General features: G+C 73.1%; 54 protein-coding genes, 1 pseudogene and 1 riboswitch (1 of these 56 running past the window's edge). Of the genes and pseudogenes, 20 read left to right on the top strand and 35 right to left on the bottom strand.

Features of this window, described 5'->3' with window-relative positions:
* The 5 genes from EES43_RS28905 to ligD form a co-directional block, all read left to right on the top strand.
* Positions 1-515: the 3' portion of an MDR family NADP-dependent oxidoreductase gene (locus EES43_RS28905; protein ID WP_124271506.1), read on the top strand. 541 nt of this gene lie to the left of the window's left edge; the window shows 515 of its 1,056 coding nt (coding positions 542-1,056); its start codon lies beyond the left edge, outside the window; the stop codon is at positions 513-515.
* Between the two features lie 110 nt (positions 516-625).
* Positions 626-1,822 (top strand): cytochrome P450, encoded by a 1,197-nt coding sequence (locus EES43_RS28900; protein WP_124271505.1) that lies wholly within the window; start codon positions 626-628, stop codon positions 1,820-1,822.
* A gap of 175 nt (positions 1,823-1,997) precedes the next feature.
* Positions 1,998-2,423 carry an ATP-binding protein gene (locus EES43_RS28895; protein ID WP_124272199.1) on the top strand — a complete coding sequence of 142 codons (426 nt, stop codon included), beginning with the start codon at positions 1,998-2,000 and terminating at the stop codon, positions 2,421-2,423.
* Between the two features lie 218 nt (positions 2,424-2,641).
* Complete coding sequence (locus EES43_RS28890) at positions 2,642-3,622, top strand: non-homologous end joining protein Ku (RefSeq protein WP_124271504.1); 981 nt, start codon at positions 2,642-2,644, stop codon at positions 3,620-3,622.
* Positions 3,623-3,656: 34 nt separating this feature from the next.
* Positions 3,657-4,589 (top strand): non-homologous end-joining DNA ligase, encoded by a 933-nt coding sequence (gene ligD, locus EES43_RS28885; RefSeq protein WP_124272198.1) that lies wholly within the window; start codon positions 3,657-3,659, stop codon positions 4,587-4,589.
* Between the two features lie 62 nt (positions 4,590-4,651).
* Here ligD and EES43_RS28880 read toward each other — a convergent pair whose 3' ends face one another.
* Together EES43_RS28880 and EES43_RS28875 are read right to left on the bottom strand one after the other, a co-directional pair.
* Entirely contained in the window at positions 4,652-4,999 is a 348-nt protein-coding gene (locus tag EES43_RS28880; protein WP_124271503.1) for a DUF6233 domain-containing protein, read from the bottom strand.
* A gap of 2 nt (positions 5,000-5,001) precedes the next feature.
* The gene (locus EES43_RS28875) at positions 5,002-5,409 is read right to left on the bottom strand and encodes a hypothetical protein (protein ID WP_124271502.1); all 408 of its coding nucleotides are present in this window, start codon (positions 5,407-5,409) and stop codon (positions 5,002-5,004) included.
* A gap of 378 nt (positions 5,410-5,787) precedes the next feature.
* Between EES43_RS28875 and EES43_RS28870 the strand changes: the two genes are divergently transcribed.
* From EES43_RS28870 to EES43_RS28860, 3 genes are all read left to right on the top strand, one after another.
* Positions 5,788-7,857, top strand: a complete 2,070-nt coding sequence (locus EES43_RS28870) for a neutral/alkaline ceramidase (RefSeq protein WP_124271501.1) — start codon at positions 5,788-5,790, stop codon at positions 7,855-7,857.
* A gap of 518 nt (positions 7,858-8,375) precedes the next feature.
* Positions 8,376-10,241 carry an APC family permease gene (locus EES43_RS28865; RefSeq protein ID WP_241192737.1) on the top strand — a complete coding sequence of 622 codons (1,866 nt, stop codon included), beginning with the start codon at positions 8,376-8,378 and terminating at the stop codon, positions 10,239-10,241.
* A gap of 108 nt (positions 10,242-10,349) precedes the next feature.
* Positions 10,350-11,936, top strand: a complete 1,587-nt coding sequence (locus EES43_RS28860; protein ID WP_124271499.1) for a molybdopterin-dependent oxidoreductase — start codon at positions 10,350-10,352, stop codon at positions 11,934-11,936.
* An 84-nt stretch (positions 11,937-12,020) separates the two neighbouring features.
* Here EES43_RS28860 and EES43_RS30890 read toward each other — a convergent pair whose 3' ends face one another.
* Complete coding sequence (locus EES43_RS30890; RefSeq protein ID WP_164493303.1) at positions 12,021-12,176, bottom strand: DUF6131 family protein; 156 nt, start codon at positions 12,174-12,176, stop codon at positions 12,021-12,023.
* Between the two features lie 135 nt (positions 12,177-12,311).
* Between EES43_RS30890 and EES43_RS28855 the strand changes: the two genes are divergently transcribed.
* Positions 12,312-12,755 (top strand): SRPBCC family protein, encoded by a 444-nt coding sequence (locus tag EES43_RS28855; RefSeq protein ID WP_124271498.1) that lies wholly within the window; start codon positions 12,312-12,314, stop codon positions 12,753-12,755.
* 96 nt (positions 12,756-12,851) lie between these two features.
* Here EES43_RS28855 and EES43_RS28850 read toward each other — a convergent pair whose 3' ends face one another.
* Positions 12,852-13,055, bottom strand: a complete 204-nt coding sequence (locus EES43_RS28850; RefSeq protein WP_124271497.1) for a hypothetical protein — start codon at positions 13,053-13,055, stop codon at positions 12,852-12,854.
* A 379-nt stretch (positions 13,056-13,434) separates the two neighbouring features.
* On the opposite strand from EES43_RS28850, the gene EES43_RS28845 reads away from it, so the two are divergent.
* Positions 13,435-13,689: a DUF5133 domain-containing protein gene (locus EES43_RS28845; protein ID WP_124271496.1), complete on the top strand. Its 255-nt coding sequence runs from the start codon at positions 13,435-13,437 to the stop codon at positions 13,687-13,689.
* Between the two features lie 127 nt (positions 13,690-13,816).
* Here EES43_RS28845 and EES43_RS28840 read toward each other — a convergent pair whose 3' ends face one another.
* The 3 genes from EES43_RS28840 to EES43_RS28830 form a co-directional block, all read right to left on the bottom strand.
* On the bottom strand, positions 13,817-15,469 hold the full coding sequence (locus tag EES43_RS28840; RefSeq protein ID WP_124271495.1) for an FAD-dependent oxidoreductase: 1,653 nt from the start codon (positions 15,467-15,469) through the stop codon (positions 13,817-13,819).
* A gap of 127 nt (positions 15,470-15,596) precedes the next feature.
* Positions 15,597-16,517, bottom strand: a complete 921-nt coding sequence (locus tag EES43_RS28835) for an AurF N-oxygenase family protein (RefSeq protein ID WP_124271494.1) — start codon at positions 16,515-16,517, stop codon at positions 15,597-15,599.
* Between the two features lie 236 nt (positions 16,518-16,753).
* The gene (locus EES43_RS28830; protein ID WP_124271493.1) at positions 16,754-17,557 is read right to left on the bottom strand and encodes an SDR family NAD(P)-dependent oxidoreductase; all 804 of its coding nucleotides are present in this window, start codon (positions 17,555-17,557) and stop codon (positions 16,754-16,756) included.
* A gap of 151 nt (positions 17,558-17,708) precedes the next feature.
* Between EES43_RS28830 and EES43_RS28825 the strand changes: the two genes are divergently transcribed.
* The 3 genes from EES43_RS28825 to EES43_RS28820 all read left to right on the top strand — a co-directional run bounded on the left by EES43_RS28825 (position 17,709) and on the right by EES43_RS28820 (position 19,358).
* Entirely contained in the window at positions 17,709-18,329 is a 621-nt protein-coding gene (locus EES43_RS28825; protein WP_124271492.1) for a TetR/AcrR family transcriptional regulator, read from the top strand.
* 526 nt (positions 18,330-18,855) lie between these two features.
* Entirely contained in the window at positions 18,856-18,990 is a 135-nt protein-coding gene (locus tag EES43_RS31795) for a hypothetical protein (RefSeq protein WP_277426083.1), read from the top strand.
* Positions 18,991-19,130: 140 nt separating this feature from the next.
* Positions 19,131-19,358, top strand: a complete 228-nt coding sequence (locus tag EES43_RS28820; RefSeq protein ID WP_124271491.1) for a DUF6400 family protein — start codon at positions 19,131-19,133, stop codon at positions 19,356-19,358.
* Positions 19,359-19,382: 24 nt separating this feature from the next.
* On the opposite strand, the gene EES43_RS28815 is transcribed toward EES43_RS28820, so the two are convergent.
* From EES43_RS28815 to EES43_RS28775, 9 genes and pseudogenes are all read right to left on the bottom strand, one after another.
* On the bottom strand, positions 19,383-19,790 hold the full coding sequence (locus tag EES43_RS28815) for a DUF4190 domain-containing protein (protein WP_241192736.1): 408 nt from the start codon (positions 19,788-19,790) through the stop codon (positions 19,383-19,385).
* Between the two features lie 95 nt (positions 19,791-19,885).
* Positions 19,886-20,719, bottom strand: coding sequence for an alpha/beta fold hydrolase (locus tag EES43_RS28810; protein WP_124271489.1), 834 nt, complete (start codon positions 20,717-20,719; stop codon positions 19,886-19,888).
* A 118-nt stretch (positions 20,720-20,837) separates the two neighbouring features.
* Positions 20,838-21,730, bottom strand: a pseudogene (locus EES43_RS31890) (siderophore-interacting protein).
* Between the two features lie 456 nt (positions 21,731-22,186).
* Positions 22,187-23,176: a hydrogenase expression/formation protein HypE gene (gene hypE / locus EES43_RS28800; RefSeq protein WP_241192735.1), complete on the bottom strand. Its 990-nt coding sequence runs from the start codon at positions 23,174-23,176 to the stop codon at positions 22,187-22,189.
* 73 nt (positions 23,177-23,249) lie between these two features.
* On the bottom strand, positions 23,250-24,368 hold the full coding sequence (hypD, locus tag EES43_RS28795) for a hydrogenase formation protein HypD (RefSeq protein ID WP_124271488.1): 1,119 nt from the start codon (positions 24,366-24,368) through the stop codon (positions 23,250-23,252).
* A complete protein-coding gene (locus tag EES43_RS31610) occupies positions 24,365-24,778 on the bottom strand; it encodes a HypC/HybG/HupF family hydrogenase formation chaperone (RefSeq protein ID WP_241192565.1) in 414 nt (137 codons plus the stop codon). The genes hypD and EES43_RS31610 overlap by 4 nt, the downstream gene beginning before the upstream one ends.
* A 14-nt stretch (positions 24,779-24,792) precedes the next feature.
* Complete coding sequence (gene hypF, locus EES43_RS28785) at positions 24,793-27,192, bottom strand: carbamoyltransferase HypF (protein ID WP_124271487.1); 2,400 nt, start codon at positions 27,190-27,192, stop codon at positions 24,793-24,795.
* Positions 27,189-27,986: a hydrogenase nickel incorporation protein HypB gene (gene hypB, locus EES43_RS28780; protein WP_124271486.1), complete on the bottom strand. Its 798-nt coding sequence runs from the start codon at positions 27,984-27,986 to the stop codon at positions 27,189-27,191. The genes hypF and hypB overlap by 4 nt, the downstream gene beginning before the upstream one ends.
* Positions 27,970-28,392, bottom strand: coding sequence for a hydrogenase maturation nickel metallochaperone HypA/HybF (locus EES43_RS28775; RefSeq protein ID WP_124272196.1), 423 nt, complete (start codon positions 28,390-28,392; stop codon positions 27,970-27,972). Before EES43_RS28775 ends, hypB begins: the two co-directional genes overlap by 17 nt.
* A 77-nt stretch (positions 28,393-28,469) precedes the next feature.
* Between EES43_RS28775 and EES43_RS28770 the strand changes: the two genes are divergently transcribed.
* Positions 28,470-28,922: a helix-turn-helix transcriptional regulator gene (locus EES43_RS28770; protein WP_124271485.1), complete on the top strand. Its 453-nt coding sequence runs from the start codon at positions 28,470-28,472 to the stop codon at positions 28,920-28,922.
* Positions 28,923-29,023: 101 nt separating this feature from the next.
* On the opposite strand, the gene EES43_RS28765 is transcribed toward EES43_RS28770, so the two are convergent.
* The 7 genes from EES43_RS28765 to EES43_RS28735 all read right to left on the bottom strand — a co-directional run bounded on the left by EES43_RS28765 (position 29,024) and on the right by EES43_RS28735 (position 36,338).
* Positions 29,024-29,554, bottom strand: a complete 531-nt coding sequence (locus tag EES43_RS28765; protein WP_124271484.1) for a hydrogenase maturation protease — start codon at positions 29,552-29,554, stop codon at positions 29,024-29,026.
* Positions 29,551-31,038, bottom strand: a complete 1,488-nt coding sequence (locus tag EES43_RS28760) for a hypothetical protein (RefSeq protein WP_124271483.1) — start codon at positions 31,036-31,038, stop codon at positions 29,551-29,553. The genes EES43_RS28765 and EES43_RS28760 overlap by 4 nt, the downstream gene beginning before the upstream one ends.
* Before the next feature lies 1 nt (position 31,039).
* Complete coding sequence (locus tag EES43_RS28755; protein WP_124271482.1) at positions 31,040-31,699, bottom strand: DUF6084 family protein; 660 nt, start codon at positions 31,697-31,699, stop codon at positions 31,040-31,042.
* Positions 31,696-32,412 carry a DUF5947 family protein gene (locus EES43_RS28750; RefSeq protein WP_241192564.1) on the bottom strand — a complete coding sequence of 239 codons (717 nt, stop codon included), beginning with the start codon at positions 32,410-32,412 and terminating at the stop codon, positions 31,696-31,698. Before EES43_RS28750 ends, EES43_RS28755 begins: the two co-directional genes overlap by 4 nt.
* The gene (locus EES43_RS28745; protein ID WP_124271481.1) at positions 32,409-33,329 is read right to left on the bottom strand and encodes a NifU family protein; all 921 of its coding nucleotides are present in this window, start codon (positions 33,327-33,329) and stop codon (positions 32,409-32,411) included. Before EES43_RS28745 ends, EES43_RS28750 begins: the two co-directional genes overlap by 4 nt.
* Positions 33,330-33,393: 64 nt before the next feature.
* A complete protein-coding gene (locus EES43_RS28740; protein ID WP_124271480.1) occupies positions 33,394-35,181 on the bottom strand; it encodes a nickel-dependent hydrogenase large subunit in 1,788 nt (595 codons plus the stop codon).
* A 74-nt stretch (positions 35,182-35,255) separates the two neighbouring features.
* The gene (locus EES43_RS28735) at positions 35,256-36,338 is read right to left on the bottom strand and encodes an NADH-quinone oxidoreductase subunit B family protein (RefSeq protein WP_124271479.1); all 1,083 of its coding nucleotides are present in this window, start codon (positions 36,336-36,338) and stop codon (positions 35,256-35,258) included.
* A gap of 173 nt (positions 36,339-36,511) precedes the next feature.
* Between EES43_RS28735 and bla the strand changes: the two genes are divergently transcribed.
* On the top strand, positions 36,512-37,456 hold the full coding sequence (gene bla, locus EES43_RS28730) for a class A beta-lactamase (protein WP_124271478.1): 945 nt from the start codon (positions 36,512-36,514) through the stop codon (positions 37,454-37,456).
* A 65-nt stretch (positions 37,457-37,521) separates the two neighbouring features.
* Here the strand turns inward: bla and EES43_RS28725 are convergent, their stop codons facing one another.
* Together EES43_RS28725 and EES43_RS28720 are read right to left on the bottom strand one after the other, a co-directional pair.
* Positions 37,522-38,085 carry a type 1 glutamine amidotransferase domain-containing protein gene (locus EES43_RS28725; protein WP_124271477.1) on the bottom strand — a complete coding sequence of 188 codons (564 nt, stop codon included), beginning with the start codon at positions 38,083-38,085 and terminating at the stop codon, positions 37,522-37,524.
* A 98-nt stretch (positions 38,086-38,183) separates the two neighbouring features.
* Positions 38,184-38,411, bottom strand: a complete 228-nt coding sequence (locus EES43_RS28720) for a DUF5133 domain-containing protein (protein ID WP_124271476.1) — start codon at positions 38,409-38,411, stop codon at positions 38,184-38,186.
* 270 nt (positions 38,412-38,681) lie between these two features.
* On the opposite strand from EES43_RS28720, the gene EES43_RS28715 reads away from it, so the two are divergent.
* Positions 38,682-38,954 carry a hypothetical protein gene (locus EES43_RS28715; protein ID WP_124271475.1) on the top strand — a complete coding sequence of 91 codons (273 nt, stop codon included), beginning with the start codon at positions 38,682-38,684 and terminating at the stop codon, positions 38,952-38,954.
* A gap of 79 nt (positions 38,955-39,033) precedes the next feature.
* Here the strand turns inward: EES43_RS28715 and EES43_RS28710 are convergent, their stop codons facing one another.
* The 7 genes from EES43_RS28710 to EES43_RS28680 all read right to left on the bottom strand — a co-directional run bounded on the left by EES43_RS28710 (position 39,034) and on the right by EES43_RS28680 (position 44,960).
* Complete coding sequence (locus tag EES43_RS28710; protein ID WP_003964323.1) at positions 39,034-39,237, bottom strand: cold-shock protein; 204 nt, start codon at positions 39,235-39,237, stop codon at positions 39,034-39,036.
* A 200-nt stretch (positions 39,238-39,437) separates the two neighbouring features.
* Entirely contained in the window at positions 39,438-39,848 is a 411-nt protein-coding gene (locus tag EES43_RS28705) for a DoxX family protein (RefSeq protein WP_124271474.1), read from the bottom strand.
* Between the two features lie 51 nt (positions 39,849-39,899).
* Positions 39,900-40,298, bottom strand: coding sequence for a DUF6221 family protein (locus EES43_RS28700; RefSeq protein WP_124271473.1), 399 nt, complete (start codon positions 40,296-40,298; stop codon positions 39,900-39,902).
* Between the two features lie 142 nt (positions 40,299-40,440).
* Complete coding sequence (locus EES43_RS28695; RefSeq protein ID WP_124271472.1) at positions 40,441-42,120, bottom strand: MFS transporter; 1,680 nt, start codon at positions 42,118-42,120, stop codon at positions 40,441-40,443.
* Between the two features lie 126 nt (positions 42,121-42,246).
* Positions 42,247-43,260 (bottom strand): NAD(P)/FAD-dependent oxidoreductase, encoded by a 1,014-nt coding sequence (locus EES43_RS28690; protein ID WP_124271471.1) that lies wholly within the window; start codon positions 43,258-43,260, stop codon positions 42,247-42,249.
* Positions 43,257-43,784 (bottom strand): isoprenylcysteine carboxyl methyltransferase family protein, encoded by a 528-nt coding sequence (locus EES43_RS28685; RefSeq protein WP_124271470.1) that lies wholly within the window; start codon positions 43,782-43,784, stop codon positions 43,257-43,259. Before EES43_RS28685 ends, EES43_RS28690 begins: the two co-directional genes overlap by 4 nt.
* Positions 43,785-43,907: 123 nt before the next feature.
* Positions 43,908-44,960, bottom strand: a complete 1,053-nt coding sequence (locus EES43_RS28680; RefSeq protein WP_124271469.1) for a type III polyketide synthase — start codon at positions 44,958-44,960, stop codon at positions 43,908-43,910.
* A gap of 118 nt (positions 44,961-45,078) precedes the next feature.
* On the opposite strand from EES43_RS28680, the gene EES43_RS28675 reads away from it, so the two are divergent.
* The 3 genes from EES43_RS28675 to EES43_RS28665 all read left to right on the top strand — a co-directional run bounded on the left by EES43_RS28675 (position 45,079) and on the right by EES43_RS28665 (position 47,670).
* A complete protein-coding gene (locus EES43_RS28675; RefSeq protein WP_124271468.1) occupies positions 45,079-45,942 on the top strand; it encodes a UbiA family prenyltransferase in 864 nt (287 codons plus the stop codon).
* A gap of 172 nt (positions 45,943-46,114) precedes the next feature.
* Positions 46,115-47,194, top strand: a complete 1,080-nt coding sequence (locus EES43_RS28670; RefSeq protein ID WP_124271467.1) for an NAD(P)H-dependent amine dehydrogenase family protein — start codon at positions 46,115-46,117, stop codon at positions 47,192-47,194.
* Positions 47,191-47,670, top strand: coding sequence for a carboxymuconolactone decarboxylase family protein (locus EES43_RS28665; protein ID WP_124271466.1), 480 nt, complete (start codon positions 47,191-47,193; stop codon positions 47,668-47,670). Before EES43_RS28670 ends, EES43_RS28665 begins: the two co-directional genes overlap by 4 nt.
* A 63-nt stretch (positions 47,671-47,733) precedes the next feature.
* On the opposite strand, the gene EES43_RS28660 is transcribed toward EES43_RS28665, so the two are convergent.
* Positions 47,734-49,377 (bottom strand): GMC oxidoreductase, encoded by a 1,644-nt coding sequence (locus EES43_RS28660; protein ID WP_206430143.1) that lies wholly within the window; start codon positions 49,375-49,377, stop codon positions 47,734-47,736.
* A gap of 158 nt (positions 49,378-49,535) precedes the next feature.
* Positions 49,536-50,381, bottom strand: a complete 846-nt coding sequence (locus EES43_RS28655; RefSeq protein ID WP_124271465.1) for a transglycosylase SLT domain-containing protein — start codon at positions 50,379-50,381, stop codon at positions 49,536-49,538.
* 3 nt (positions 50,382-50,384) lie between these two features.
* A riboswitch (cyclic di-AMP (ydaO/yuaA leader) is annotated at positions 50,385-50,575 on the bottom strand.
* Positions 50,576-51,036: 461 nt separating this feature from the next.
* On the opposite strand from EES43_RS28655, the gene EES43_RS28650 reads away from it, so the two are divergent.
* Positions 51,037-52,431, top strand: coding sequence for an FAD-dependent oxidoreductase (locus tag EES43_RS28650; RefSeq protein ID WP_124271464.1), 1,395 nt, complete (start codon positions 51,037-51,039; stop codon positions 52,429-52,431).
* Positions 52,432-52,522: 91 nt separating this feature from the next.
* Here the strand turns inward: EES43_RS28650 and EES43_RS28645 are convergent, their stop codons facing one another.
* Positions 52,523-55,132, bottom strand: coding sequence for a SpoIIE family protein phosphatase (locus EES43_RS28645; protein ID WP_206430142.1), 2,610 nt, complete (start codon positions 55,130-55,132; stop codon positions 52,523-52,525).
* Between the last annotated feature and the right edge of the window lie 86 nt (positions 55,133-55,218).

The raw sequence follows: 55,218 nt of genomic DNA, 5'->3' as shown, positions 1-55,218 counted from the left end.
TCGCGGGGGCCCGGGTGATCGGTACGACCTCCTCCCCGCAGAAGGCGGACTACCTCACCCGCCTGGGCTTCGAGACGGTCATCGACTACCGGCACACGGACAGCGCCGACACCGTCCGCGAAGCGCTCGCGGCGGCGGCGCCCGACGGCGTCGACCGCTACTTCGACAACCTCGGCGGCACGGTCACCGACGCGGTCTTCTCCCTGCTCGCCGTCGACAGCCAGGTGGCGGTGTGCTGGCAGTGGGCGACGCAGGTCGGCAACGACACCGTGGGCCCGCGGCTGCTGCCCTATCTCATGTTCCCGCGCACGACCGTGCGGGGGATCTTCTCGCTGGAGTGGTTCACCGAGCAGAACTGGAAGGACCTCCACAGCGAACTGGGCGGCCAGGTGCGGCGCGGCGAGGTCGTCTGCGACCACACGCTCCACCACGGTTTCGACAGCATTCCCGCCGCCTACGCCAGCCTGTACCAGGACCGGGGAAGCGACCGCGGCAAGGTGCTCGTCGCCCTGTGACGCCGGGTTCCGCGCCCGCACGGCCCGCTCGCCCGTCCTTTCGCCAGGTCCCTCCCGTCCTTCCGTCCTGTCACCCGCGCACGTCCCACCGTTATGGCCCAGGAGCCACGATGACCACCACCGATCACCCGGAGCCCGCCTCCTCCGCGGTCCCGCTGCACTGCCTGCGCTTCGCGGAAGCGGGGCCGCCGCGCCTCGCCGCCCTGCCGGGAGGCGCACCGGCCTGGCTGGTGAGCCGGCACGCCGACGTGCGGCAGGTGCTCTCCGATCCGCGGTTCGGGCGGGCCCTGCTGTACGCCGCCGACGCGCCGGCCCTGTCCGACGTACCCGATCTCGTCAACAGCCCGGATCTGATGTTCAACCAGGACGGTGCGGACCACCTGCGGCTGCGCCGCACTCTGCGCGGGGCCTTCACCCCGCGCGCGGTGGCGCGTTGGCGGCCGTGGATCGCGGACATCGTGGCAGAACTCCTCGACCGGCTGGACGGCCGGGAACGGCCGGCCGACCTGGTGGCCGAGTTCACCCTGCCGCTGCCCGTGGCCGTGATCAGCCGGCTGATGGGGCTGGACGAGACCGCGCGGAGCCGGCTGCGGCACTGGAGCGAGCACGCCTTCTCCGACGGCTCGCACTCGGGCGAGGAGGTGGAGTCGGTGCTGAAGGAGTTCGGCGTGTTCGGCGCGGACCTGCTCGCCGAGCGGCGGCGCACACCGGGCGACGACCTGATCAGCGGCCTGGTGGCAGCCGCCGACGCGGAGGGCGGCGTTCCCGAGGCGCAGTTGGTCAGCCTGGTCTGCGGTCTCGTCGTCGGGGGCCACGACAGCACGATGACCATGCTCGGCAACGCGCTGCTCTACCTGCTGGGGGAACGGCCGGAGGTCTGGTCCCGCCTGGGCGCCGACGAGGAGGCCGGCGGGCGCGTCGCGGACCGGATCGTCCATCTCATCCCGCTGGGCGACGACCGGGGTTCCACGCGCCGCGCGTCGGCGGACGTCGAGGTGGGCGGTGTGACGATCCCGGCGGGGGCGGTCGTGCTCGCCGACTGCGGTATGGCCAACCGCGATCCGGAGGTCTTTCCTCCGCACACCCTGCACGACCTGTTCGCGCCGTTGGAGGCGCCCACGCTCTCCTTCGGTGCGGGAGCGCACTACTGCCTCGGGGTGTGGCTGGCCCGGACCGAGCTGCAGTTGGCCCTGCACGGCCTCGCCGCCCGCTTCCCCGGCCTGCGCCTGGAGGACCCGGTGGACACCGTCGTGTGGCGGACCGGCACGACGTCCCGCAGCCCTCGGAGCCTGAGGGTGAGCTGGTAGGCGCGCGGTACGGGTCCGGACGCGGCTTCGGGCGGGGCTTCGGGCGGGGCTTCGGGCCGCGCCCGGGGCCGGGCGTCCGGGCGGCGGTCTCCGATCGGGAGCGGTATCCCGCCCCAACGCGGGTACGAGTACCGGCACACGACCGAGGGAGACTCCGGTGACCAGGGATACGTCGATGCGGGCGGTGGGGTGGGCGCAGTCGTTCCCCGTATCGCGTGGGGTACGGGCCTGTCGGCAGTGGACCCGGGAGCGGCTGGAGTCCCTGGAGTGGGCGGGCCAGTCGCCGGAGACGGTCGACGCGGTGCTGCTCAGCGTCTCCGAGCTCGTCACGAACGCGCATGTGCACGCGCACAGCGAGGCGCAGCTGGTCCTGACCTGGGACAGCCACTGCCTGCACGTCAGCGTCCACGACTCCGACCCCCTCCCGCCGGACCAGAAGGCCGAGGACCTGACGACGACCGGAGGGCGCGGGCTCGCCATCGTCGACGCGCTGGCCGACAGCTGGCACACCCATCCGCAGCGGACGGGCAAGACCGTCACGGCCTGCTTCGTGCCGCCGGTGGCCCCGGAGCCGCGGGCGCAGGTCACGGCCGAGGACTGACCGCGCGAACCACCGGGCGGTCCGCCCCGTGAGTGGCAGGGACCGCCTCCGCCTCATAGCGTGGACGCGTGGGCGCCTCGGCAGGCGTTGTCCGGGCGCCCGCCCGGCTCGGCAGCGCGGTCCCCGCATCAGGGCCGCGCGCGGGCGCCCGGTCGCGGGAAGGTGACGCGGCGGCGGGGCCGTCGAACCGGTACCGCCAGGGGGGCCTGGAGGTAGCCATGCCGAGGCCGCTGTGGACCGGGGCGATCAGCTTCGGGCTGGTCACCATCCCGGTGAAGATCGTGTCCGCCACCGAGGACCACGACATCCACTTCCACCGGGTGCACCTGGAGGACATGGGCCGGGTCCGGACCCGCAAGATCTGCGAGATCGACGGCGAGGTCGTGCCCCAGGAGGAGATCGGCAAGGGGTACGAGCTGTCCAAGGACCGGACGGTACCGGTCAGCGACGACGAACTCGCGCAGATGCCGCTGCCGACGGCCAAGGCCATCGAGATCGTCGCGTTCGTCGAGAGCGACACCCTCGATCCGATCGGGATCAGCGACTCGTACTACCTGGCGACCGACGGCCAGGTCGCCGCCAAGCCCTACACCTTGCTGCGCAGGGCCCTGGAGCGGTCGGAGAAGGTGGCCGTGGCGAAGTTCGCGTGGCACGGCCGGGAACGGCTGGGGCTGCTGCGGGTGCGGGAAGGGGCGATCGTGCTCCACTCCATGAAGTGGCCGGACGAGATCCGCAGCCCGCAGTCCCTGGCGCCGCGGGAGGTCGAGGTGGACGACGACGAGATCGAGCGGGCCGTCCAGCTGACCGGCACGATGGCGATCGACGATCTCAGCGGCTTCCGCGACGAGTACCGCGAGGCGCTGGAGGCGATCATCGCGGCGAAGTCCGAGGGCAGGCCGCTGCCCGCACCGGCCGCCGAGGAGGAGAAGCAGGGCGAGGTCGTGGACCTGATGGCCGCGCTGAACGCGTCGGTGAAGGCGGCGAAGGAGTCCCGCAGCGAGGACGAGGACGCCACGGTGCACGAGATGCGCCCGGCCCGGAAGGCGGCCCGCAAGCCGGCCGCGAAGAAGACGGCCACCGGGAAGAGCACAGGCCGGACGGCGTCGACCGCCCGGAAGAGCGCGGGAGGGAACGCGGGGAAGAGCGTGAGGAAGAGCGCGGAGAAGAAGACGGCGGCCGAGAAGCGCAGTGCCTCCTGACCGGTCCCCGGGCGATCTGCCCGCGATCGCCCCGATGCTCGCGACGCCCGGCGCCCTGCCGCCGGAGGGGTCCGACGGCCTGTTCGCGTACGAGGTGAAGCAGGACGGCCAGCGGACCATGGTCTATCTGCCCGGCGACGGCACGGTGGTGCTGCGGTCGCGGTCCGGGGCGGACATCACGTCGGCCTATCCCGAACTGCTGTCCCTCGCCCGAGCGCTGGGAAGCCGCCCGGCGGTCCTCGACGGCGAGATCGTGGCGCTCGACGAGCGGGGGCGGAGCGACTTCGAACGCCTCCAGTCCCGGATGGGGCTCTCCGGCTCCCCCGCGAAGGCGGCCAGAATGGCCGAGCGGGTGCCCGCGCGCCTGATGCTGTTCGACCTGGTGCACCTCGACGGCCGCTTGATCACCGCGCTCCCGTACGCCGAGCGCCGCCGCCTGCTCGAAGGGCTCGCGCTGCACGGGCCCGGCTGGTCGACGCCCGCCGCGATCGTCGGCCACGGGGCCGAGGCGCTGGAGACGACCCGGGCGGCGGGGCTGGAGGGCGTCGTCGCCAAACGGCTCGCCTCCCCGTACGAACCGGGCGTCCGGTCGAAGGCGTGGATCAAGATCCGTCATGTGCGGACCGTCGACGTCGTCGTCGGCGGGTGGGTCCCCGGGCACGGCCGGCTCACCGGTCTGCCCGCGGCCGTGCTCGTCGGCGAACGCCGCGACGGGGCGCTGCGCTACGCCGGAAACGTCGGCACGGGGTGGAGCGACGCCGAGCGCGCGAACCTCGGGCGACTGCTCGGGGCGGCGGAGATCGACCACTGCCCCTTCGCCGAGACTCCTCCGGTGGCTCCGGTCCGATGGGCGCTGCCGCGGCTGGTCGGCGAGGTCCGCTACGCGACCCGGACCCGCGCCGGACGCCTCCGCCAGCCCTCCTGGCACCGATTGCGGCCCGACCTCGCCCCCGACGACCTCCTCTGACCTCGCCCGCCTGCGGCGGCGGGGCGTCACCGCCGGGGCGGCACCGGCCGGGGGCCGGGCTCCTACGGAACGGCTCGTGCGCCTTCTCGCAGGCCGGTCTCCGGCCGGCATACGGCGCACGCCCGGATGTCCGGATCCGCGAGCGCGATCAGCGCCTCGCGCCGGTTGACGAAGCCCATCGGCGCCTCGTACAGCGCGCAGCCTCCCCGGTGCAGCAGGGCCGACTCGTTCGACCGCTGCGGCTGGATCTTCCAGGACTGCTCGGCCCGCGCGCGCTCCGCCCGTCGCCGTTCCCGCCGTTCGGCCGCCTCCAGCTCGCGCACCCGGCTCTCCGCGTACCGCAACTGGTAGCGGAGCCAGTCGACCAGGGCCCGGTTCTTGTCCAGGTCGGACACGTCGCCTCCGGGCATGGCTAAGCGGCCTCGTTCCCGGCCGCCCGTTCGGGGACGGTGCCGGCCGCCCGTTCGGGGACGGTGCCGGCCGCCCGTTCGGGCGCGGGCCGCAGCCGCGTCCGGCCCCCGACGGACCCGCCCCGCTCGAACTGCCGCCAGAACGGGTGGGTCGCCACGACGGCGCCCAGGTCCCTCAGCCGCGCCCGGTACTCGGCGACCCGGCGCCTCTGCTCCCGCGTGCGGCCGGGTACGGGGGCGTCCTCGTGGAGGGCGCGGCCGTCGGTGTGCGGGTGCTCGCCGTTCCGCCGTACGGCCACCGGCCCCACCGGTCTCGGAAGGGTCCGTACGTACCGGTCGAGCTCGGCTCGCGTCCGGTGCAGGGCGAGCTGGGCTTCGCGCAGATCCTGGGGGAAGTCGAACGTGGTCACTCCAGAATGCTACGTCTGTTCGATTTACGGATGCGAGCCCGCGCTTCCGCCGCCCGCGCGGGAGGCAGGCGGGGCGAGCGACCGGCGGCACGTCCGGCGGGGCCGGCGGAGGACGCCCGCCGGCCCGTCCGCCCCGCCGCACGGCCCGCCCGGCCCGGCGACTCCCTCTCAGGCGGTACGAAGTGACACCCCATAAGGTCCCCACCCAGGCCAAAACGGGCGCCGATCAAGGGAAGTCCTCATTTACTGGCTGGTAGATATCTAGGCGACGCAGGTCACACACCTTTACCGTCGGGGCACCGCTCCGGGCCCCGCCCACGTCGGAGAGCCGCCGACCGGGACCCGGTGTCCTTCACGACCCGCCCCCAGGAGGTTCCCTTGCCACCCCGTACACCTCGCCGCTCCCGGCGCACACTCCCCGCCATGGCCGTCGCCGCGGTCCTGGGAGCGGTCTCCCTCGGCGCCCCCTCCCCCGCCGCGGCCTCCGACGCCGCCGCCGCCTCGGCGGACGGCGGCTACCTCGTCGGGCGCGGCATCGCGGACGTCACGGGCGAGGCCGCCGAGACCGGGATGATGGGCTACTCCAGTTTCGACCAGAAGACGTCCGGCATCCACCAGCGCCAGCGGTCCCGCGCGTTCGTCGTCGCGGACCGGTCGACCGGCAAACGCGTGGTGTACGTCAACGCCGACCTCGCGATGATCTTCCAGTCCGTGCAGCAGGGCGTCATCGCCCGGCTCAAGGAGCGGTACGGCAGCCTCTACGACGAGGCGAACGTCCTGCTGTCGGCCACGCACACCCACTCCGGGCCCGGCGGCTACTCCCACCACGTCGCCTACAACCTGTCCGTGCTCGGCTTCCAGAGCGCCACCTACCGGGCCGTCGTCGACGGGATCGTCGAGTCCGTCGCCAAGGCGCACGACGACCTGAAGCCCGGCACCGTCAGCCTCGGCACCGGCACCCTCACCAACGCCAGCGTCAACCGCTCCCGGACCGCCTTCGACCGCAATCCGGCGTCCGACCGGGCCGCCTTCCCCGGAGCGATCGACCCGGCCATGACCGTGCTGCGCTTCCGGCAGGGCGACAAGGACGCGGGGGCGATCAGCTGGTTCGCCACCCACAACACCTCGATCACCAACAAGAACACGCTGATCAGCCCGGACAACAAGGGCTACGCCTCCTACGCCTGGGAGCACGACCGGGAGGGCGTGCGCTACCTCGACAACACTCCGGGCTTCGTCGCCGCCTTCCCCAACACCAACGCCGGCGACATGTCCCCCAACCTCAACCTGAAGCCGGGCTCCGGGCCCACCGAGGACGAGTTCGAGAACGCCCGGATCATCGGTGAACGCCAGCTCGACAAGGCGCGCGAGATCTACCGCGACGCGAAGCCCATCGGCGGCGGTGTCGACTCCCGGATGACGTATGTCGACATGGAGAACGTCACCGTGAGCGGGGCCTACACCCCCGACGGGCAGGAGCGCCGCACGTGTCCCGCCGTCGTGGGAGCGTCGACGCTGGCGGGCAGCGTCGAGGACGGCCCGGCGATCCCGGGGTTCGAGGAGGGTACGCGCACGCCGGTCGCCGGCATCATCGACGCACTGCGCATCGACACCCCGTCGTGGCTGGCGACCTGCCAGTACCCGAAGGCGAGCCTGATCCCCACGGGTCTGCTGAGCAATGTCCACCCGGTCACCCCGAAGATCCTCCCGCTGCAGATCGTCAAGCTCGGCGAGCTGTACCTGGTCGCGGGGCCCGGCGAGTTCACCATCACGTCCGGCCTCCGGGTCCGCCGCACCGTGGCGCAGCAGCTCGGCGTCCCGCTCGACCGCGTACTGCTCCAGGGGTACGCCAACTCCTACAGCCAGTACGTGACGACTCCGGAGGAGTACGACGCCCAGCAGTACGAGGGCGGCTCCACGCTGTACGGCCGGTACACCCTGCCCGCCTACCAGCAGGAGTTCGCACGGGTGGCGGCCTCCCTGAAGCAGGGGACCGCGCTCGACCGGGGCACGACGCCGCCGGACGAGTCGGGCAGGCAGTTCACGTTCCAGACCGGCGTCGTGTACGACAACCCGCCGCCCAACCACTCGTTCGGATCTGTCATGTCCCCGCCGAGTGCTTCGTACGCGCGGGGTGCGACGGCGACCGTGGAGTTCGCCACCGGGCACCCGAAGAACAACCTGCGCCGGGGCGGCACCTTCCTGGAGGTGCAGCGGCTGGTCGACGGCACATGGGTGCGGGTGCTGGACGACGGCGACTGGGCGACCACGTACCGGTGGAAGCGGATCAACGGTCTGACCGGTACGTCGAAGGCCACGATCACCTGGAAGATCGCGGCGGACACGGTTCCGGGCGACTACCGGATCGTGCACCACGGCGACGCGAAGAACCTGCTCGGGAAGATCACCCCGTTCACCGGGACCTCGCCGGTCTTCAAGGTGAGCTGAGCGGCTTTCAAGGCGAGCCGAGCGACCGCAGAGGGCCTGTCCGGGAGACCGGGCAGGCCCGCGGCCCGGCCAATTGCACGACGGCCCCAAAGCGTGTTGCGCGATCACGGCGCGCGGTTGGCGGGAGACTCGACGGCGTGAGTGGAACGTCTGACCGTGAGGGTGTCGCGCCATCGCCCGTTTCCGGCACACCGAGCCCATCCGACGTGATACGCGGCCTGGACGCGGACCAGCGCGAGACGCTGCGGCAGGTCGGCCGGGAGTGGGCACAGGTGTCCCGGCCACCGGACCAGCCCTGGCGGGGGCTTCCGCTCGATCCGCATCTCGGCCGCTTCCCCCCGGTCGCGGAGGTCGGGCCCGCCGGGTTCGACCGCCTCGTGCCCGTCGCCCACCTGCCGGACGAATCGTCCGACGCGCCCGACACCGCACCCGGGTCCGGGGTCGCGCGGTGCGCGCACGTGGTGCGGCGGGCGCTGCTGGGGGCGCCCCTGAAGAGCAGCGCGGTCGTCGGCGAGACCATGCGCAAGCTCGTGGCGCTCCCGGTCCTGTCCGCCGACGCCCTCTCCTCCGTGGCGTACGGCCCCGAGGCGATGCTGGCGGTCCTGGTCCTGGCGGGCACCGCCGGGCTGGCGTACTCGCTGCCGGTGGCCGCGACGATCGCGGTGCTGATGGTGGCGGTGGGCGTCTCCTACCGGCAGACCATCCGGGCCTATCCGCACGGCGGCGGGTCGTACATCGTCGCCAACGACAACCTGGGGCGGGTGCCGGGGCTGATGGCCGCGGCCGGCCTGATGACCGACTACGTCCTGACGGTCGCCGTCTCCATCGCGTCCGGGGTGGCGGCCATCACCTCCGCCCTCCCCTCGCTCGACCCGGCCGCGGTGCCCATCGGACTGGCCGCGATCGCCGCTCTGCTGGCGGGGAACCTGCGCGGGATCAGGCAGGCCGGGTTCCTGTTCGCCGCACCCACGTACCTCTTCATCATCGCGGTCTTCCTCCTGGTGGGGTTCGGACTCGCCGACGCCGCGCGCCAGGGGTTCCACCCGCAGCCCACCCCGCAGCTCACGGCGACCGAGGGCGTCGGCGTCCTGCTGATCATGCGGGCCTTCGCCTCGGGCGCGACCGCCATGACGGGCATCGAGGCGATCTCCAACGCCGTGCCCGCGTTCAAGCCCGTCAAGTGGCGCAACGCCCGCACGACGCTGACGTGGATGATCGGTCTGCTCGTCGCCCTCTTCGCGGGCACCGTCGCCGTGGTGCACTTCAGCGGTGTGGTGCCCAGGAGCAGCGAGACCGTGCTGTCGCAGCTCGCCCACCGCAGCTTCGGCTCGGGCGCGTTGTACGTGTTCGTCCAGGCCGCCACGGCGGCTGTCCTGCTGCTCGCCGCCAACACGGCGTACAACGACTTCCCCCGCGTGCTCTACCTGCTGGCCCGTGCCGGCCACGCGCCGCGCAGCTTCCTCCGGCTGGGCGACCGCCTCGCCTTCAGCAACGGCATCCTCCTCCTCTCCCTGGCCGCCGCCCTGGTCTACACGGTGTTCGGCGGCGACACCGCGGCGCTGATCCCGCTGTACGCCGTCGGGGTCTTCCTCGCCTTCACGCTCTCCCAGACCGGCATGGTGGTGCACTGGTGGCGCCTGCGCGACCTGCACTGGCGCAGGAGCCTGTTCTTCAGCGCGGTCGGCGGGCTGCTCTCGGCGCTCGTGCTCGTCACGGCCGCCATCACGAAGTTCGCGTCGGGCGCGTGGGTGGCCCTGCTCGCCGTCGGGGGGTTCGTCCTGCTCACCATGCGGATCCGCAGCCACTACGACGCGGTGAACAAGGCGCTGCGGCTGCATACCGACGCCGTCGAAGTGCCGATCGGCCTGCCGGCCGGATCCGTGCCGGAGGACACGGCCCCGGCGTCCACCGGACCGGCCGCGCCGACGGGTTCACAGCGGGAGGCCGCCGCCGCGACCGGCGAGAGCGAGGAGACCCCGCGGGCGATCCAGAACCTCTCCGTGGTCGCCATCGCCTCGCTCGACCTGGCCGGACTGCGGGCCCTCGCCTACGCGGCCTCCCTGGGACAGCCGACGCTCGCGCTCCACATCAGCCCCAGCGAGGACGAGGCCCGGCGGTTCCACGAGTACTGGGACCTGTGGGGCGACCACATCCACCTGGAGGTCGTGGTGTCCCCGTACCGGGCCACCGTCGCCCCGCTGGTCCACTACGTCGAGACGCTCCACCGGCAGCGGCCGGAGCTGACCGTGACGGTCTTCCTCCCGGAGATCATCACCCGGCGCCGCCACCACCAGCTCCTGCACAGCCGGACCGCTCCGCGCCTGCGCCGCGCCCTGCGCGAGCTGCCCAAGATCGTCATCACGACCGTGCCCTTCCACGTCTGACGACGCCGTCCGCCGGGTGACCCGTACGGATGACGCGTGCGCGCGGCTTCCGTACCGGACGGCCCGGTCGGAGCCGCGCCGCGGACGCCATGGGTTCGGATCAGGGGTGTGACGACGACACCAGGGCTCGCGGTCCGCCTTCCGCTCGGGGCGCTGAGCGGTCTGCTGGCCGGATTCGCGGCTCTCGCGGTCGCCGAACTGGTCGCGGCCGCCGTTCGGCCGGCGGCCGGGCCGATCACCGCCGTGGGCGGGGCTGCCATCGACCGTACCCCGACGCCGGTCAAGGACTGGGCGATCCGCCATTTCGGCGAGAACGACAAGACGGTCCTCCAACTGGGCATCCTCGCCGCCCTGGTGGTGCTGGCCGTGGTCCTGGGACTGGTGGCGCTGCGGTTCCGGCGGGTGGGCGCGGCGGGGGTGCTGATCTTCGGTCTGGTGGGTGCGGGCGCGGCGGTGTCCCGGCCCGACGCGTCGGGGTGGACGGACGCGCTTCCCTCGGTGGTGGGAGCCGTGGCGGGGGCCGGGCTGCTGTACCGGCTGACCGGGCGGCTGACCCTGCCGCCGCGCGCCGCCGCGGCTCCGCCGGGGCCGGACCGGGCTGCGGGCTGGGACCGGCGGGGGTTCGTCGTCACCGCGTCGGCCGCCGCGGTGACCTCGGCGGGCGTCGGTCTGCTGGGCCGCTACCTCGCGGGCCACTCCTCGCAGGCCGCGGTGGCGTCGCGCGAGGCGGTACGGCTGCCGGCACCCGCGTCGCCGGCGCCGCCGCTGCCGGCCGGCGTCCAGCTCGACGTTCCCGGACTCAGTCCCTTCACCACGTCGAACCGCGCCTTCTACCGTGTCGACACGGCCCTGGTGGTACCGAAGGTGAACGCCCGCGCCTGGCGGCTGCGCATCCACGGCAAGGGGGTCGCCCGGCCGCTGACGGTGACGTTCGAGGATCTGCTGCGCCGCGAACTGATCGAGCGGTACATCACGTTGACCTGTGTGTCGAACGAGGTCGGCGGGCCGTACGTCGGCAACGCTCGGTGGCTCGGCGCGCCGCTGTCGGATCTGCTGCGGGAGGCCGGGGTCCGGCCGCCGTCGCGGGGCGGTCCGGCCGACCAGCTCGTCGCGCGCTCGGTGGACGGCATGACGCTCGGCACGCCGGTGGAGGACGTCATGGACGGGCGCGACGCCATGCTGGCGGTGGGGATGAACGGGCAGCCCCTGCCCTTCACGCACGGTTTCCCGGTGCGGATGGTCGTGCCCGGCCTGTACGGGTACGTGTCGGCGTGCAAGTGGATCGAGGACATCGAGTTGACGACGTTCGCGGACTTCGAGCCGTACTGGGTCAAGCGCACCTGGGCGCGCGAAGCGCCGGTCAAGACCCAGTCCCGGATCGACACGCCGAAGCCGCTGTCGCGGTCGCGGGCCGGGACGGTGACGGTCGCCGGGGTCGCGTGGGCCCAGCACCGCGGGATCGAGCGCGTTCAGGTGCGGATCGACGACGGTCCCTGGCAGGAGGCCGAGCTCGCGGCCGAGGCGAGCATCGACACCTGGCGGCAGTGGTCCTTCCCGTGGAGGGCGACGCCCGGCAGCCACACCATCACCGCCCGCGCCACGGAGCGCGGCGGCCGGGTGCAGACGCAGAAGCGCACGGGCACGGTCCCCGACGGCGCGAGCGGCCGGCCCTCCGTCGTCGTCACCGTCGAATGACGGCCTGCGCCGCTCCCCTGCCGCCGCCCGGACCCGTGCCTCACCGCGCGACGGGCTCCTCCCGGTCATCCCGCCGCCCCGGAGCTACCAGTAGTGACGCCTCCCGCCGACCGCGTGCCCGATGGTCCCCAACAGCCAGAGCGCGGCTCCGACGACGAGGAGGACGACCCCGATGGTCCACAGGACGGAGATGCCGGCCAAGAGGCCGATGACCAGGAGAATGACACCGAGGACGATCATGGGATCCTCCAAACGATCCGACTGCTACCGAGTATGCGCCTCTTCGCACGGTCGCGTCGGTCGGGCCGCGTGGGCCGGTGGCAACCGGGTACCAGAGAGCGAACCTGTTCCCGGCAGAAAGCACGGTGGTCGCACATGTCCTCCTCACTCGTCGAGACCGTCGACATCAAGGCCCCGGTGTCCGTCACCTGGGCACTGTGGAGCGACGTCACCCAGTGGCCGAGGTTCCTGAGCCACGTCCAGCGCGTCGACCCGCTGGACGAGCGGCGCTTCGCCTGGCAGCTCTCGCTGCCCGGTGCGGACAAGGGCTTCGTCGCGGAGCTCACCGAGGTGGTGCCGGAGGACCGCATCGCGTGGAGGACGACCGAGGGCGTTCACCACGCCGGCGTGGTCACGTTCCACCGGCTCGACGACGCCTCCAGCCGCGTCGCCCTGCAGATCGAGTACGACCCCAAGGGTTTCGTGGAACGCCTCGGCGCACTGACCAATCTCGACTCGGCGCTGGCCAACTACGACTTGGGCGAGTTCCAGAAGCTGGCCGAACTGACGGCGGCGGCCGGCGGCCCGCGGGGTCACTGAGGCCTGGGAGGTCGAGATCCCGGTGGCGGGGCACCCGCACGGAGAGGCGGAGCGTCAGGGCACGGAGCGTCAGGTCACAGCGTGTCAGGACGTCGGTCAGGGGCGGAGGTCGCCCGTGGTCTTCTCCATCCGCATCAGGTCGTGCGGCGTCAGCCCGGACAGCTCGGACACCTCCGCCACCGGGCAGGACTGGCGGACCGCCGTCACGGCTTCCATCTCGACGTCGGCGCGGGCGGCGTCCAGCGCGGCCTCCGCGTCCCGGAGTCGCTGAACGGCCAGCTCAAGTGCGGAGAGATCCATGACGGCATGATCCCACGGCCGGCCGGGTCGCCGTCACCCGCGCCGGGGCCCAGCGTCTCCCGGGCCCGGGCCGTCGCGCGGCCGTCTCGCTCACCGGATCCGCGGAAGGGATGTCAGAGACGCTTCCACGACCGGTCGTTCACCGGCAGGTGAGCCCGGATGCGGGATATTCGTCCGATCGTCGACGAGTTCACAGGAAAATCGTCTGCGTAAGGCGTACACGCGGCACTTCGGGGCATACGCACCTCACCGGCTCCGCAACGTCGCGCGCGCCGCGCCGCATCCGTGTGGCCGGACCGCACCGTGCGACCGTGAAATCCTCAGGTCACCCGGAGCGCGCCGGATCACCAGTCCTGGATCGAACCGAGGAGAACGTGCTGTGCTGAACCCCCGCCCTCAGGATCTCCGTGCCGCCCTCGCCCGCTACGCCGACGCCCGTATCGAGGACGACCGGCTGCCCAGCGCGGCCACGGCACGCGCGGTCGAGGACGCCACGTACACGCTGTGCGTCATGACCGGCACGAGAGACGTCCCCCAGGCCCTGGCGGCGGCAGACGCCCTGCTGGAGCGGCACACCGCCGAGCGGGCCGGACGGACGGCGCCCGCCGGGGACGACAAGCTGCAGGCCGCCTGAGGACTTCGGGCTGCTTCGAGGCATCCGGACTCCGGGGGCTTCCGGCAGCTTCGGAGGCTTCGGCCCGAGCGCACGGCCGGGCCCCGTCGGAACGCACCTCATCCGACGGGGCCCGGCCGTGTCGCGGTCAGACCGGCGTCCTCCGCCATCGGCGGCCCTTGGCCGCCGCGATCAGCGCGGGCACCGTGGCGAGCTTCACCCGGGGACGGCCGTGCTGGCGGCCCCGGGCCACCTCCGCCCGGTCGATGGCGGCGAGACCCCGGGCGTCGACGACGTTCCGGCCCCGGCTCCGGGCCAGTCGGCGAAAGGCCCGGCGCGGGTGGACCGGCGAGGGCAGCGCCCCGGCCACGGCGTCGGCCAGGAGCGTGCCCACGGTCTCGGCGGCACAGGTGCGGTTCGCCCCGATGCCGCCCGACGGGCCGCGCTTGATCCAGCCGACGACGTACGCGCCGGACACGCCCGTCACCCGCCCGCCCTCGTGCGGCACGGTCCCGGCGCCCTCGTCGAAGGGGAGGCCGGGCACCGGCAGGCCCCGGTAGCCGACAGCCCGCAGCAGCAGGCCAGCCGGGATGTCCTGCTCCCCCGTGCCGCTCGTCACGCGGACCGCCGCGACGGCCGCCTCTCCGAGGACTTCCACGGGGGCGGAGTGGAAGCGGAAGACGATGCGCCGGCCCGGCTCCGGCGGGCTCGACCAGTCGAGGGCCCTGCGCGGTACGTCCCGCAGGAGCGCCGCTCTGTCTCCCGCGGCCGCGCCGTCGATCGCCGCGCCGGTCCGCGGGTCGTGGTCGTCGACGACGAGTTCGACGCCCGGCAGGTGGGTGAGGGCGAGGAGTTCGGAGGCGGTGCAGGCGGCGTGCTCCGGGCCGCGCCGTCCGAGCAGCACCACCTCGCGCACGGGCGAGTCCCGCAGCGCGGCGAGCGCGTGGTCGGCGATGTCGGTGGCGGCCAGTTCGGCCGGGTGCATCACGAGGAGCCGTGCCACGTCCAGCGCGACGTTGCCGTTGCCGACGACGACCACCCGTTGCGCGGAGAGCCGCACCGCGTCCGGCGCGACGTCGGGATGGGCGTTGTACCAGGACACGAACGAGGCGGCGGAGGCGCTGCCGGGCAGATCCTCGCCGGGGACGCCGAGCCGGCGGTCGGCCGAGGCCCCGACGGCGTAGACCACCGCGTCGTGGTGGGCCGCCAGTTCCGGGACGGTGATGTCCTTGCCCACCTCGACGCCCAGATGCATCCGCACCCGGGGGTGCGCGTGGAAGCGGGCGAACGCCTCGCCGGCCTTCTTCGTCGACGGGTGGTCGGGGGCCACTCCGTACCGTAGGAGTCCGCCCGCGACCGGCAGCCGGTCGATCAGGGTCACTTCGGCGTTGGTGTGCAGGAGAAGGTCCTCGGCGGCGTACATGCCGGCGGGACCGGTGCCGACGACCGCCACGCGGATCGGCGCGAAGTCGGACGGGAGGCCGCGCTCGAAGGAGGGCGCGCCCCAGCGGTGGAAGTTCGGCCCGTCCGGGGCCGGTTCGGGCTCCCGGTCGGCGAAGTATGCGGCGTTGATCTCCGCGTACCGCTTCTGCGCGCCGAAGAGGCTGTCCACCGGGAAGATCGCGTCGACCGGGCAGGCGTCGGCGCAGGCTCCGCAGTCGATGCAGGCCGCCGGGTCGACGTGCAGCATCTCCGTGCTGCCGAAGGCCCGCTCCTGGGGCGTCGGGTGGATGCAGTTGACGGGGCACACGGCCACGCAGGTGGCGTCGTTGCAGCAGGTCTGGGTGATGGCGTAGGTCATCTCGTCGTCTCGGTTCGTCGGCCCGGGACCGGGGCCGGAAGGGGTCGTCGGCTCGGAGCGCGGGCTTCGGCCCGTCCCGGACCCGTTGCCGGTCCGTTACGGGCGTGCCCCGGTGTGCGCCGCCGGGTCAGATGAGCGAGGCGCGCCGGTAGAAGAAGAGGGCCGGCCGGGTCAGCAGCCGGGCGGAGGCCAGGAACTCCATCAGGCCCGAACAGCTCGACCGCATCAGGGATTTGTGATGTTCGTTGGCCCTGGCCTCGGCGCGGGCCCGTTCGGCGTCCAGACCCGCGTTCCGGTAGACGTCGCGGTTCACCATGCTGGTGACGATGCAGTAGGAGGCGATCGCCACCACGAGGGCGTTGATCTGCCGGCGCACCGCGCCCGCGCCGCGCAGCCGCCTGCGGGTCTCGTCGCGGGCGAACTTCATGTGGCGCGACTCCTCCACCACGTGGATGTTGTTGATGGTGCGGACGAAGGGCGCGACCCGTTCGTCGCGCATCCAGTCGCGCTGCATGACGTCGAGGACCTCTTCGGCGACGAGGATCGCCGCGTACGCCGCCTCGCCGAAGGCCACGGTCTTGAAGACCCGGCCGAGCTCGACCACCGCCCGGCGCGGCCGGTAGGCGGGTGCGCCGAGCTTCGCCGCGCCCCGGGCGAACATGATGGAGTGCCGGCACTCGTCGGCTATCTCGGTGAGCGCCCACTGGAAGCGCGGGTCCGTGGGGTCCTCGGCGTACATGTCTCGCAGCACCATCTGCTGCAGGATCATCTCGAACCAGATGCCCGTGCAGGCGACGGACGCGGCCTCCTGGCGGGTGAGGGCCCTGCGCCGGTCCTCGGTCAATTCGGCCCAGTAGGCGGTCCCGTAGAGCGTGCTCCACTCCGGGCTGGCGCCGTGGTGGTCCGTGTCGAGCGGGGTGTCCCAGTCCACCTCGGTGGCCGGGTCGTACGACAGCTCGGCGGACGACGCGAGCAGCCGCCGGGCCACGTCCCGGTCGGCGAGCCGGTCCTGCTCCTGGTCCTTCGGCCGAAAGGTGCTGCTTGCCATGGTGCGGCTCCTTGAATCGGGAGATCGACGAATCGCGGGATCGATCCGGCGCCGCCCGTCCGGTGCCCCATCCCGTTTCCCACGGGATGGGGCCGATGGCCGCCGAGCGCCGCCCTCGCTTGTTAGACGCGGCGTCTAGCAAGCTTATTAGATGCAAGGTATAGCAAGGAGCCGTGCGGGCCTAGAGCCCGACCGGCAATCGGTGTCGTGGCGGGGCGCGGTGAGCGGGCGGCGGGTCAGAAGTGCGTGCCGCCGTCGACGCGGATCTCGGTGCCGGTGATGAAGCGGCCGTCGTCGCTCGCCAGCATCGCCACCACCGACGCCACCGTCTCCGGGCCGGCGAAGCCCTGGCCCATGGCGGGCGCCAGCTTCACGAACAGCGACATGTCGGCGTCCTCGGGCAGGCCGGGGCCCACACTCGCCCGGGACGCGCCGGTGCCGTCCGTCATGCCGGAGGAGATCGAGCCGGGCTGTACGGCGGTGAAGCGGATGCCCTGCTTGGCGTACTCGGCCGCGAGCGCGTGCGTCATCGACTGGATGCCGCCCTTGCTGGCCGCGTACGCGGCCATGTACGGGTGCGCGAACGCCGCCGAGGTGGAACTGAAGTTGACGACGGCCGCGCCGTCGCCGTCGAGCAGTGCCGGGATCGACTCGCGGATCATCAGGAAGGTACCCGTCAGATTCACCGCGACGATCTTGTTGAAGTCGGCGAGGCTCGTCTCGTGGGTGTGCGAGGAGCGCAGGATGCCGGCCGCGTTGACCAGCACGTCGAGGCCGCCGAGCGCGGCGACCGCGGCGGCGACGCCCGAGCGCACCGAGCCCTCGTCGGCTATGTCGACGACGAGTGTGGTGAGGCGCTCGGCGGCGGCGCCCGCCTTCTCGGCGGTATCCCCCAGCCCGGCCTCGCTGACGTCCGCGGCGACGACCCTGCCGCCCTCGGCCAGCAGTCTCAGCACGGTGGCCTGGCCGATGCCCGAACCACCGCCGGTGATCAACGCGCGGCGGCCCTCGTAGCGGTCGGTGACGGGGTTCGGGCTCATCTCGGTCCAGCTTTCTGGCGATGGGGTGGTGGAAGCGGCCGGCCCGTGGGAATCGAGGAGCCCGCGCCTAATACACCGTACGCCTGAGTGGCACGTTTTGCCATGATGTCATTTCGCGCATCAGCCGAGGTGCCGGGCGTACGCTGAGCACGTGACCCAGCCCTCCCTGACCGAGCGCCGCAAGGCCGCGACCCAGCTCGACATCGCCCGTGCCGCCGCCGCGCTGTTCGCCGAGCACGGACCTGACGGCACCACCGCCGAGGCCATCGCCCGTCGGGCCGGGGTCGCGCTGCGCACCTTCTACCGCTATTTCCGCTCCAAGCAGGACGCGGTCGGGCCGCTGCTCTCGGGCGGCGCCGAGCGGTGGCGGGCCCTGCTCGAAGCCGCCGAACCGGGCCCGCTGCACCCCACCCTGGAGGCCGCCGTCCGCGAAGCGCTCGCGGCACCCGACGCGGCCACCGCGGAGCAGTTGAAGTGGACCCGGGGACTGCTGCGTGCGGCCGAGCGCGACCCGGCGCTGCGCGCGGTCTGGTACCGGGTGAACCAGGATTCCGAGGAGCGCCTGCTGCCGGTGCTGACCCGCCTGGCCGGGCCGGACGCCGACCCGCTGGAGGTACGGCTCGCGGCGGCCGCGGCCACGGATGCCATCAGGGTGGCACTCGAAGCGTGGGCCGGTACGGACGCTCCCGCCGCCGGCCCGCACTCGCCCGCCGAGCTCGCGGTGCGCTGCCTGCGCGAACTGACCGGCGGAATGCGGCTGCTGAGCCGGTGAGCACCGTTCTCGGCGCAGACGCGTCGGGCCGGGCGGCATTCAGGCGCGCCATGGCAGCCGACTCGCCGACCGCGACGAACCAACGGGCGGAGAGCGGATTCGGGGGCGGCACCGCGCGGTGCCGCCCCCGAATCCGCTCTCCGCCCCTCAGGACTGGGGACGCTTGCCGTGGTTGGCGCCGTTCTTGCGGCGGGCCTTCTTCTTGCGGCGTCGCTTCGAGGACATCGAACCCTCCTTCCATACTGGCCGATCCGTGCGGATTCCACCGTTTTGTCGGTTCCGACGGTCACGGGCATCGCTTCCCGGCCGGCAGCCTCACAAACCTTCGCCGCTTCGGCGATCGGTCGCCCCAGCGGCCTCATCCGCGTCTCCCGCCGTACCCCTACGCGCCCCGGCGCCATCGGAGGCCAGGCGCGGCGGAAGGTCACACGGTCACACAACCTTCACCCGGCCCAGGGGTACGCCGACCGGATCGGGCAACCCGAACAGCCACCGTCCCCACCGACCCATCGCACGCGGAGGCACCATGTCGGTCCTGGCCCTGCTCCTGCCGCCGGTCCTGCTGTCGCTCATGCTCTTCCTGGACACCTATGAGGAGCGTCTGCTCGGCGCCCGCCCGAAGGCCGAGCCGAGCCGCCCGAAGCCCGGCCCGGCGGCCTGAAGGCGCAGCGCGTGAGGCGTGAAGGTGTGAGGCGTGAGATGGGTCACCGGCGGATCCGGACCGGGCCGGACGGCCCTTCCCTAGGTGCCCGGTCCCCTGATAAAGAAGGACCAGAGCCCCGACACATCGGAAGTATCGCCATGAACCAGAACGGCCCCGCCGGCCTCGTGCCCTTCGCCCTCGACCTGACCGCCGACGAGGTACGCCGACGAGCCGCGGTCCTCGCCGCCCTCGGCCCCGACTGGGACCCGGTCGCGGTGCTGCGCGGCGAGGACGCGGCGTACGCCCTGCTGTACTCGGACCTCGACGAGGAGCAGACGCGTACCTACGACATGCTGGTCGCCGCGGGTGTTCTGCCGGGGCGGTGAGCTGAGGCGGCGGACCGCGCCCGGTCAGCCGGTCAGGCTGTCGGCGAAGTCCTCGGCACAGCGGTCCTCCGCCGACCGGCTGCCCGCGTCGCGCATGCAGTCCTCGAAGCCCGAGTAGCTCTCGGAGTCGAGGACGGACAGGCCGACGACGAGGACGAGGGCCGAGCCGAGGAGGCCGAGCACGCCGAGGGACGCGCCGACGATCGCCATCACCCGGCGCGGGGCCCGGCCGCCCCGCGTGCGGAGCACCGCGAGTATGCCGAAGACGGCCGCGAGCAGGCCGAGCAGAAGGCCGCCGACGACGGTCCAGAAGAAGAGGCAGGCGAGCAGGCCGAGGACGAGGGCGGTGACGGCGAACCCGTTGGTCCGGGCAGGCTCCGGACTGCCGTACCGGGGCTCGTCCCAACCTGACTGCTGCGGATAGCTGGGCATGGACATCGGATGCGACACTCCTTCGCTGCTCGCGTCCTGAGCGTCTGCCCAGCCGGACGGCCGATATGCGGGAACACCGCCGGGCACGGGGCTGCTCACGACGTACCCCGCGCCGCCCCGCCCGACTTCCCGGCGAAGAAGTCGAGCAGGACGGCGTTGACTTCGGCGGGTCGTTCCAGATGACCGTAGTGGCCGCAGCGTTCGATCTCGGTGTAGCGGGCGCCGGGGACGGTGTCGGCGATCTCGCGGGTCGCGGCGGGCGGGATCATCACGTCGTCGGCGAAACCCACGCACAGGAGGGGGACGTCGATGGCGGCGTAGCGCGGGAGCCGGTCCGTGGGGCCGACGGCGTCGTACTGGGCGCGGATGCCCGGTCCGGTCGCCGCCTGCGCGTAGGTGAAGACGTCGAGCCAGTCCTGTGCGGCGCGCGGGTCCCGCAGGGTGTGGGGCGAGAGGTAGCTCAGGGCGGAGAAGACGGCACGGTGGCTCGCCGGGACGGTCGCGCCGCCGTCGATCAGGTCGCGGGCGGCGCGGTTGTACGCGGTGCCGAAGGGGTCGGGGCGGGCGCGTCCGGCCATCATCACGGCTTGCCGGACGAGTCCGGGCCGGGTGAGGAGGAGTTCGGCGACGACGGAGGCGCCCAGGGAGTAGCCGACGATCCGGCAGGGCGCCAGGCGGAGGTGGTCGATGAGGGCGGCCACGTCCCCCGCCATGGTGTCCAGGGTGATGCCGCCGGGCGGCTGGGTGTTCGGCGGAAGACCTCGGTTGTCCAGGGCGATCACCCGGTAGCCGGCGGCGACCAGGGCCGGGGTCTGGCGGGCGCGCCAGACGGTCCTGCCGACGCCGGTTCCGTTGACGAGGACGACGGGTTCGCCGGCACCGGTGTCGTCGTAGGACACGGTGATGCCGTTGAGGAGTGCGGTGGGCATGGCGGGTGCGGGACCTCGCTGTCGGGGTTCGGCCCGTGCGGGCGGTCGATCGGGGTTCGGGCGCGGCCGGGGCGGTGGACGGGGCGGCGACGCGGTGGCGGGGCCGCCCCGTCCGGGTTCACAGGCCCAGGTCGCTGAGGCGTGCCTCGTAGCGGATGGTCAGGTCCTCGAACTCCTCGGCGGGCCGGTCCCAGAGGGCCTCCAGCTCGGTGCGGACGGCCCCGGGCAGCGCCTCGTACCGTTCGCTCCAGGTGTCGGAGCCCGGGATCCAGTAGCCGACGACCTTGAAGCGCTCGGCGGGCAGAGCGAGGTCCTTGCGCAGGTAACGGCGCACGGCGCGCAGCGCGTTGGTCTGGCCCGCGACCCAGACGTAGCCGTGCGTGAGGTCGGTGCCGGGCGGCACGGCGGCCTCGACCAGGTCGGCCAGGCGGCTGGGGCCGCGGCCGTTGCCTCCGTAGGTCCACGTCACCGTGCAGTCGGCGGGCCGGGTGAGCGGCTGGACGGCGGAGGGGTCGGGCACTTCGAGGACGACCCGCGTCCTGACTCCGTCCGGTGTGCCCTCCAGCAGGCGGGCGACCGCCGGCAGGCCGGTCTGGTCGGCTATCAGCACCTGCCGGGCGAGATCGGCCGGCGGGCGGTAGAGGCCGGTGGGGTCGTTGAGGCCGATCACGTCCCGGGGCGGGCCGACGCGACCCAGCCGGAGGCCACACCGTGTTCGTGCAGGACGAAGTCGACGTCGATCTCGCGGGCCTGCGGGCGCACCGCCCGGACCGTGTACGTGCGCATCGGCGCGACGGGCCGGCCCTCGGGCGTCTCCCAGCCTCCCTGCTCGGTCGAGCGGGGCAGGGAGACGTCCTGGCGGTCCGGGCCGTGCGGGAAGAACAGGCGTACGTACTCGTCGCCGACGCCGGTGGAGGTGAAGGCGGCGAGGCCCTCGCCGTGGAAGGTGACGCGGGTCATCGCCGGGGTGAGCGGCTGGACGCGGGCGACGACGGCTCGGTGGATCGTCATGGGCACTGCCCCTTCGTGAGGCGTGGTCGGCCCGGTCGCGGCGAACGGGCTCGGGGTGGGCAGGGGTTGCGCCGTCGGACACCGCCCGCGCCCCGCGGCCGGCGGCACCACCGCGGCCCGGGGACCGGTGCGCGCGAACGCGACCGCCCGGCCCGGATCGCCCCGCCCGCCCCGCGATCGGCTCCGATTCGACTTAGGCCACCCTAACCTTCCGTGGCGGAGTGATCGAGACCCCCTCCGTTTCGCTGTCGCGCCGGGCCGTCGCCGGCCGCCGGACCACCGGCCCGACGGCGTCCGATGGTACCGGCGTGCTCCGACGGCGGCAGTCGTTCGCTCCTCGTGCGCGGAGTCCTCAGGAGCACTCCGCCCGACGCCGCGCACCCGCCCGACGCGGCGCACGCCCCCCGAACACCCCCGGCGCCCCGCCGGACCGCCGGACCGCCGAACTGCCGAAGGTCAGCAGATCCGCGGGAGTTGTTCGCCCAGGGGCATGTCGACCACACGCGTGCCGCCGAGGCCGGTGGCGGCGACCACCATGCCGGGGTGTTCCTCCCCGCAGGTGCCGATGCGCACCGCGTCCTTGCCCAGCGGGTGGGCGCGCATCGCCGCCAGGACGGCGTCGGCGTGTTCGGGCGGTACGAAGGCGACGAGCTTTCCCTCGTTGGCGACGTACAGCGGGTCGAGGCCGAGGAACGAGCAGGCGTTGGCGACGGTGTCGGGCACGGGCAGCGCGCCCTCGTCGAGGGTGATGCCCACCCCGGCGGCTGCGGCGATCTCGTTGAGGGAGGTGGCCAGTCCGCCCCGGGTGGGGTCGCGCAGGACGTGCAGGTCGCGGCAGGCGGCGAGCATGTCGGCCACCAGACCGGCCAGCGACGCGGTGTCGCTCTCGATCCCGACGCCGAACTCCAGTCCTTCGCGCACGCTCATGATCGCGATGCCGTGCACCCCGATCTCGCCGCTGACCAGGACGGCGTCCCCGGGCGCGGCCCGCTGCGGACGGATGTCGACGCCTTCGGGGACCAGCCCGATCCCGGCGGTGTTGATGAAGATGCCGTCGCCGTGCCCGGCGTCGACCACCTTCGTGTCCCCGGTCGCGACGACCACGCCGGCGGCGCGCGCCGCGTCGCCGAGCGCCTGCGCCACGCGGCCGACCACCGCGAGTTCGACGCCCTCCTCCAGGATGAAGCCGCAGGAGAGGTAGGCGGGCACGGCCCCCGCCATCGCGAGGTCGTTGACGGTCCCGTTGACGGCGAGGTCGCCGATGCTGCCGCCGGGGAAGAAGAGCGGGCGCACGACGAAGGAGTCGGTGGAGAAGGCGAGCCGCGCGCCGCCCATCGACAGATGGGCCGAGTCGCCGAGTTCGGCCAGGACGTCGCTGCCGAACGCGGGGGCGAACAGGTGCTCCACCAGTTCGGCGGAGAGTGTTCCGCCGCCGCCGTGGCCCATGACGATCCGGTCCTGGTCGCGCAGCGGTGCGGGGCAGGTCCAGCCGGAGAAGTCGGCGGGTGCCGGGGCGATGTCAGCCAACGGAGCTCGCCTCCTTGGTCGGGGTGTCGAGCCGCCGGTACAGGTAGTACGCGGCACAGGCCCCCTCGCTGGAGACCATGGTGGCGCCCAGCGGGTTGCGCGGGGTGCACTCCTTGCCGAAGGCGGCGCACTCGTGCGGTTTGATCAGGCCCTGGAGGACTTCGCCGCTGCGGCAGACCGTGGACTCCTCGGTCTCGATGCCGGTGACGGAGAAGCGGTGTTCGGCGTCGTACTCCCGGTACGCGGACGCGAGCCGCCAGCCGCTCCGCGGGATCATGCCGATGCCGCGCCAGGAGCGGTCGGTCACCTCGAAGACGTCGGAGAGCATGGCCTGTGCCGCGCGGCTGCCCTGCTCGTCGACGGCCCGCGGGTAGGCGTTCTCGACGGTGTGCTCCCCGGCCTCCAACTGCCGTACGGCGCGGCGGATGCCTTCGAGGATGTCGAGCGGCTCGAAGCCGGTGACGACGATGGGGACCTTGTGCTGTGCGGCCAGAGCCGGGTACTCGGTGGTGCCCATGACCGTGCAGACGTGCCCGGCGGCGAGGAACGCCTGGACCTGGCAGTCCGGCGAGTTCATGATCGCGTCGATGGCCGGGGGGACGCGTACGTGGGAGACGAGGAGGCTGAAGTTGGGGATGCCGAGCTTCTTCGCCTGGTACACCGTCATCGCGTTCGGCGGGGCGGTGGTCTCGAAGCCGATGCCGAAGAAGACGACCTGCTTGTCGGGGTTCTCCTGGGCGATGCGCAGGGCGTCGAGCGGCGAGTAGACCACGCGGACGTCCGCGCCCTCGCTCTTGACCTGGAAGAGGTCGCGACCGCTGCCCGGGACGCGGAGCATGTCGCCGAACGAGCAGAAGACGACATCGGGGCGGGAGGCGATCTCCAGGGCCTTGTCGATGATCTCCAGCGGGGTCACGCAGACCGGGCAGCCGGGGCCGTGGATCAGCCGGATCTCTTCGGGGAGGAGCTGGTCGATGCCGTGGCGGATGATCGAGTGCGTCTGTCCGCCGCAGACCTCCATCAGGGACCAGGGTCGGGTGGTGTGGGCCCGGATGTCGTCGAAGAGCCGACGGGCGAGGGCCGGGTCGCTGAATTCGTCGAGGTACTTCATGACCGTGCCTCCTTGTCGGCCGCGTCGGCCGCGACGGCCGGGCCGGTGGCCGGGTAGCCGGTGCCGGTCGGCGGGAAGCCGGGCGCGGCGGGCACCGGAGCGGCGGGGCCGGTTCCGGTTCCGGCGGGGCGTTCGGCGCCCGCGTCCCGGGCCGCCCTCCCCCAGTGGTCGCCGAACTCCTCCTCCAGCACGCCGAGGTTCTCGAAGAGTTCGAGGGTCTGGCGCGCGGACTCCTCGTCGAGCCGTTGCAGGGCGAACCCGACGTGGACGATGGCGTAGTCCCCCACCTTCATGTCGGGGACGTACTCCAGGCAGACTTCCTTGACGACGCCGCCGAAGTCGACCTTGGCCATTCGCGTGGCGTCGCGTTCCTCGATCTCCAGCACTCGGCCGGGTACGGCCAGACACATGGCGCGTTCCTCCCTCACTCCTTCGTCCGGGCGGCGACGATCAGTTGACCGAGGGCGAGCCCGCCGTCGTTGGGCGGCACCTTGCGGTGTCTCAGTACGGTGAAGCCGTCCTCCTCCAGCCCGGCCGAACAGGTCTCGGTCAGCAGGGCGTTGCAGAACACGCCGCCGGTCAGGGCCACGGTGGCGACGCCGGTGGCGTGCCGGGCCGCCGCGCAGACCTCGCGGACGAGGGCGGTGACCGCGCGGTGGAAGCGGCGGGCCACCACGGGGGCCGGGACACCGCCGAGGACGTCCGCCGCGGCGGCGGCCAGGACGGGCCCGGGGTCGGCGGTCAGCGGGACCGCCGGGCGGTCGGGATCCGCTGCTCCCAGGATGAACCCGTAGGAGCCTTCGCGCTCGTCGTCGGCGGCGGACCGGGAGCCGCCGGCCAGTGCCGCGTTCTCCAGCCGTACGGCGGCCTCGGCCTCGTACTCCACCCGGTGGCAGACGCCGGCGAGCGAGGCGACCGCGTCGAAGAGGCGGCCCATGCTGGAGGTGGGCACGCAGTTCAGGCCGCGTTCCAGCTGCCGCTCCAGCAGGAGGCGTTCGCCGTGCGGGGCGGCCTGGGCGCAGGGCAGCCGCGGCGACCACGGCAGCCGGGCGGCCCGCAGATGGGAGAGCGCCATCCGGTACGGGTTGCGGACGGCCGCGTCGCCGCCCGGCAGCGGAACGTACCGCAGGTGTGCGAAGCGACGGAAGCCGTCGTAGTCCGCGATCAGCACCTCGCCGCCCCAGACCGCGCCGTCGTCGCCGTACCCGGTGCCGTCGAAGGCGACGCCGATCACGGGTGCGGAGCCGTCCAGTGCGTGTTCGGCCATGGCCGAGGCGACGTGGGCGTGGTGGTGCTGGACCTGGCGCAGCGGGAGGCCGCGTTCCTCGGCGGCGCGGCGGGCCCACTGGGTGGAGCGGTAGCCGGGGTGGCGGTCGGCGACGAGCAGCCGGGGGGTCACGGCGGTGAGGCCGGTGAGGTGGGCGGTGGCGCGTTCGAAGGCGGTGAGCGTGGCCAGGTCGTCCATGTCCCCGACGTGGGCGGATAGCCAGGCGTAGCGGTCGTCCCCGGCGCAGAAGGTGTTCTTGAGGTCGCCGCCCACGGCGAGCGCCGGCACGACGGGCAGCGGCAGGGCGAGCGGCAGCGGCGCGTAGCCGCGGGAGCGGCGGACCGGGAGTTCGGCTCCGGCGCAGACGCGGACGACCGAGTCGTCGCAGGGGACGTGGATCGGCCGGTCGTGCGCGAGCCAGGCGTCGGCCAGGCCGTCGAGCCGGGTGAGGGCTTCGGCGTCGTCGGTGACGATCGGCTCGCCGGACCGGTTGCCGCTGGTCATGACGAGGACGGGCGGGCCGGGCGGATCGCCGGGGAGGCCGAGGAGCAGGAGGTGCAGCGGTGTGTAGGGCAGCATCACGCCGAGGTCGGGGCTGCCGGGCGCGACGTCGGGCGCGACCGTGCGGTCCGGGTCGTGGGCGTCGGGGCGGCGGCGCAGCAGGACGACGGGTTTGCGGGGGCCGGTGAGCAGGTCGCTCTCCGCGGCGTCGACGCGGGCGAGCCGCCGTACGGTCTCCAGGGAGTCCGCCAGGACGGCGAAGGGCTTGTCGCCGCGGTTCTTGCGCTTGCGCAGGGTGCGTACGGCGGTGGCGTCGCCGGCGTCGCAGGCGAGGTGGTAGCCGCCGAGGCCCTTCACGGCGAGGATCGCGCCGCCGGCCAGCAGCCCGCGGGCCTCGGCGAGCGCGTCCGCGCCGTGGGCTCCGTCCGGGTCGCCGGTGGCGCGGCGCAGCGTCAGGCGGGGGCCGCAGTTCGGGCAGGCCACGGTCTGGGCGTGGAACCGGCGGTCGGCCGGGTCGCCGTACTCGCGTGCGCAGTCGGCGCACAGGGGGAGGTCGGCCATGGTGGTGCGGGGCCGGTCGTAGGGCAGCGCGGTCACGACGGTGAACCGGGGCCCGCAGTGGGTGCACGTGATGAACGGGTGCCGGTGGCGGCGGTCGGCCGGGTCGGCGAGTTCGGCGAGGCAGGCGTCGCAGGTGGCCGTGTCCGGCGGGATGAGGGTGCGTCCGGGGCCGGACGCGGAGGGACGGATGGTGAAGCCGGGGCCGTCGTTGAGTGCGGGCACGGCCTGTTGTTCGACGGACGCGACGACGGCGAGGGGCGGCGGGCGGGTGGCCATCGCCTCGGCGAAGGCGGTGACGTCCGCCGCCGGTCCCTCGACCTCGGCCCGCACTCCGTCGGGGCCGTTGGTGACCCAGCCGGTGAGGCCGTGCTCCTCGGCCAGGGTGTAGACGAACGGGCGGAAGCCGACGCCTTGGACCGCGCCGCGCACGGTGATCTGGCGGCGGACGCGCTCACCGTCCGCCGCGCCGCTGGACGCCTGGTCCGCCGACGTCATCGCCCCGGCCGGGCCGGTGCGGGCGCGGCTGCCGGGTGCCGGTGCGCGGAGGGGTGCGGGGCGGCGGCGTCCTCGCCGGTGCCGTGGTGGTGCGGGTGCTCGCCGTGCTGCCGGGCCAGGACGGGGGTGTGGGTCTCCCGGCCGTCGGCGGCGCGCAGTACGTGGGCGAGCAGCGCGTCGACGCCCTCGCCGGTCCGGGCGGAGGTCTCGATGACGGGGACGCCGGGGTTGACCCGTTGGACGCCGCCGAGGAAGGTGTCCCGCCGGAACTCCACGGCCTCGGCCAGATCGGTCTTGGTGACCACCACGAGCTGGGCGAGGCCGAAGGCGGCCGGGTACTTCACCGGCTTGTCCTCGCCCTCGGTGACCGAGGCGAGCACGATCCGCAGGGTCTCGCCCAGATCGTAGGAGGCCGGGCAGACGAGATTGCCGACGTTCTCGACGAACAGCAGCCTGGTGCGCTCGGGCAGCCAGTCCTCCAGTGTGTGCCGGAGCATGCCGGCCTCCAGATGGCACAGGCCGTCCGTGAGGATCTGCCGCACCGGGGCTCCGGAGCGGGCCAGTCGGGTGGCGTCGTTCTCGGTCGCGAGGTCGGCGGTGACGGCGGCGGCGGGCGTGCCGGCGGCCCGGGCGCGGGTCAGCAGCTCTTCCAGCAGGGCGGTCTTCCCGCTGCCGGGGCTCGACATGAGGTTCACCGCGACCGTGCCCCTCCCGTCGAGGACCCGGCGCAGCTCCACGGCGTTGGTGTCGTTCTTGGCGAGTACTGCCTGATGCAGGTCAACGGTGCGGCACATGGCTCGCCTCCTCGTCGCGGACCGGGGCGTCGGCGTCCCGGTCGGGTGGCTGCCCGGTCCCGTCGTCCAGGACGACCCGGGCGATCTCCAGTTCCCGTCCGCCGGTCAGGGTCATGGCCCGCTCGCACGTGCCGCACCACAGGTCCGGGGGCATCCCGGTCGCGGTGTCCCGGCCGCATCCCTCGCAGCGGGCCCGTCCCTCAACAGTCTCGATCAGCAGTCGCGCGTCCGCCAGCACAGTGCCCTCGGCCGCCACGCCGAAGGAGAAGTCCAGAGCCTCGGGGACCACGCCGGACAGCTCGCCGACGCGCAGGGTCAGCGAACGGACGGTCGCGTGCTCCGCGCGGTCGCGGACGGCGCTCTCGACCTGGTCGACGACGGCCGTCGCGATCGACAGTTCGTGCACGGCACTCACCCGCCCGTGCGTCCGCCGCGCCCGCCCCGGTGTGCGGGTCCGGCGCCGCTGGCTACGCTGGGAGGACGATGGCTGGTCACGAGGTGGAGCGACGAGCGCTGCTCACCCCGGTCCTGCTCCTGCTGCTGGCCGAACGTCGGGGTCATGGCTATGAGCTGGTGCAGCGACTGGGCGCTTTCGGCTGGCCGGAAGCCGAGTCGGCCCATGTCTACCGGCTGCTGCGGGGCATGGAGAAGTGCGGCGAGGTCACCTCGCGCTGGTGCGCCTCGGACTCCGGCCCGGCGCGCCGGGTGTACGCCATCGCACCGCCCGGCGCGATGAACCTGGCGCTGTGGTTCGTTCGACTGGGGGAACTGCACAGCACTCTCCATCTCTTCCTCGCACGCTATGTCCAGCTGGAGGACGTCGGCGGCGGGGGCGAGCCCGCCGGAGGCGGCGGACGGGACCACCGCGGCTCGCACGGGGCGCTCGGCGCGCACGGTCCCGGCCATGAGGACTACATCCGGCGCATGCGCAGGTAGCGCCGCGCGTCCGGCAGGTTCCTGACGATGCCGTAGACCGCCGCGAGGCCCGCGGCGGCTCCGATCCAGTTCCAGTACGTCATCCTGGCCTCCAGGTTGTCTCAGTGCCGCCGGGTCACGGCGGCGGGGCGGCGGAGCAGGTCGAGGACGAGGCCGGCGGCGGTCTCGACGGCCCGGGCGACGGGTTCGGTGAGCCCGATGCCCTCGCTCGTGTCGCCGGGTTCGCAGCCCACGACGTACACGGCCTCGGGCAGGGTGCCGCCGGCCCCGGCGTGCAGGTCGTGCAGCAGGCCGAGGACGGTGGCGGGGTCCATGGCGTGGGTGTCCAGCGGGCCGGGCGCGCGGCGGACCTCCGGCGGCTCGGGGCCGACGTCGATGGTGCGGAGCGTGCCGGGCGGGCCGCCCCGGCTCACCAGGTCCACCAGGACGAGGGTGCGGTAGCCCTCCAGCAGCCGGTAGGCGAGGTGGACTCCGCGGATGCCGGCGTCCATCAGCTCGGTGCCGGGAGGCAGCGCGGCCGGGTCGAGGCGGCCGAGGCTGCGGACGGTCTCCACGCCGAATCCGTCGTCCCCCAGGAAGATGTTGCCGACCCCGGCGACGAGCGTGCGGCGCGGCTCCCCCGCCGTCGTCATGGCGCCTCCAGGTCGGCGGCCACTTCGTCGGGAGCCACTTCGTCGGGAGCCACTTCGTCGGGCCGGAAGTAGAGGAAGCGGCCCTGCTGGCGGCGGATGTCGGTGCCGGGGTCGTCGTCCACGACGACCGCGAGGTGCGTCTCGCCGTCGAGGTCGCCGACCACCGCCTCCACCGTGGCGCGGCGGCCCCGCAGGAAGGCGTCCTGGGCGTCCGAGCGGCGCGCGCCGAGGGTGAGGACGACGCGGCTGCCCGCGCCGACCGTCCGGCCGTCGATGCAGACGGTGGCGGGGGCGTCGGCGGCCTCCGGGTCCTGTTCCGGGTCCCACCAGGGGTGTCCTGCGCCGTCGGGCAGCCCGAGGCCCCGGTCCGGTCCGGCGGGTGGCGGGGCGGGTGGGGCCGGTTCCTCTCCGGTGACCTCGCGCAGCCCCCGGATCGCTCCGTGCAGCCGCTCCCGGACGGCCTCGGGCATGGTGTCGACCAGGTCGATGACGTCGGCGGCCCGGTCGTCGGTGCCGCGCGCCTCGCGCTTCTCCCGCTCGGTCAGGGCGGCGGTGCGCAGGGACAGGATCTCGTCGATCTCGGTGGCGTCGTAGAGCGGTCCGGGGCTCTCGTCGGCGAGGACCGGGTGGTCCTCCAGGATGATCGGCGAGGAGAGCACGAGATCGTCCCGGCCGTCCGCCCCGGCGAGCACCGGCCAGGTGTGTTCGTTGCGCAGCTCCGCGACGGCGGGGCGGGCCCACTCGGGCGGGTCGGTCATCGAGAGGAACCGGCCGCCGTCCAGGGCGAGCAGCAGGTGGGCGCCGATCATGCTGTGCGGGAGGGTTCCCTGACGGTCGCCGTCGGCTGCGGGCGGCGCCTCGGTGGTGTTGTGCACGGTCACGGTGAGGCGCGACACGCGGTAGGGGCCCGGGAGTCGGTCGATCCGGGGGCGGATCTCGCCGGACAGCCGCCCCCGCCGCCGTACCAGCCGGCCCAGGGTGCGGCCGTCGCCGTCGAGCACCGGTTCGTGCTCGACGGCGGGAGGCAGGTCGAAGGTGACGGTCCGGGCGTGGGCCGCTTCCGCGGTCGGTTCGCCGAGCGGGGCGTGGAGCCGGACGCGTTCCTCGTGCCCCTCGTCCCAGGGGACGAGGACGCGGTCGGCCAGTTCGAGTTCGGGGACCTCGGTGTAGGAGCCGTCGGCTTCCAGGCGTTCGACGGTCCGCCTGCGTACGTGCAGGAACCGCAGTTCGGCGTCGATCCGGTGGGCGGTGCGGGGTTCCAGCAGGACGTCCGTGCGCTGTTCGGCGTGTTCGCCGCCGGCGGCCGTGGCGGCGGGCGGCACCAGGACGCCGAACTGCCAGCGCATCCGGTTCTTCGCGGACGAGGCGCGGTACGGGTAGAGGACGTATCCCTCGAACAGGACGGCGTCCGCGACCGCGCGGGCCCGGTCGAGCGCGTCGGGCGGGGGCGGGGTGAGGTCCGGGGTCTCGTGCGGGGTGCTCATCTCACTCGGCCTCCTTCGCTCCGGCGGAGCCGTCGGCCCGCGCGGTGGCGAGCAGTTCCTCGACGACCTGCTCCCAGGAGGCGAGGGCGCGGGCGGAGCGGTAGCGGCGCAGGGATTCCAGGCAGTCCCCGCGCAGCCGCAGCCAGCCGGTGTTGGGGAAGTACGCCTCGATCAGATCGCGCCACACCTCCACGGGCATCAGGCAGGAGGCTTCCTTGTGCCAGGGGATCGGTTCGGCGCGAAAGCCGTTGCGGCCGGTGAAGACCGTGCCGGAGAAGAGCATCACGAGCGGTATCCCGCCGCGCGCCAGGGCCCGGAAGTACGAGGCGGAGGCGACCTCGGTGTCGTAGGTGCAGGGCACCGGGAGGTCGACGTGGGTGGTGCCGGTGAAGGCGGGGACGGTGATGGAGGCGTGCGCGAACTGGAGGGGTTTGAGGGTGTTGCTCCACCGGCTCGGCTCGCCGAACAGGTCGCCCAGCGGGCCGGTTTCGTCCGGGTCGTAGGTGCGCCGGGCGGGCTCGATGCGGATCTGGCAGCGCAGGGCGACGGCGTGCACGGGCTGGTGGTCCCGTTCCTCGATGCGCAGCCCGAACAGGAGGGTCGGGCTCGCGCCGTAGGGTTCGGGCCGCGCGCCCGTGCAGCGGAAGTCGAGATCGGTCACGGTGCGCCTCCCGTCTCCGGTGCGGCGGGCCCGGCGCTCCGGGAGTCACCGCCGTCAGCGGCGTCAGCGGCGTCAGCGGCGTCAGCATCGGCGTCGGTCTCGGCGGGCAGGGGACGCGTCCGGTCGGCGACGCGTTCGAAGAACTCCGCGAGGGCGGTGCGGACCTCGGCTCCGCCGTCGAAGCCCTTCCAGTGCAGCCGCATCCGCCCGACGAGTTCGTAGCAGACGTCGATGGGGACGAGCGTGCAGGTGGACCTTTCGCCGCGTTCCGCGTGCAGCAGCAGCGCCTCCACGTCGTCCTGGAGCAGCGCGGCGAGGCGGGTGCGGCCGAGAACCGCGTCCCAGGTGGCCGGGTCGAGTTCGCTCTCGGTGGCTCCGGCCGGGCTCGGGTAGAAGGCGGCGAACCGGTCGAGTGCGGAGTTGCGGAAGAAGAAGGCGAGCCCGACGGGGATCTGGAGCCGGTTCCATCCGGCGTCGTCGAGCGTGAAGCCGGGGTCGCCGAGGTAGCGGTCGGGGACGCCGCGGAAGCGGCCCTGTCCCGCGCCGGGCCGGGTGAAGAGCAGATGGCAGGGCGGGCAGGAGCACTTGAGGGAGCGCCGGGAGGTGTCGACCAGATGCCGGTGCTCCTCGGGCAGCGGCTCACCGCACAGCTCGCACCGCTCCCCCGGCGGCGGGGGCCTGCGGGTGAACTGGGCCAGGATCCCGGCGCTCACGGCCGGGCCCCCAGCAGCTCGGGCAGCGCGACCCGGACGGCCCCGTCCTCCTCCAGGAGCGGCAAGGGCTCCAGGTGCGCGTGCTCGCCGCGCCCCGCGTGCCGTACGTCGAACCGGGCGGCGCAGGCGGCGCAGCTCAGGAACTCGCCGTCGAGCGCGGCGGTGCGCAGGCCGGCCCCGCAGGCGGGGCAGCGGTCGCGGTAGGCGTACAGGTTGCCGGGGAGCCGGACGAGCAGCAGGGCGTTGCCCTCGACGTCGGCGACCCGGGTGGCGTTGTCGCGGGCGGGCAGGGCGGGTGCGGGGAGGGTGTGCCAGTGGGGCGGTTCGTCCGGGCCGCGCTCCCGGTCGGCGGGGGGCGGTGCGCCCGGGGCGTCGTCGGGCGGGTGGGGCAGGATCTGGAGGAGGGGCTGCGGCTCGGGGCCGTCCTCGGCGACGCCCTCGACCTCGATGCCGGCGATCTCGGGGGCGAGCCGGGCGACGGCCTCCTCGATGGTCCAGCGCACGGTCTGGGTGGAGGAGGGGCAGCCGTCGCAGCTGCCGCGCAGCCGCAGGCGCAGGGTGGGCCCTTCGGCGGCTTCGGCGTCGAGCCCGACGACGTCCACGTCGCCGGCGTGCGAGCCGAGGTAGGGGCGGACCTTGTCCAGCGCGCGGCCGACCCGGGTCATGGTGTCCTCCGGGTGGAGGTCGTGCAGGATCAGCAGGTCCCCGACGAGTTCGTCGGCGGTCAGCACGGCCAGCGGATCGGCTCCGGCCGGTGCGGCGCGGAGCAGGCGTACGGTGCGGGCCAGGCCCTCGCCGTAGAACTCCACGACGGTGCGCACGAGTTCGTCGGCGGTTTCGCGCGCCTGCTCTCCGGCCTCGCGGCCCAGTCGGTCGAGCAGGGTGGTGATGCGTGCGCCCGGGTCGGCTCCCGCCATCGTGGGCCCCTCTCGTCGGGAATCGGACGGCTCGGCGTGGCGCGGGTGTGCGGCGCGCCGCGGGTCAGCCGCCCAGTCCGCTCAGTCCGGTGGGCATGTGGGTCTGTTCGACCGTCCGGCCGCCGCCGACGTACATGTGCACGCCGCACGGCAGGCACGGGTCGAAGCTGCGCACGGCGCGCATGATGTCGATGCCCTTGAAGTTCTCGGGCGGGTTCTCCTCGAAGATGGGCGTGTTCTGGACGGCGTCCTCGTACGGGCCGGGTGTGCCGTAGCTGTCGCGTACGCTGCCGTTCCAGGGGGTCGGCGGGTAGGGGTGGTAGTTGGCGATCTTGCCGTCCCGGATCACCATGTGGTGGGACAGGACTCCGCGTACCGCCTCGGTGAACCCGACGCCGATGGACTCGTCCGGGACGTCGAACTGCTCCCAGGTCTGGGTGCGTCCGGCGCGCACCTCCTCCATCGCCCGCTCGGCGAAGTACAGGGCTGCCGCGGCGGCGTACGCCTGGAAGTAGGTGCGGGCCCGGTTGCGTTCGAGGGCGTTGCTCCACCGGGGGATCGTCCACTCCAGCGCCATCTCGGGCTTGGTCATGGTGCGGGGCAGGTTGATCTGCACGCTGTGGCCGGTGGCCTTGACGTAGCCGATGTCCACCAGTCCCGACAGGGCCGTGGACCACAGGCGGGCGATCGGACCGCCGCCGGTGTCCAGGGCGAGGTGGTCGGTGCCGTCGAACCAGCGCGGCGACATCACCCAGCTGTACTTGTCGTCGAAGTCGCGCTTCTGCGGGGCCGGCACGGTGTGCTGGTTCCACGGGTGGCGCTCGTCCAGCTCGTTGCCCAGCGGGTCGCGCTCGACGAACTTGCCCATGCCCGCCCAGTCCTCGTAGTACGAGCTGCCGAGCAGGATGCGGATGCCGAGGTTGATGTCGACCAGGCTGTTGGTGACGAGCTTGCCGTCCACGATGATGCCGGGGGTGACGAACATGCGCCGCCCCCAGTCCTCCATGTTGGCGTAGGTGAAGTCGCAGTGCGCGGGGTCGTTGAGCGCGCCCCAGCAGCCGAGCAGGATGCGGCGGCGGCCGACCTCCTCGTAGCCGGGCAGCGCCTCGTAGAAGAAGTCGAAGAGGTCGTCGTGGAGCGGGACGACCCGCTTCATGAACTCGACGTACCGGGTGAGGCGGGTGAGGTAGTCGGTGAAGAGCTGGATGGTCGCCACCGTTCCGACGCCGCCGGGGTAGAGCGTGGAGGGGTGCACGTGGCGGCCCTCCATCAGGCAGAACATCTCGCGGGTGTAGCGGCTGACCTGGAGGGCTTCGCGGTAGAACTCGCCCTCCAGCGGGTTCAGCGACCGCATGATGTCGGCGATGGTGCGGTAGCCGTGGTCGCCCGCGTGCGGGGCCTCGGTGCGTTCGGCGAGTTCCAGGACGCCCGGGTTGGTCTCGCGGACCATGCGCTCGCAGTAGTCCACACCGACCAGGTTCTCCTGGAAGATGTTGTGGTCGAACATGTACTCCGCCGCTTCGCCGAGGTTGATGATCCACTCGCCGAGGTGCGGGGGCTTGACGCCGTAGGCCATGTTCTGGGCGTAGACGGAGCAGGTGGCGTGGTTGTCACCGCAGATGCCGCAGATGCGGCTGGTGATGAAGTGGGCGTCGCGGGGGTCCTTGCCCTTCATGAAGACGCTGTAGCCGCGGAAGATGGACGAGGTGCTGTAGCACTCCGCGACCCGCTTCGCGGCGAAGTCGATCTTGGTGTGAATGCCGAGGCTGCCGACGATGCGTGTGATCGGGTCCCACGACATCTCCATGAGGCCGTCAGCGTCGACGGCGGGTTTGCCGCTCGCAGTCGCCATGGTGCCGCGCCGCCTTCCTGTTGGTCGTGCCGCTGTTCCTGGCCGTCGCGCTCACCGGGTTGCCCGGCTCGCGGTCACCAGGGCGGCCGGTAGCCGGTCTTGATGGTGTCGGTCGGGGTGCGCCACTTCGGTTCCTTGTCGGCCGTCTTCCCGGTGAAGTGCCGCAGCCGCCGGATGACGGAGCCGTACACTCCGCTCGCCGCCGCCGACACGTGGCCGCCCGGTGGCTCGTCCATGAACGGCATGAACTTGTCGGGGAAGCCGGGCATGGTGCAGGCGATGCAGATGCCGCCGACGTTGGGGCAGCCTCCGACGCCGTTGATCCAGCCCCGCTTGGGAACGTTGCACTTGACGACCGGGCCCCAGCAGCCGAGCTTGACCAGGCACTGCGGGGAGCCGTACTCCTCGGCGAACTGGCCCTGTTCGTAGTACCCGGCCCGGTCGCAGCCCTCGTGGACGGTCGCGCCGAACAGCCAGGTGGGGCGCAGCTCCTCGTCCAGCGGAATCATGGGCGCGGCCCCGGCCGCCTGGTAGAGCAGGTACAGCAGGGTCTCGGAGGCGTTGTCCGGGTGGACGGGGCAGCCGGGGATGCAGACGATCGGGATGCCCGCCTTCGACTTCCACTCCCAGCCCAGGTAGTCGGGCACGCCCATGGCGCCGGTCGGGTTGCCCGCCATGGCGTGGATGCCGCCGTACGTGGCGCAGGTGCCGATCGCGACGACGGCCAGCGCCTTGGGGGTCAGCCGGTCCAGCCATTCGCTGGTGGTGATCGGCTGCCCGGTCTCCGGGTCGTCGCCGAATCCGCACCAGTAGCCCTCGGGCTTGATGCGCTCGTTCGGGATCGATCCCTCGACGACCAGGACGAAGGGGTCGAGCTCGCCCCGGTCCGCCTTGAAGAACCAGTCGACGAAGTTGTCGGCGCCCTGGACGGGCCCGCACTCGTAGTCGATGAGCGGCCAGTGGACCGCGACCTTGGGCAGGCCGGGCAGGGCGCCGAGGGCGAGTTCTTCGATGCTCGGCTGGGTGGCTGCGGTGAGGGACACCGAGTCCCCGTCGCAGCTGAGTCCCGCGTTGATCCACAGAATGTGGACCGTGGGGTCCTCCTGGGGGGTGTCCACCGTGTCCGTGTCGGCCGTGGTGGCGGTCGGGGCGTCCATGAGCCCTCCTCGGATCGGCCCGTTTGAGCTTGAGGTCGACTGGCCTGCAGCCTCTCTCCTTGGTAACCCGGGGACGGGCCGGCCGGTAAGTGCGCTCCGGCCCTATCGCCGCTCCGTACCCGTCGGCCGTCGGGTACGTTTTCGACTACCGCGACGACCAGGAGGAACGGACCATGCAGAACCCCCGCGGGCGGCGCTCCGTGCTCGGCATGCTCGGCGGCGTGATCGCCCTCGCCCCCCTCGCCGGCTGCGGCAGAAGCAGCGCGGTGGCGTCTCCGCCGCCCGCCTCCGGGGCTTCGGGCGCCGCCGGATCACACCCGGCGCAGGCGTCCGGCCGGGCGTTCCGTGCCCTGGAGGCGAAGTACGGCGCGCGTCTCGGGGTCCATGCCGTCGACACCGGGAGCGGGCGTGTCGTCGCCCACCGGGACCGCGAACGCTTCGCGTACGCCTCGACGTTCAAGGCGCTGGCCGCGGGCGCGGTCCTGCGGAAGCACGGGCTGGAGGGGCTGGAGCGGACGGTGCGGTACGGCCGGGAGGATCTGGTGGACTACTCGCCGGTCACCGAGAAGCACGTGGACACCGGGATGAGCCTGGGCGACGTGTGCGACGCGGCCGTGCGCTACAGCGACAACACCGCGGGGAACCTGATGTTCGACGCGCTCGGCGGGCCGCGCGGGCTCCAGGCGATGCTCGCGGAGCTGGGGGACGACGTGACCCGGATGGAGCGCCGCGAGACGGAGTTGAACGAGTGGGCGCCGGGCGCCATCCGGGACACCAGCACCCCCGGCGCGCTGGCCGGGAGCCTGCGCGCCTTCGTGCTGGGCGACGCTCTTGAGGGCCCCGAGCGGGCCCGGCTCACGACGTGGCTGCGGACCAACACGACCGGCGGGGAGCTGATCAGGGCCGGGGTCCCGAAGGACTGGGTCGTGGGCGACAAGACCGGAGCCGGCAGCACGTACGGGACGCGCAACGACATCGCCGTCGTCTGGCCGCCCGGCGCGGCCCCGCTGGTGGTGGCCGTCCTGTCGAACCGCGGGACGGCGGACGCGGCGTACGACAACGCGTTGATCGCGGACGCGGCGGCCGTCGCCGTACGCGGCCTGACGGGCGTGTCATGACCGGCGTGTCATGACCGGGCGAGGGCCGGGCGGGACACGGGTCCCGCCCGGCCCTCGGGACCCGCTCAGCCCTTCGTGAGCACGGTGTCGATCTCGCGGAGGAAGTCCTTGAGGTCGTCGGGCGTGCGTGAGGTGATCAGCGGCCAGCCGGTGGAGTCGTCCCGGACCACGGCCTGGTCGACCCAGGTGCCGCCGGCGTTCAGGATGTCGGTCCGCAGCGAGGCGTACGAGGTCAGCGTCTTGCCCCGGACGTAACCGCCCTCCACCAGCGCCCAGGGCCCGTGGCAGATCGCCGCGACGGGCCGGCCGGAGGCGGCGAACGACGAGACGATCCTGATGGTGGCCTCCTCCAGGCGCAGCGCGTCGGCGTTCAGGGTGCCGCCCGGGATCAGCAGGAGGTCGTACGCGGCCGGGTCGACGTCGGCGAGCGTCAGGTCGGGTCGTACCGTCGTGCCGGGATCGCGGTCGCCGACGAGCGTGCGGATCCCGTCGTCCGAGACCGCCGCCACGCTCACCTGTGCGCCCTGCTCGCGCAGGTGCTTCACGGGGACGACGAGTTCGTCCTGTTCGACCCCGTAGTTGGTCACGATCGCGAGGACGCGGCGGGCGTCGGGATCGGTGTGCGGCATGGGGTACTTCCTTTCACGAGCTGTGCGGCCGGACCGGGGGTGCTGCGGGCGCCGCTCACGATCGTCCGCGGCGCCGCCCGCCGGTGTACCGTCGGAATTCAGACCGAGAGGACCGAGTCGTCCTCGGGACGTGCGCCCGGCAGCCGGTGGCGGGCGGCGACGAGGGCGCTGTCGATGTCCGCGGTGCCGGTCGAGACGCAGAGGGTGTAGGCGATGTCCTCCATGCGGCGGCGCGCTTCCTCACTGCCGTTCTCCGCGTCGAGGGCCTGGAGGGCCGCGTACTGTTCGAGGAGGTTGCGCAGCACGGTGGGGTGGGCCATGAGCATGGAGGGATTCCTTCCGCCTGGTTCGCCGTACGCCGAGGAGCTGGACGTTCCGCCCCGTACCCCGGCGTCGCGCGGGCATACGTGGCAGGCCGTACCAGGGCGCGCGTCCGGCCCGGGTGTGGTGTCCTCTAGATGCTCGCCCCACCGCTGCCGCCCCGCATCTCCAGCCGGAGCGGGCGGACGTTTCTGGACATCGTTCGGCCTGATGGGGGTACGCACAGGGCGAAGCGGCCTTCCGGCCGTTCGGGGACGCCAACGGAAGGAGCGACCATGACCGACCGCAGGCCCGAGGGCACGGCGTACACCGGGGAGTCCGGCAGTCCGCCGCCCGTACCGGCCGACATGCCGGACCAGCAGACCCAGGAGGGCGAGGATCCCCTCGACATACCGCTGCCCAAGCGGGTGGAGCGCTCTCTCGACGAGCGGAACGGCGGATCGCGGGATTCGGAGCCCGATCCGGACGAGGCGGGTGCGGGCCGGTACGAGGCGCGCAACGCCGGAACGTTCCCGGAGCACCCGACACCGGACGAGGCCCCGGGCTGACCGCGGAGCCGCGCCCGGCGTGGCACAGCCGCGGGCCCCGGAGCGCGATGCGCTCCGGGGCCCGGTGGTGTCAGCCGGATCAGGCGGTGGTGATGTTCTCCGCCTGCGGGCCCTTCTGACCCTGGGTGATGTCGAAGGTCACCGCCTGGCCTTCCTGGAGCTCACGGAAGCCGGTGGAGTTGATGTTGGAGTAGTGCGCGAAGACGTCGGGGCCGCCGCCGTCCTGCGCGATGAAGCCGAAGCCCTTTTCCGAGTTGAACCACTTGACGGTTCCGCTGGCCATGCCCGTACCTCTCAGCAGTAAACGGATCCGCACCGCGCGGACCCGGAGGTGATCGCCCTGGTTCTCAGGCACTGCACAGCAAAACGCCCGCGCCAGGCGCGGGCAGGTACTGCGAACCACGACATCTTCCGGCGACGCTACACGGCGGGATCACTCCTCACCAGAGAGCAACGCCATTTAGCTGCGGATCGGTTTCGCGGTCACCGGCTCGCACCACATCGGCGGCCCTCCGTCCGGGAGGGCCGGGCGTCCCGCGCGACGCCACGCGCCCACAGGACCAGCGGCAACTGGACGGGGAGCCGGGCGAGGGCGGCGGCCCGCTGCGGGCGCGGCCGGTCTCGCCAGTCCACGGCCATCTGCACATTGGCCGGAAACACACCCACGAAGAACGCCGCCGTGGCGCGGGCGGCGGCGCGCCGGGTCCGAGGATGGACGAGCCCGGCGGCCAGCGCGAGCTCGACCGCTCCACTGGCGTACGTCCAGGTGCGGGCCCGGCCGGGCAGGATCCGGGGCACGGTGCTGTCGAAGGCCGCCGGCACGGCGAAGTGCAGCACCCCCGACCCGGCCATGAGTCCGGCGAGCAGACGGGACGAACGCGTCGTCGAGGACATGCTTCTCCTTGGGCGGAACGGGGAACGGCGGGAACCGGGCGTGCGACGACGCTACTGGATGAACCGGGGCAGCCAGCGCGCCTGGTAGTCGGGGTGCCCCGCGTACTCGGCGGCGAGCTGCCGTACCGCGAAACCCAGCCCCACCGCGCGGCCGGAGGGGAAGTCCTGCGCCGGGCGGTCCGTGTCCAGGTCGGCGACCTCGACGTACTCGCCGAGCAGTACGCGGTGCGTCTCGATGCGTTCCAGGGTGCGGGCGGGGTCGTGGAGCGCGATGTGGTGGTCGAAACCGCGCCCGCGCAGGGTGAACGCGACGCCGCCGGTGCGGTCGTGGATCTCGCCGGGGATGTCGGCGGGACAGCGCCACCGGTCTCCGCCGGCGTCCTGCGCGGTCTGCTCCTCCTCGGCGAGCCGCGCCCGGACGAAGGCCACCATGTCTGCGTTGCCGGCCATTGGATGCTGCTCCCTCGTGCTGTTGGATCTCTGCGCCACGGGGAGCATTCTGATGGAACGCGAGCGGCGCGATCCACCCGGGCGGGGCGGCGCGTTCCGCGCGGGCCGGGACACGCGCGGGAGGGTCGCCCCCGCCGGGCGGTCAGTCGCGGTCGTCCGGCCCCGGCCGGGGGCCGGGTCCCGGCAGCGGTCCGGGTTCCGGTTGCGCCGGCAGCGGGCCGGGCGGGCCGGTCTCGGACCCTTCCTGCCCGTCGGGATCCCCGCTCCCGGCCCCGGGGACCGGCGACACGCCGCCCTGGAGGCGGGCCAGGTCGTCGGCTCTGACCTGGATGACGAACACGGCGATCACCGCGGCCACCACCGCGAAGACGGCGGCGATGACGAAGGCGCCCGAGACGCCCGAGGTGAGCACCTGGTCGCCCCAGGGCGGTGGCAGCTGGCCGGTCCTGCGGAACTCCAGCACCTGGGCGGGGGTGGCCTCCTTGAGGAACTTCGGCACCTGGTCGGCGGCTTCGTCGCGGCTGGCCGAGCCGAACATCGTCACCAGGATCGACAGCCCGAGGGACCCGCCGACCTGCTGGGTGGCGTTGAGGATGCCGGAGGCGGCGCCCGCGTCCTTCGAGGCGACGCCCGAGACCGCCATCAGGGTCAGCGAGACGAACTGGAGACCCATGCCGAGGCCGAAGACGATCATCGGCCCCAGGATGCTGCCGAGGTACGTGCTGTGGACGTCGGTCTGCGTGAGCCAGCCGAGTCCGAGGGCCGCGAGGATCGCGCCGGTCACCATGAAGGGCTTCGGTCCCCATCGGGGCAGCAGTTGCGAGGCCAGGCCCGCGCCGACGGCGATGACGACGCTCACCGGCAGGAAGGCGAGGCCGGCGCGCAGCGGGCTGAAGTCGAGCACGTCCTGGACGAACAGGGTGAGGAAGAAGAACATCCCGAACAGCGCCGCGGAGAGGGTGAGCATCATGCCGTAGACCCCGGAGCGGTTGCGGTCGCGGAACATCCACAGCGGTGTGATGGGCTGTCTGGACCGGCTCTCCGTCGTGACGAACAGGCCGAGGAGGACCACGGCAGCGGCGAAGGACCCGAGGGTGACGGTGTCGCTCCAGCCGTCCTCGGAGGCGCGGATGAAGCCGTAGACGAGCAGCGCCATGCCCAGCGTGGAGGTGAGCGCGCCGAGGAGGTCGAAATGGCCGGGACGGCGTTCGGACTCGGGGATGTAGCGGGGTGTGGCGAGCGCGATGAGCAGGCCGATGGGGACGTTGACGAACAGGACCCAGCGCCAGTCGAGCCACTCGACGAGCACCCCGCCGGCCAGCAGTCCGATCGCGCTGCCGCCCGCCGACACGGCGGCGAAGACGCCGAAGGCCCGGTTGCGTTCGGGCCCTTCGCGGAAGGTGGTGGTGATGAGCGACAGCGCGGTCGGCGAGGCGATCGCGCCGCCGACGCCCTGGAGCGAACGTGCCGCGAGCAGCTGCCACGACTCCTGGGACAACCCGCCGAGCAGCGAGGCGAAGACGAAGAGCAGGATGCCGAAGATGAAGACCCGGCGGCGGCCGAGGATGTCGCCGAGGCGTCCGCCGAGCAGGAGCAGGCCGCCGAAGGTCAACGTGTAGGCGTTGACCACCCAGGACAGGTTCTCGGTGGAGAAGCCCAGGGCGTCCTGGATGTTGGGCAGCGCGATGTTCACGATGGTGATGTCGAGGACCACCATGAGCTGACACGAAGCGATGACCATCAGAGCCATGCCGCTGCCGCGGCGGCGGCCCGGCTCTGACGTCCTGGCCGGTCGGGAGGGTGTCGCTGGGGAGCCCGTCATGGTTCGTCTCTCGTGCCGAGGGGCAGTGCGCCCCGCGGAGGGCGGTCGTTCTCACCGTCGGTCGGGTGAACGCGGGCGCTCACGCGACCGACGTTATGCCGGAACGGAGGGCCTCGCCATTCGGCCTCACTGGAGGGCGCGGACCACCGTGCGGAAGGCGGCGGGCGCGTGGTGGGCGGCGGCGACGATCAGCCGGCCCGCGCGGGGCGGACGGGCCGCCGCCAGCAGCGCCGCCGTGAGCAGCCGGTAGCGCCGGGTCCGGCCGGCCCAGCGGCGCGGGTAGTCCTCCGGCCGTCCGGCGGCCAGGCAGTCGACCGCGGCCGTGGCGGTCGCCACGGCGAGGGCGACGCCCTCCCCGGTCAGCGCGTCGATGTAGCCCGCCGCGTCGCCGACCAGCAGGACTCGCCCGGCCCGGCGGCCCAGCGCCCGCTGCCGGAGCGGGCCCGCGCCGCGTACGGGGGTGGCCGCGGGGCCGGTGAGCCGGGCGGCGAGGGCCGGGAAGTCCGCCAGGTGCTCGTCGTAGCCGCGCCGGTGGCGGCTCAGGACGGCCACGCCCACCAGGTTCTCGCCGACGGGCGTCACGTACGCCTCGCCGTGCCGCGACCAGTGCACTTCGACCAGGTCCGTCCAGGGGGCGAGCCGGTAGTGGCGGCGCAGGCCGTAGCGGCCCGGCCCCGGGACCGGGCGGTCCAGGTCCAGGGCGCGGCGCACGGGCGAGTGGAGTCCGTCGGCGGCGACGAGCCAGCGTGCTGTGAGCCCGGCGGCGGTGACGGTGTGCTCGTCCTGGCGGATCTCCCGGACCCTGCCCGTGACGAACCGGACGCCCAGGGCGGCGGCTCGGGCGTGCAGGGCGGCGTGCAGTTCGGTGCGGCGCACCCCGATGCCCGGGCCGCCGCGGAAGTCCGCCTGCGCGCTGCGGCGGCCGTCGGTGTAGCGGATGCCGCGCAGGGCGTGTCCGCGCGGGTGGACCCCGAGTTCGCGCAGGGCCGTGACGCCGCCGGGCATGATGCCCTCGCCGCACGCCTTGTCGACGGGGGCGGCGCGCGGTTCGACGACGACGGCCTCCAGGCCCGCCAGGGCGGCCCGGATGGCGGCGGCCAGGCCGGCCGGACCGCCGCCCGCCACCAGGATGTCGATCACGCCCGCAGTTCCGCCGCCGCCGGGCGGGCCAGGGCCCCGTCCTCGCACCGCACGCGTACGGCCATGAGCACGCCGTTCAGCGCGGTGAAGGCGAGGGCGCTCACCCAGGCGCCGTGCACGAGCGGCAGCGCCAGCCCTTCGGCGGCGACGGCGACGTAGTTGGGGTGGCGCAGCAGGCGGTAGGGGCCGCCGGTCACCAGCGGCAGGCCGGGCACCACGATGACGCGGGTGTTCCACCGGGGCCCGAGCGTGCTGACGCACCACCAGCGCAGCAGTTGCGCGGCGACGACGACGGCCACCATGCTCCAGCCGGGGAGGGGTGCGAAGGGCCGCCCGGCGAGGTGGACCTCCAGCGGGCAGGCGGCCAGCAGGGCGGTGTGCAGGGCGACCATCGCCGGGTAGTGCCCGCGGCCCGCCTCGACGCCGCCGCGGGCGAGGCTCCAGCGGGTGTTGCGCCGGGCGACGGCGAGTTCGGCGAGTCGCTCGGCCGCGACGGCGAGGACCAGCGCGGTGTACCAGGTCATGCGGTGCTCCGGATCATGCGGTACTCCAGGTCATGGGTGCTCCGGGCCGTGGGGCTCCGGGCCGTGGGCCGGCCGTGGGCTCCGGGCCGTGGCTCCGGGTCGTGGGTGCGCCGGTTCCCGCGCCTACCAGCGCAGCAGCACCAGTTCGCAGCAGAACCCGGGGCCCATCGCCAGCAGCAGCCCGGGGGTGCCCGGCTCCGGGCGGCGCTGTTCGATCGTGTCCCGCAGGACGTGCAGGACCGAGGACGAGGAGAGGTTGCCGACCTCGGCCAGCGAGCGCCAGGTGACGTCGAGCGCCCCCTCGGGCAGGTCCAGGACCTCCGCGACCGCTTCCAGCACCTTGGGGCCGCCGGGGTGGCAGACCCAGTGGGCCACGTCCTTCGGTTTGAGGCCGTGTTCGGCGAGGAAGTCGGTGACGTCGTCGGCGAGGTGGCGGCGTACGACGTCGGGCACGGCCGGATCGAGGACGACGGTGAATCCGGTGCTGCCGATGTCCCACCCCATGACGTGCTCGGTCTCCGGGTACATCCGGCTGCGGGTGTCGACGATCTCGGGGCCGGCGACGGACCGGCGCGCGCCGAGGGCGACCACGGCGGCGGCTCCGTCGCCGAAGAGCGCCGTCGCCACCAGGTTGGCCGGCGTCGTGTCGTGGCGCTGGAAGGTGAGGGAGCAGGTCTCCACCGAGAGCAGGACCGCCACGTCGTCGGGCCGTCCCAGCAGGTAGTCGTGGAGCCGGGCCACCCCGGCGGCTCCGGCGACGCAGCCGAGCCCGAAGACCGGCAGCCGCTTCACGTCGGAGCGCAGCCCGAGGCGGGCCACCAGCCGGGCGTCGACGGAGGGCGCGGCGATGCCCGTGACGGAGGTGAACATCAGCAGGTCCACGTCGGTGGGGCGCAGTCCGGCGGCGCGCAGCGCGCCGCGTACGGCATGGGCCCCGAGGTCGAGCGCCGAGCGGATGAACACGTCGTTGGAGGCGCCGAAGCCGTCCAGCTCGCGGTAGCCGTCCAGCGGCAGCACGGTGTGCCGGGTGCGGACGCGGGCGTTCTCGTGGAGCCGGTCCAGGACGCGGCGGTCGGCCCCGGGCGGCAGACAGGTGCGGGCCACCATGTCGGTGACCTCGCGCTGGCTGTGGCGGTGGGGCGGCAGGACCCCGTGGACGGCGGCGATTCGAGTCATCCTGGCTCCTGCTCCGGAGGCGTCATGGGCCCATCCTGCCCACAAAGAGGAATGAATCGGCGCAAAAGACCCGTGCGGCGGTCGTGTTGACGGGGCCGCGGGTCCCTACGATCGGCCGATGGACGCGGCGAGATGGGCCGAACCGGCTGCCGTGCGGCCGGGCAGGACGGGGCTGGGGCTGGCCCTCGCCTGCCATCCGGGGCCGGTGGCGGCGGTGACGGCGCTCGCCTGCGCGCTGGCCCTCGGAGCCGGTCACGGTCCGGGCCGACTGGCCCTGGTCGGCGCGGCGGTGCTGGCGGGGCAGCTGTCGGTGGGCTGGTGCAACGACGCCTTCGACGCCGGGCGCGACGCCCGGGCGGGCCGGCGGGGCAAACCGGCGGCCGACGGCACGGTGGCGGTCTCCGCGGTGTGGACGGCGGCGGCGGTCGCGCTCGCCCTGTGCGCGGTGCTCTCGCTGGCCTGCGGCGGGCGGGCGGGGGCGGTGCACCTGGCCGCCGTGGGCGCCGCCTGGCTGTACAACGTCCGGCTGAAGGCGACCGTGCTCTCCTGGCTGCCGTACGCCGTCGGATTCGGCGCGCTGCCCGCCGTGGTGACGCTCGCTCTGCCCGTCGCCGCCTGGCCCCGGTGGTGGGCGCTCGCCGCCGGGGCGCTGCTCGGCGTGGCGGCGCACCTGGGCGACACCCTGGCGGACATCCCGCAGGACCGGGCGGCCGGAATCCGGGGCCTGCCGCACCGGCTGGGGAGCGCGGGGACCCGGCTGCTGCTGCCCGTGCCGCTGGTGGCGGCCACGGCCGTACTGGTGCTCGGGCCCCCCGGGCCGGCGGGCGCCGGGGGCGCGGCGGCGCTCGTCCTGGCCTGCGGGGCGGCTTCGGCGGGAGGGCTCCTCGGCCGGTGGTGGCGCAAGGGCGCGCTGGCGGGAGCGGTGGTCGTGGCAGCGGCGGACGTGGCCCTGCTGCTGGCCCGGGGTGCGGTGTCCATCTGAAGCAGGCTGCCCGCGAGCCCGGTTGACGGCCCGTCACCGAGGTTCCTCGCTCGGCGGGTTCAGGCGCGTCCCGGCGCGTCGGTCGACCCGGGCGGGGGCTGTGGGGACGTCCGTTCGTTCTCGTCCCGTCACGGCCCTGGGAACCGCGGGGCCCGGCCGCTACCCTCCGCGCATGATTCCCACGGTTGTCTGGGGTACCGGCAACGTCGGCCGGGCGGCGATCCGCGCCGTCGAGGCGCATCCGGCGCTGTCCCTCACCGCCGTCCTCGTCCACGACCCGGCCAAGGCAGGCCGTGACGCGGGCGAACTCGGCGGGCTCGGGAGGAGCGTCGGGGTGCGGGCCGAGGACGACGTCGCCGCCGTGCTGGCCGCACGGCCGCGGGCGGTGGTCTACGCGGCGTCCGGCGACATCCGCACCGACGACGCCCTCGCCGACGTCGGCCGGGCGATCCGGGCCGGAGCGGTGGTCGTCACCCCGTCCCTCTATCCGTTCTACGACCAGCGCAACGCCCCGCCCGAACTGCGCGACGCGGTCCTCGCCGCCGTCGCCGAGGGCGGCGGCTCCCTCTTCGCCTCCGGCGTCGACCCCGGCTGGGGCAACGACGTGCTGCCCCTGCTGGTCAGCGGGCTGGGAACGGAGGTGGACGTGATCCGCTGCCAGGAGATCTTCGACTACTCCACGTACGAGCAGGAGCAGTCGGTACGCGATCTGATCGGCATGGGGCACCCGTTGGACTACGCGCCGCCGATGCTGGCCGAGACGGTCCCGACGATGGTGTGGGGCGGCCAGATACGTCTGATGGCGCGGGCGCTCGGCGTCGCGCTCGACGAGATCCGCGAGACGCTGGACCGCCGCGCGCTGGAACGGACCGTACGCACCCGGACCATGGGCGAGTTCGCGGCGGGCACCCAGGGGGCCGTCCGGTTCGAGGTGCAGGGCGTCGTCGGCGGGGAGCCCCGCATCGTCATCGAGCACATCACCCGCATCCACGCCTCGTGCGCCCCCGACTGGCCCTCTCCGCCCGACGGCGTCGGCGCGCACCGGGTGGTGATCGAGGGACGGCCCCGGATCGAGGTGACGGTCGAGGCGAGTGACGAGGGCGAGAACCGGTCGGCCGGCGGCAACGCCACGGCGGTCGGGCGGCTCGTCTCCGCCATCGACTGGCTGGTGGACGCGGAGCCGGGCCTGTACGACGCACTCGACGTCCCGCTGCGGCCTGCGGTCGGCAGGCTGGGAAGGAGACAGAGATGATCATCGACATCCCGGAGGGCGAGGAGCCCATCGGCTACGTGTGGGGCCGGATGGTCCCCGGCATCGGCGTGGCCGCCGCCGCCCTCTCGCTGTCCGTGTACGAGCACACGACGCTCGGGCTGCGGGAGTTCGAGGCGGCCCGGCTGCGGATCGCGCAGATCAACGGGTGCCTGTTCTGCCTGGACTGGCGGACCGAGCGGGACGGGACGAAGGTCGAGGAGGAGTTCGCCGGCGCGGTCGCCGGGTGGCGTACGGCCGCCGCGTTCGACGATCGCACGCGGCTGGCGGCGGAGTACGCCGAACGGTACGCACTGGACCACCACGGCCTCGACGACGCCTTCTGGGCCCGGATGACCGCGCACTACAGCCAGGTGGAGATCGTGGAGCTGAGCATGAGCATCGGCTCGTGGCTGGCGTTCGGGCGGCTCAACCACGTGCTGGGGATCGACTCGGTGTGCGCCCTGCCCGGACACTGACGGCGCCCGGGGCCGGCCGGTGCGCCCGGCCCGGCCCCGGGCGCACCCGCCGGCCCCGCTTGCTCACAGGTCGGCGGCGACGATCCGCTCGATGTTGCGCTCGGCGAGCGCGGTGATGGTGACGAACGGGTTGACGCTGGTGTTGCCCGGGATGAGCGCGCCGTCGATGACGTACAGGCCCGCGTAGCCGTGCAGCCGGCCGTAGTTGTCGGTGGCCCGATCCAGCACCGCACCGCCCAGCGGGTGGTACGTGAGGTGGTCGCCCCAGACCTTGTTGAGGCCGAAGAGGTCGCTGCGGTAGATCGTCCCCTCCTTCCTGTTGATCTTGTCGAAGATCGTTCTGGCGGCGTCGATGGAGGGCTGCTTCCAGGCCGTGCGCCAGTTCAGTTCGGCCTTGCCCGCTGCCGCGTTCCAGGTGAACTCGGCGCGGTGCGGGCTCTTGGTGATCGCCAGGTAGAACGAGGCCCAGGTCTCGATCCCGGTGGGCAGCGGAGCGACTTCGGCGAACGCTCCGCCCGCGTCCCAGTTGTCGATGCCCCCGGTGGGGATGGAGGACTGGATCTTTCCGGTGGCGTCCCAGAGGTGGTTGGCCCGCCCGCACATGACGTTGCCGTTGTCCCCCCAGCCCTTGCCGACCTCGGCGTCGAGCAGCGGCAGGGCGCCGGTCGCCTTGAGCGTGACCAGCAGCTTGCTGGTGCCGACGCTGCCCGCGGCGAAGAACACCTTGTCGGCCGTGACGGACTTGGTGGCCGTGGTCCGCCCGGAGGTGTCCAGCTGGTCGATGAGGACGGTGTAGCCGCCGCCCGGTGCCGGGGACACGGAGGTGACCTTGTGCAGGGGCGTGATGGCGACCCTGCCGGTGGCGGCGATCTTCTGGAGGTAGGTCTTCTGGAGGGACTTCTTGCCGTGGTTGTTGCCGTAGAGGATCTCACCGTCCAGCGCGGACCTGGGGACGGTTCCGGCCGCCTCCTGCTTCATGTAGTCCCAGTCGTAGACGGCGGGGACGAAGAGGAAGGGGAAGCCTGAGCGCTGGGCGTGCTTCCGTCCGACCCGGGCGTACTGGTAGCAGTCGGCGGTGTCGAACCAGGCCGGGTCGATGGTGGTGACGCCGAGGCCCGCGTTGGCCCGCGGGTAGTACGTGCGGTACATCTCGTCGGCGTCCACCGACGGAAGGATGGCGCCGAAGTTCTCCCGCCGGGGCGTGACGGCCATGCCGCCGTTGACGAGGGAACCGCCTCCGACGCCTCGGCCCTGGTAGACGGTGATGCCGGCGAACTCCTCGGCGTCGAGGATCCCGGTGTAGCGGTTGACGTTCTTGTCGATCGGGAAGCCCAGGAAGTTGCTGATCGGCTGCTTGGTCCGGGTGCGCAGCCAGAAGGAGCGATCGTCCGGCCGCGCGGTGTTGGCGAAGATCTTGCCGTCCGCGCCCGGGGTGTCCCAGGCCATGCCCATCTCGATCATATGGACGTCGACGCCGGCCTCGGCGAGCCGGAGGGCGGCGACCGACCCGCCGTACCCGGTGCCGACCACCAGCACCGGCACATGGGCGCCGTTGCCGATCGGTGCGGCGCCCGCACGTGCCGCCGCCCGTGCGGGCGTGACGTGTCCGGCGAGCGCGGCAGCACCGAGAAGAGAACCTGTTCCACTGATGAATCTACGGCGGGAGACACCACGGGAAGCGCCATCGTGCTTGGTAGTGTCGTTCATGTGACACCCCTCACTCTCGACAGAGTGCAACAGGTTCTACTGTTGATCGCCGACGAAGTCACTAGAAACCAGGCAGTAACTTGGGCGGTACGACGCAGGGCCCCGGACCGTGCGGTCCGGGGCCCTGCTTCAGGCGGACGGGGCGTCCGCGGCGGCGATCAGTAAGGGCCGTTGACGTTGTCGATCGAGCCGTACCGGTCGGCGGCGTAGTTGCTGGCCGCGGTGATGTTGGCCACCGGGTCGAAGCTGTTCGTCGACGTGCCGGGCACGTGGTATGCCTCGAACGTCGGGTCGATCACCTGGAGCAGACCCTTGGAGGGCGTGCCGGCGGCGGCGTTGGAGTCCCAGTTGTTGACGACGTTGGGGTCGCCGGAGGACTCGCGCATGATGTTGCGGTGGATGCCCTCGTACGTACCGGGGATGCCGCGCTCGGCCATGACGGCGAGCGCCTCCTTGATCCAGCCGTCGAGGTCGTTCGTGTAGGTGGTGGCCTCCTCGGCCGCGGGGGCGGCCTGGGCGACCGGGGCGGCCTCCCGCTCGGAGCGGTCCGCGCGGTCCACCTCAGCGGAACGCCCGGCAGCCGGGGCGGACTTCCGGGAGGCGTCGTCCGCCTCCGTTGCCGACTTCTCCGCGGCCTTGGCGCCGACGGCCAGCGTGATACCCGGGTGAATGAGATCGGGATTCTCTCCGACGATCTTCAGGTTGTCCTCGTAGAGCTTCTCCCAGCCGCCGCTCAGCGAATATGCGCGAGCGATCTTGGCGAGCGATTCACCGGCCACGACGGAATGCGTGGACGGGGCGGCCTTCGCCGCCGAATTCGCCTGGCCGGAAGCCGGGGCCTGCGCGACGGTCCTTTCCGCGGCGACGCCGTGGGAGGGCGCGGCGACGGCGGTCGCGGCACCGAGCACCGGCAGGGCCAGAACGGCTCCGCCCGTGGTCACGGCGGCGATGCGGCGGCTCAGCGCGATGGACTGGGTACGGCGGTGCTTACCCTGTGCGGGCATGACGAATTTCCTCTCCGGCGCCTGCGAGGTGAGCTGTCGGGTTCAGACGGGAGATGTCTGGCCGCGCGGTGCGCGACTTCACCCCGAGCCGTTCCGGATACCCGGATCGGCGACTTACCTGGGTCCCCCGCTCCTGCCGTACGTGAGTGGGTTTCGGATTCCCGGACGGCGGCAGGATTCGGCGTTCCATCCGGATTGACGGTGACCGTAGGCGAGAAACACCGGGCGGAACAAGCCCGGAATTATGGATCATCCATTTCCGCAAGATCGAATAACGGAATTACTGATCGACTCCGCATCGGCGGGGTGTCAACTTTCTTCGCACAGAAGGGAACCGAAGCTTCCGCTTCTCCGTCCGGGCCGGCGGGAGTGACGCTCACCACTCCCTCGCGGGGACCCGCCCTGGAACAACGCCAAAAGCCCTAGGAGAACCCATACACCCTTTATGGGCAAGCGGGGTTAAATGCGTAAAATCGCCCATAAAGCCACCGTGATAGCGCGTCACGCGGAGGGGGCGACGGCGGTCGCGGGGGGACCCGGCCCCGGGGGCCGCGCGCCGAGGACGTACGGTGTGGGGTGGAGATTAGTAAGCCAAGCCTTACTTCTCGCCTGCGCCGTACCTGCCCGCGTTCGTCCCCCGAAGGAACAACACGCCATGACACGCCCCGTCCGCGTCGCCATTGTCGGAGCCGGCCCCGCCGGTATCTACGCTGCGGACGCGCTGCTCAAATCCGAGGTCGCCCAGGACCCGGGGGTCTCGATCGACCTGTTCGAGCGGATGCCCGCGCCGTTCGGCCTGATCCGCTACGGCGTGGCCCCCGACCACCCCCGGATCAAGGGCATCGTCAAGGCGCTCCACCAGGTGCTGGACAAGCCGCAGATCCGCCTCTTCGGCAACGTCGACTACCCGAACGACATCGGCCTGGACGATCTGCGGTCCTTCTACGACGCCGTGATCTTCTCCACCGGAGCGGACGCCGACCGGGCGCTCGACATCCCCGGCATCGACCTGGAGGGCTCCTACGGCGCGGCGGACTTCGTCGCCTGGTACGACGGGCACCCCGAGGTCCCGCGCACCTGGCCGCTGAACGCCGAGAAGGTCGCCGTGCTCGGAGTCGGCAACGTGGCGCTCGACGTGGCGCGCATCCTCGCCAAGACGGCGGACGAGCTGCTGCCGACGGAGATCCCGGACAACGTGTACCAGGGGCTCAAGGCCAACAAGGCGCTGGAGGTCCACGTCTTCGGGCGGCGCGGCCCGGCCCAGGCGAAGTTCAGCCCGATGGAGCTGCGGGAGCTGGACCACTCCCCCAACATCGAGGTCATCGTCAACCCCGAGGACATCGACTACGACCAGGGCTCCATCGACACCCGGCGGGCGAACAAGCAGGCCAACATGGTCGCCTCGACCCTGGAGAACTGGGCGATCCGCGACGTCGGCGACCGGCCGCACAAGCTGTTCCTGCACTTCTTCGAGTCCCCGGTCGAGGTCCTCGGCGAGATGGGCGAGGTCGTCGCCCTGCGGACCGAGCGCACCGAGCTGGACGGCACCGGCAACGTGCGCGGCACCGGCACGTTCACCGACTGGGACGTCCAGAGCGTCTACCGGGCCGTCGGCTACTACTCGGAGGAGCTGTCCAAGCTGCCCTTCGACGTCGGTTCCGGCACCGTGCCGCACGAGGCGGGACGCGTCATCAGCGGCGGCGAGCACATGGCCTCCGTCTACGTCACCGGCTGGATCAAGCGCGGTCCGATCGGCCTGATCGGACACACCAAGGGCGACGCCAACGAGACGGTGGCCTGCCTCCTGGAGGACCGCGCCGCCGGCCGCCTCCCGGCCCCCGAGCACCCGGCCCCCGACGCGGTCGTCGCCTTCCTGGAGGGCCGCGGCGTGCGCTACACAACCCGCGAGGGCTGGCACCGGCTGGACGCCCACGAGCAGGCCCTCGGAGCGGCGCGGGGCCGCGAGCGGATCAAGGTCGTGGAGCGCGAGGCCATGCTCGACGCCTCCGGCGCTCCCGCCCCGGCCGGTGGGACGCCCGCCGGGTCCTGACGCCCGCGCCGGCCCCGCCGGAGTCCGCCGCCCGCCCGGCGGCGGACCCGGTGGGACCGCTGGGCGCACGCCCGCCGGCCCGGCGCGGCCGTCACCGGCCGTCGTCCGGCCGGCCCGCCCCCGGGTCCTTCCCGCGGAAGGTCCGCCACAGATCCGGCCGGGCCCCGGCCGGCGGTTCCGGGGACGGCCCGCCGCGGGCCCCGGTGCGGCGGGCCGCGAGCAGCAGCGCGATGTCGTCGGGCCGGTCGGCGGCCCGGCGTGCCTGCCCGATGACCCGGTCCGCCGTCTCGCCCAGCCGGACGGAGCCGAACGAGGCGATGGCGGCGCGCAGCCGCTCGATGCCCTCGTCGATGTCCGTCCCGGGGCGCTCGATGAGCCCGTCGGTGAACAGGGCCAGCAGCGCGCCCGGTTCGAGCCGCAGTGCGGTGACCGGGTAGCGGGCCCGGCCGTCGATGCCGAGCACGATCCCGCCGGGCAGTTCCAGCACCTCGGTCCGGCCGTCGGGGTGCCGCAGCACGGGCTGCGGGTGTCCGGCCCGTACCGCGCGGGCCGCACCGGTGAGCGGGTCGAGGGCGATGTAGCAGCAGCTCGCGAACTGGCCCGAGTCGAGATCGATGAGCAGCCGGTTCGTACCGCTCATCACCTCCTGCGGATCGTGGTCGCTCAGCGCGAAGGCCCGTACGGCGCTGCGCAACTGCCCCATCGTCGCGGCGGCCGAGACTCCGTGGCCCTGTACGTCGCCGATGACGAGCGCGAGTTCGTGTCCGGTCTCGATCACGTCGTACCAGTCGCCGCCCACCTCCATGCCCTGCGTGCCGGAGAGGTAGCGCCCCAGGGTGTCCACCCCCTCGACCTCCGGCAGCCGGTGCGGCAGCAGGGCGTCCTGGAGGCCGCGGGCGAGCGCCGACTCGCTGTCGTAGCGCTGGGCGCGTTGCAGGGCCTGGGCGATGAGTCCGGCCAGGGCGGTCAGGACCGTGCGCTCCTCCGGGCTGAAGCCGCGGGGCCGGTCGAAGCCGAGGATGCAGGAGCCCACCGGCCGTCCGGAGGCGATCAGCGGCAGGAAGGCGCGCGCCCCGACGTTCGCGTCGATGGGGATGCCCGGGTACGCCTCGGCGAGCCGCTGCATCGACTCGAAGAAGATCGGGCGGCCGGTGGTCAGGGTCTCCACCCCCGGGATGCGGACGTCGAGCCCGACCCCGTCGAAGCGGTCGAGGAAGCCCTTGGGGAATCCGGTCTCCCACGCGAGGTGGAGGTGGCGGTCGGTCAGCAGGTAGATGGCGAGCTGCCGTCCGCCGAAGGCGGGCAGCAGCTCCTCGGTGACCACGGCGGAGACCTGGCGGGCCGTGACCGCCTCGGTCAGCGCGATGGCGAGGGCCACCGGGCGGTACAGCGCCGAGGAGCGGTCGGCGGAGGAGCCGATGCCCCGGCCCGGCACGGTGACGGATCCCGGGGCGTAGGCGGGCTCTTCGCTCGCCTCCAGCACGACGCTGACGCCTTCGTGGTCCGGGTAGAGGGACACCGCCAGCCAGCGCGAGGGGGCGGGCCGGGCGAGGAAGTGGACGGGTTCGCCGGCGATCAGCGCGGCCCGGAAGTGGTCCTCGTAGGCCGGGTCCCGGAACCACGGCAGCACCTCCCGCGCGACCTGTCCCACCAGTCGGGTGCGCGGGAGGCCCAGCAGTTCCTCCGCCAGGCCGTTGGCGTACGTGACGCGGCCGAGCCGGTCCAGGGAGACGATGCCCCGGGGCAGGCGCTCGGCCGCCTCCGGGATGACGGGGCCCGCGCCGAGGTCCACCAGGAAGCCCTTCAGGTGGCTGACTTCCGCGTCACCGTCCGGGTGGGTCCAGCGGCCCGACAGCTCCAGCAGGTGGGAGCGGCCGTCGGGACCGCGCAGCCGCATCCGCCGGACGATCGGCTCGGCCGATTCCACCGCCTGCCGGGCGAGCGCCCACAGCCCGTACATGTCCTCCGGGACCAGCCGGTCGGCGAGCGCGTCGACGGTGCCGGGGAACTCGGCCGGCTCGGTCCCGAGGATCGCGCACAGTTCGTCGTCCGCGTTGACGGCCCCCGAGTGCAGGTCCCAGTCGAAGCGGCCCACCCGCACGGGCGGCGCTGTGGCGGCCGGCAGCTGGACGGGGACCGGTTCGCCCTCCCAGGCGCAGGCCACGCCGCGGCTCTCCAGGTCGTCCAGGGCCGAGCCGAGGCGGCTGCCCAGCCGGTGCAGGCGATCGCCGTCCTCGGGCGCCACCGGTCTCCCCGGGGTGGCCTCCCGCAGGACGAACAGCACCCCGACGCTCCCGTACGCGCCGGCCACCGGCGCGTACAGCGATCCGAAGGGGAACGGAAGCCCCGCCATCAGCTGCGGAAATCGGCGCATGGCCTCCTCCGCGTCGGCGAGCAGCACCGGTCGCCCGGAGCGGAACGCCTCGGACACCGGGAAGGGGCGGTTGGCGTGCATGCGCCACCAGGGCCGGAACAACCGGGCCGGCAGCCCGGCGAGGACCGCGAGCCGCAGGAGTCCCGGCGTCCCGGAGCGGAGGAACACTCCGCCCGCATAGCCTCCGGTGGACTCGACGGCGCTGACCACCGCCTGCGCGAGCACGAGGGACAGCTCGTCCGGTACGCCGCCGGGCTCGTCCCGGTCCCCCGCGGCCCCGCTCCCGGGGACGGGCTGGGACTGCCGGGGCGCATCGTGCCGGGTCACACAGCCAGCATGCTCCCGGCTCCGGGGGCCCCGCACATCGGCCGCCGGCGGGAAGCCGTCCGGCCGCCGGTACGACGGGGGCGGGC

Source organism: Streptomyces sp. ADI96-02, assembly GCF_003846185.1.
Taxonomy (GTDB): Bacteria; Actinomycetota; Actinomycetes; order Streptomycetales; family Streptomycetaceae; genus Streptomyces.
The sequence above is the reverse complement of the archived record's forward strand: the minus strand, read 5'-3'. Positions and strand labels throughout refer to the sequence as shown.

Excerpts from the sequence above, each read along its gene's own strand:
- EES43_RS28895 (WP_124272199.1), top strand. The coding sequence starts at position 1,998 with ATGCGGGCGGTGGGGTGGGCGCAGTCGTTCCCCGTATCGCGTGGGGTA.
- EES43_RS28695 (WP_124271472.1), bottom strand. The coding sequence starts at position 42,120 with ATGACGGGCTCCCCAGCGACACCCTCCCGACCGGCCAGGACGTCAGAG.
- EES43_RS30890 (WP_164493303.1), bottom strand. The coding sequence starts at position 12,176 with ATGATCGTCCTCGGTGTCATTCTCCTGGTCATCGGCCTCTTGGCCGGC.
- hypB (WP_124271486.1), bottom strand. The coding sequence starts at position 27,986 with ATGTGCCGCACCGTTGACCTGCATCAGGCAGTACTCGCCAAGAACGAC.
- EES43_RS28770 (WP_124271485.1), top strand. The coding sequence starts at position 28,470 with ATGGCTGGTCACGAGGTGGAGCGACGAGCGCTGCTCACCCCGGTCCTG.
- EES43_RS28820 (WP_124271491.1), top strand. The coding sequence starts at position 19,131 with ATGAACCAGAACGGCCCCGCCGGCCTCGTGCCCTTCGCCCTCGACCTG.
- EES43_RS28865 (WP_241192737.1), top strand. The coding sequence starts at position 8,376 with ATGCGCAAGCTCGTGGCGCTCCCGGTCCTGTCCGCCGACGCCCTCTCC.
- EES43_RS28810 (WP_124271489.1), bottom strand. The coding sequence starts at position 20,719 with ATGCCCACCGCACTCCTCAACGGCATCACCGTGTCCTACGACGACACC.
- EES43_RS28890 (WP_124271504.1), top strand. The coding sequence starts at position 2,642 with ATGCCGAGGCCGCTGTGGACCGGGGCGATCAGCTTCGGGCTGGTCACC.
- EES43_RS28745 (WP_124271481.1), bottom strand. The coding sequence starts at position 33,329 with ATGGCGGGAGCCGACCCGGGCGCACGCATCACCACCCTGCTCGACCGA.
- EES43_RS31610 (WP_241192565.1), bottom strand. The coding sequence starts at position 24,778 with ATGTGTCTGGCCGTACCCGGCCGAGTGCTGGAGATCGAGGAACGCGAC.
- hypD (WP_124271488.1), bottom strand. The coding sequence starts at position 24,368 with ATGAAGTACCTCGACGAATTCAGCGACCCGGCCCTCGCCCGTCGGCTC.
- EES43_RS28655 (WP_124271465.1), bottom strand. The coding sequence starts at position 50,381 with ATGCCCGCACAGGGTAAGCACCGCCGTACCCAGTCCATCGCGCTGAGC.
- EES43_RS28835 (WP_124271494.1), bottom strand. The coding sequence starts at position 16,517 with ATGGCAAGCAGCACCTTTCGGCCGAAGGACCAGGAGCAGGACCGGCTC.
- EES43_RS28880 (WP_124271503.1), bottom strand. The coding sequence starts at position 4,999 with ATGCCCGGAGGCGACGTGTCCGACCTGGACAAGAACCGGGCCCTGGTC.
- EES43_RS28660 (WP_206430143.1), bottom strand. The coding sequence starts at position 49,377 with ATGAACGACACTACCAAGCACGATGGCGCTTCCCGTGGTGTCTCCCGC.
- EES43_RS28900 (WP_124271505.1), top strand. The coding sequence starts at position 626 with ATGACCACCACCGATCACCCGGAGCCCGCCTCCTCCGCGGTCCCGCTG.
- EES43_RS28720 (WP_124271476.1), bottom strand. The coding sequence starts at position 38,411 with ATGCTCATGGCCCACCCCACCGTGCTGCGCAACCTCCTCGAACAGTAC.
- EES43_RS28705 (WP_124271474.1), bottom strand. The coding sequence starts at position 39,848 with ATGTCCTCGACGACGCGTTCGTCCCGTCTGCTCGCCGGACTCATGGCC.
- EES43_RS28725 (WP_124271477.1), bottom strand. The coding sequence starts at position 38,085 with ATGCCGCACACCGATCCCGACGCCCGCCGCGTCCTCGCGATCGTGACC.
- EES43_RS28670 (WP_124271467.1), top strand. The coding sequence starts at position 46,115 with ATGATTCCCACGGTTGTCTGGGGTACCGGCAACGTCGGCCGGGCGGCG.
- EES43_RS28760 (WP_124271483.1), bottom strand. The coding sequence starts at position 31,038 with ATGAGCACCCCGCACGAGACCCCGGACCTCACCCCGCCCCCGCCCGAC.
- EES43_RS28830 (WP_124271493.1), bottom strand. The coding sequence starts at position 17,557 with ATGAGCCCGAACCCCGTCACCGACCGCTACGAGGGCCGCCGCGCGTTG.
- EES43_RS28700 (WP_124271473.1), bottom strand. The coding sequence starts at position 40,298 with ATGGCCGGCAACGCAGACATGGTGGCCTTCGTCCGGGCGCGGCTCGCC.
- EES43_RS28815 (WP_241192736.1), bottom strand. The coding sequence starts at position 19,790 with ATGCCCAGCTATCCGCAGCAGTCAGGTTGGGACGAGCCCCGGTACGGC.
- EES43_RS28740 (WP_124271480.1), bottom strand. The coding sequence starts at position 35,181 with ATGGCGACTGCGAGCGGCAAACCCGCCGTCGACGCTGACGGCCTCATG.
- EES43_RS28675 (WP_124271468.1), top strand. The coding sequence starts at position 45,079 with ATGGACGCGGCGAGATGGGCCGAACCGGCTGCCGTGCGGCCGGGCAGG.
- EES43_RS28855 (WP_124271498.1), top strand. The coding sequence starts at position 12,312 with ATGTCCTCCTCACTCGTCGAGACCGTCGACATCAAGGCCCCGGTGTCC.
- EES43_RS28665 (WP_124271466.1), top strand. The coding sequence starts at position 47,191 with ATGATCATCGACATCCCGGAGGGCGAGGAGCCCATCGGCTACGTGTGG.
- hypF (WP_124271487.1), bottom strand. The coding sequence starts at position 27,192 with ATGACGTCGGCGGACCAGGCGTCCAGCGGCGCGGCGGACGGTGAGCGC.
- EES43_RS28715 (WP_124271475.1), top strand. The coding sequence starts at position 38,682 with ATGACCGACCGCAGGCCCGAGGGCACGGCGTACACCGGGGAGTCCGGC.
- EES43_RS28650 (WP_124271464.1), top strand. The coding sequence starts at position 51,037 with ATGACACGCCCCGTCCGCGTCGCCATTGTCGGAGCCGGCCCCGCCGGT.
- EES43_RS28850 (WP_124271497.1), bottom strand. The coding sequence starts at position 13,055 with ATGGATCTCTCCGCACTTGAGCTGGCCGTTCAGCGACTCCGGGACGCG.
- ligD (WP_124272198.1), top strand. The coding sequence starts at position 3,657 with ATGCTCGCGACGCCCGGCGCCCTGCCGCCGGAGGGGTCCGACGGCCTG.
- EES43_RS28840 (WP_124271495.1), bottom strand. The coding sequence starts at position 15,469 with ATGACCTACGCCATCACCCAGACCTGCTGCAACGACGCCACCTGCGTG.
- EES43_RS28735 (WP_124271479.1), bottom strand. The coding sequence starts at position 36,338 with ATGGACGCCCCGACCGCCACCACGGCCGACACGGACACGGTGGACACC.
- EES43_RS28685 (WP_124271470.1), bottom strand. The coding sequence starts at position 43,784 with ATGACCTGGTACACCGCGCTGGTCCTCGCCGTCGCGGCCGAGCGACTC.
- hypE (WP_241192735.1), bottom strand. The coding sequence starts at position 23,176 with ATGGGCCACGGCGGCGGCGGAACACTCTCCGCCGAACTGGTGGAGCAC.
- EES43_RS28680 (WP_124271469.1), bottom strand. The coding sequence starts at position 44,960 with ATGACTCGAATCGCCGCCGTCCACGGGGTCCTGCCGCCCCACCGCCAC.
- bla (WP_124271478.1), top strand. The coding sequence starts at position 36,512 with ATGCAGAACCCCCGCGGGCGGCGCTCCGTGCTCGGCATGCTCGGCGGC.
- EES43_RS28765 (WP_124271484.1), bottom strand. The coding sequence starts at position 29,554 with ATGACGACGGCGGGGGAGCCGCGCCGCACGCTCGTCGCCGGGGTCGGC.
- EES43_RS28710 (WP_003964323.1), bottom strand. The coding sequence starts at position 39,237 with ATGGCCAGCGGAACCGTCAAGTGGTTCAACTCGGAAAAGGGCTTCGGC.
- EES43_RS31795 (WP_277426083.1), top strand. The coding sequence starts at position 18,856 with ATGTCGGTCCTGGCCCTGCTCCTGCCGCCGGTCCTGCTGTCGCTCATG.